Source organism: Rhodanobacter terrae, from assembly GCF_042657005.1.
Taxonomy (GTDB): Bacteria; Pseudomonadota; Gammaproteobacteria; order Xanthomonadales; family Rhodanobacteraceae; genus Rhodanobacter; species Rhodanobacter terrae.
Genome location: NZ_JBHSNG010000031.1, coordinates 1 through 41,068, shown reverse-complemented (window position 1 = coordinate 41,068; position 41,068 = coordinate 1). Strand labels below are relative to the sequence as shown.

28 protein-coding genes and 1 tRNA gene are annotated in these 41,068 nt (G+C 60.7%); 17 read left to right on the top strand and 12 right to left on the bottom strand.

Annotated elements, in window-relative coordinates; translation table 11 throughout:
* Positions 1-110 precede the first annotated feature (110 nt).
* Both ACFPPB_RS18405 and tfpB read right to left on the bottom strand, forming a co-directional pair.
* Positions 111-749 (bottom strand): glutamine amidotransferase, encoded by a 639-nt coding sequence (locus ACFPPB_RS18405; RefSeq protein ID WP_377329789.1) that lies wholly within the window; start codon positions 747-749, stop codon positions 111-113.
* 33 nt (positions 750-782) lie between these two features.
* Entirely contained in the window at positions 783-2,603 is a 1,821-nt protein-coding gene (tfpB, locus tag ACFPPB_RS18400) for a type IV pilus assembly ATPase TfpB (protein ID WP_377329788.1), read from the bottom strand.
* Positions 2,604-2,700: 97 nt separating this feature from the next.
* On the opposite strand from tfpB, the gene glyQ reads away from it, so the two are divergent.
* Together glyQ and glyS are read left to right on the top strand one after the other, a co-directional pair.
* Positions 2,701-3,612 (top strand): glycine--tRNA ligase subunit alpha, encoded by a 912-nt coding sequence (gene glyQ, locus ACFPPB_RS18395; RefSeq protein WP_377329786.1) that lies wholly within the window; start codon positions 2,701-2,703, stop codon positions 3,610-3,612.
* Positions 3,605-5,752: a glycine--tRNA ligase subunit beta gene (gene glyS, locus ACFPPB_RS18390; RefSeq protein WP_377329784.1), complete on the top strand. Its 2,148-nt coding sequence runs from the start codon at positions 3,605-3,607 to the stop codon at positions 5,750-5,752. The genes glyQ and glyS overlap by 8 nt, the downstream gene beginning before the upstream one ends.
* A 66-nt stretch (positions 5,753-5,818) precedes the next feature.
* On the opposite strand, the gene ACFPPB_RS18385 is transcribed toward glyS, so the two are convergent.
* The gene (locus ACFPPB_RS18385; protein WP_377329782.1) at positions 5,819-6,379 is read right to left on the bottom strand and encodes a helix-turn-helix domain-containing protein; all 561 of its coding nucleotides are present in this window, start codon (positions 6,377-6,379) and stop codon (positions 5,819-5,821) included.
* 280 nt (positions 6,380-6,659) lie between these two features.
* Between ACFPPB_RS18385 and ACFPPB_RS18380 the strand changes: the two genes are divergently transcribed.
* Entirely contained in the window at positions 6,660-9,572 is a 2,913-nt protein-coding gene (locus tag ACFPPB_RS18380; RefSeq protein WP_377329780.1) for a TonB-dependent receptor plug domain-containing protein, read from the top strand.
* 338 nt (positions 9,573-9,910) lie between these two features.
* The gene (locus tag ACFPPB_RS18375; RefSeq protein WP_377329778.1) at positions 9,911-11,785 is read left to right on the top strand and encodes an MFS transporter; all 1,875 of its coding nucleotides are present in this window, start codon (positions 9,911-9,913) and stop codon (positions 11,783-11,785) included.
* A gap of 14 nt (positions 11,786-11,799) precedes the next feature.
* Here the strand turns inward: ACFPPB_RS18375 and ampE are convergent, their stop codons facing one another.
* From ampE to ACFPPB_RS18335, 8 genes are all read right to left on the bottom strand, one after another.
* On the bottom strand, positions 11,800-12,669 hold the full coding sequence (gene ampE, locus ACFPPB_RS18370) for a regulatory signaling modulator protein AmpE (protein WP_377329776.1): 870 nt from the start codon (positions 12,667-12,669) through the stop codon (positions 11,800-11,802).
* A 102-nt stretch (positions 12,670-12,771) separates the two neighbouring features.
* Positions 12,772-13,746: an NAD(+) diphosphatase gene (gene nudC, locus ACFPPB_RS18365; protein WP_377329774.1), complete on the bottom strand. Its 975-nt coding sequence runs from the start codon at positions 13,744-13,746 to the stop codon at positions 12,772-12,774.
* Positions 13,747-13,758: 12 nt separating this feature from the next.
* On the bottom strand, positions 13,759-14,127 hold the full coding sequence (gene erpA / locus ACFPPB_RS18360) for an iron-sulfur cluster insertion protein ErpA (RefSeq protein ID WP_377329772.1): 369 nt from the start codon (positions 14,125-14,127) through the stop codon (positions 13,759-13,761).
* 45 nt (positions 14,128-14,172) lie between these two features.
* Positions 14,173-14,595, bottom strand: coding sequence for a bactofilin family protein (locus ACFPPB_RS18355; RefSeq protein WP_377329771.1), 423 nt, complete (start codon positions 14,593-14,595; stop codon positions 14,173-14,175).
* Entirely contained in the window at positions 14,582-15,334 is a 753-nt protein-coding gene (locus tag ACFPPB_RS18350; RefSeq protein WP_377329769.1) for a DUF6776 family protein, read from the bottom strand. Before ACFPPB_RS18350 ends, ACFPPB_RS18355 begins: the two co-directional genes overlap by 14 nt.
* A gap of 112 nt (positions 15,335-15,446) precedes the next feature.
* Positions 15,447-15,917, bottom strand: a complete 471-nt coding sequence (gene bfr, locus ACFPPB_RS18345) for a bacterioferritin (protein WP_377329767.1) — start codon at positions 15,915-15,917, stop codon at positions 15,447-15,449.
* A gap of 138 nt (positions 15,918-16,055) precedes the next feature.
* A complete protein-coding gene (locus ACFPPB_RS18340) occupies positions 16,056-16,262 on the bottom strand; it encodes a (2Fe-2S)-binding protein (RefSeq protein ID WP_377329791.1) in 207 nt (68 codons plus the stop codon).
* Positions 16,263-16,319: 57 nt separating this feature from the next.
* On the bottom strand, positions 16,320-16,880 hold the full coding sequence (locus ACFPPB_RS18335; RefSeq protein WP_377329765.1) for an RNA pyrophosphohydrolase: 561 nt from the start codon (positions 16,878-16,880) through the stop codon (positions 16,320-16,322).
* Between the two features lie 177 nt (positions 16,881-17,057).
* Between ACFPPB_RS18335 and ACFPPB_RS18330 the strand changes: the two genes are divergently transcribed.
* From ACFPPB_RS18330 to ACFPPB_RS18280, 11 genes are all read left to right on the top strand, one after another.
* Positions 17,058-17,134, top strand: a tRNA-Met gene (locus ACFPPB_RS18330).
* 173 nt (positions 17,135-17,307) lie between these two features.
* Positions 17,308-18,531: a tyrosine-type recombinase/integrase gene (locus ACFPPB_RS18325; protein WP_377329763.1), complete on the top strand. Its 1,224-nt coding sequence runs from the start codon at positions 17,308-17,310 to the stop codon at positions 18,529-18,531.
* A gap of 84 nt (positions 18,532-18,615) precedes the next feature.
* Positions 18,616-23,898, top strand: a complete 5,283-nt coding sequence (locus ACFPPB_RS18320) for a DEAD/DEAH box helicase (RefSeq protein WP_377329761.1) — start codon at positions 18,616-18,618, stop codon at positions 23,896-23,898.
* Positions 23,898-26,696 carry a helicase-related protein gene (locus tag ACFPPB_RS18315; protein WP_377329759.1) on the top strand — a complete coding sequence of 933 codons (2,799 nt, stop codon included), beginning with the start codon at positions 23,898-23,900 and terminating at the stop codon, positions 26,694-26,696. Before ACFPPB_RS18320 ends, ACFPPB_RS18315 begins: the two co-directional genes overlap by 1 nt.
* Positions 26,693-31,690 carry an Eco57I restriction-modification methylase domain-containing protein gene (locus tag ACFPPB_RS18310; RefSeq protein WP_377329757.1) on the top strand — a complete coding sequence of 1,666 codons (4,998 nt, stop codon included), beginning with the start codon at positions 26,693-26,695 and terminating at the stop codon, positions 31,688-31,690. Before ACFPPB_RS18315 ends, ACFPPB_RS18310 begins: the two co-directional genes overlap by 4 nt.
* A 2-nt stretch (positions 31,691-31,692) precedes the next feature.
* Positions 31,693-33,657: a hypothetical protein gene (locus tag ACFPPB_RS18305; protein ID WP_377329755.1), complete on the top strand. Its 1,965-nt coding sequence runs from the start codon at positions 31,693-31,695 to the stop codon at positions 33,655-33,657.
* A 3-nt stretch (positions 33,658-33,660) separates the two neighbouring features.
* On the top strand, positions 33,661-35,859 hold the full coding sequence (locus ACFPPB_RS18300) for a hypothetical protein (RefSeq protein WP_377329753.1): 2,199 nt from the start codon (positions 33,661-33,663) through the stop codon (positions 35,857-35,859).
* A 26-nt stretch (positions 35,860-35,885) separates the two neighbouring features.
* Positions 35,886-36,644: an HNH endonuclease gene (locus tag ACFPPB_RS18295; RefSeq protein ID WP_377329751.1), complete on the top strand. Its 759-nt coding sequence runs from the start codon at positions 35,886-35,888 to the stop codon at positions 36,642-36,644.
* A gap of 363 nt (positions 36,645-37,007) precedes the next feature.
* Positions 37,008-38,129 (top strand): helix-turn-helix domain-containing protein, encoded by a 1,122-nt coding sequence (locus tag ACFPPB_RS18290; protein ID WP_377329748.1) that lies wholly within the window; start codon positions 37,008-37,010, stop codon positions 38,127-38,129.
* Positions 38,126-38,719: a hypothetical protein gene (locus ACFPPB_RS18285; protein ID WP_377329746.1), complete on the top strand. Its 594-nt coding sequence runs from the start codon at positions 38,126-38,128 to the stop codon at positions 38,717-38,719. The genes ACFPPB_RS18290 and ACFPPB_RS18285 overlap by 4 nt, the downstream gene beginning before the upstream one ends.
* Before the next feature lie 352 nt (positions 38,720-39,071).
* Positions 39,072-39,557, top strand: a complete 486-nt coding sequence (locus tag ACFPPB_RS18280) for a JAB domain-containing protein (RefSeq protein WP_377329744.1) — start codon at positions 39,072-39,074, stop codon at positions 39,555-39,557.
* Between the two features lie 15 nt (positions 39,558-39,572).
* Here the strand turns inward: ACFPPB_RS18280 and ACFPPB_RS18275 are convergent, their stop codons facing one another.
* Positions 39,573-39,917, bottom strand: coding sequence for a helix-turn-helix domain-containing protein (locus tag ACFPPB_RS18275; RefSeq protein WP_377329742.1), 345 nt, complete (start codon positions 39,915-39,917; stop codon positions 39,573-39,575).
* A gap of 237 nt (positions 39,918-40,154) precedes the next feature.
* Here ACFPPB_RS18275 and ACFPPB_RS18270 point away from each other — a divergent pair, with 237 nt between their 5' ends.
* Positions 40,155-40,637 carry a hypothetical protein gene (locus ACFPPB_RS18270; protein ID WP_377329740.1) on the top strand — a complete coding sequence of 161 codons (483 nt, stop codon included), beginning with the start codon at positions 40,155-40,157 and terminating at the stop codon, positions 40,635-40,637.
* An 86-nt stretch (positions 40,638-40,723) separates the two neighbouring features.
* Complete coding sequence (locus ACFPPB_RS18265) at positions 40,724-41,011, top strand: hypothetical protein (RefSeq protein ID WP_377329738.1); 288 nt, start codon at positions 40,724-40,726, stop codon at positions 41,009-41,011.
* The last annotated feature ends 57 nt before the right edge of the window (positions 41,012-41,068 follow it).

Below are 41,068 nucleotides of genomic sequence, written 5' to 3'. Positions count from 1 at the left end.
GGTTGCCGACTACAACAACGAGATCCCTCACGACAGCCTCGACGGGCTGACGCCCGCCGAGTTTCGGATTCAAAACGATCCGGCGACCTCTGATTTAGCGTGGCACTGATTTACGGGGAGTCGACACCTTCACTCCGCATGTCGGCATGCTTGCGCTTGATATAGGCACGCATCACGTCAGCGTTGAATTCAGGGTGAAACTGTGCGCTGATGGCACTTGGACCGTAGCGCAGCAAATGGTGTGGATCTCGCGCCGAGCTGGCCAGCACGGCAGACCCGGATGGTGGTTCGAGCACGCTTTGTTCGTGCGTGGTGTGCGCACGAAAGCTGGAAGGCAGCGTGCGGGCCAATGGATCGTGCGCGGCGGTGGGCGACAGCGCAATCGACTGCGTGCCGATTTCGCGGCCGCCGGACAGGTAGTCGACACGCCCACCCAGCGCATGCGCCATCAGTTGATGGCCGTAGCAGACACCGAACAGCGGCAGATCGACATCCATCGCATCGCGAATCCAGCCGGCGGTGCGCTCGCTCCATGCCGCGCGCTCGGTGACCATGGCCGCCGAACCGGTGATCATGGCGCCGGCGATTTCCTGCGGCGGCGGCAGCGATTCACCTGCTGCGACATCGACAATCCGCAACTGCTGCGCGTGCAATCCTGCGCCAAGCCGGAACCAGTGGGGAAAGTCGCCATGACGGGCGCGAATGGTATCCGGCGCGCGGCCGGTGCGTATGATCAATACAGGCTTCATGCAGGGACTTTGTGGCGGGTTATTTGGACGTCTTTACGGCTGAGTATCGTCGAACGCATCGATAGGCGGCAAGACAGTGAGAATTTCCTGCACGGTGGTCAGCCCGGCAGCTACCTGGTCGGCAGCGGAAATGCGCAGCGGGCGCATGCCCTCGGACAGCGCTGCCTGACCGAAGCCGCTCAAATCGAGCTGGGCCGAAATCAGTCCACGCAAACGGGGCGACAACTTCATCATTTCGTAGATGCCGGTGCGCCCCATGAAACCCGTGTTGCGACACTCCAGGCAGCCGACCGGCTCGAACACCTGTTGCGGCAGCGATATCGTCCAGCCGTGAGTGAGCACGGTCCACGCCTGTGGATCCTGCGTCGTCGCCCGCTTACAATGAGGGCACAGCGTGCGCACCAGTCGCTGTGCCACCACGCCGGTCAGGGTGGACTGGATCAGATAATGCGGCACACCCAGATCGAGCAGTCGGGTGACCGCGCTCGGCGCATCGTTGGTGTGCAAGGTGGACAGCACCAGATGGCCGGTGAGCGAGGCCTGCACTGCCATCTGCGCGGTTTCCAGGTCGCGGATCTCGCCGACCATGATGATGTCCGGATCCTGGCGCAGCAAGGTGCGTACACCTGCGGCGAAATCCAGATCGATTGCGGCATGCACCTGCATCTGGTTGAACTCGGGCGAGACCATCTCGATCGGGTCTTCCACCGTGCACACGTTGAGTTCCGGCGTGGCCAGATGCTTCAGCGTGGAATACAGCGTGGTGGTCTTGCCTGAGCCGGTCGGGCCGGTGACCAGCACGATGCCGTGCGGCCGCTCGACCATGCTGCGCCAGTTGGCGCTCTCGCCGGGCGAGAAGCCGAGCTGGGCGAAGTCCTTGACCACCAGGTCCGGATCGAAAATGCGCATCACCACCTTTTCGCCGAACGCGGTGGGCATGTTCGAGATACGCAGCTCCACTTCGCGGCCGGAAGCGGAGCGGGTCTTGATGCGGCCGTCCTGCGGGCGGCGTTTTTCGGCCACGTCCATGCGCGCCAGGATCTTGATGCGGGCAGTGACCGCGGTCATCACCGGCGCGGGCAGCTCGAACACCTTCTGCATGATGCCGTCGATGCGAAAGCGGATATGCCCGGTGTCGCGACGTGGTTCCAGATGGATGTCCGAGGCGCGTTGTTCGAACGCGTACTGCAGCAGCCAGTCGACGATGTGCACCACGTGGCGGTCATCGGCGCCGACCTCGCCGCTCTTGCCCAGTTCGACCAGTTGCTCGAAGTTGAGAATCGCCGCGGAACTGTCGCTGCCGGTCTTGGCGTCGTGCGCCAGCTGGATCGAACGCTGGACGCCGTAAAACTCCTGCAGGTAGCGGTTGATGTCGACCGGGCTCGCCACTACACGCTTGATGTCCCGCCGCAGCATCTGCGCCAGATCGGGAGCCCAGCCCGCATCGAACGGTTCACAGGTGGCAAACGTCGCCTCGCCCGGCGCGACCGCGATCGGCAGGATCCGGTGGCGCTTGGCGTAGGCATGGCTCACCACCTGGGTCACCGAGGCGACATTGATCTTCATCGGATCGATTTTCAGGTACGGCAAGCCGGCGTGACCGGCCAGCCATTCGGTCAGGCCCTCCAGACTCAACGGGCGGCCGGTGCCGTGCTGGTTCGGCAGCTTGGCGTTCGCGATCAGCACCAGCGGGTGCAATTCCACGGTGCTGCGCCCGGCGCGCGCGCCCATGCGCACCTGCTTGGCGTCTTCGGCGAGCAGGTAACCGTCGACCACCAGCGCGGCCAGCAGATCGTCCAGTTCCAGGCGGCCACGGCGGCCCAGCAAGGATGCGATTTGTGGTGATGCAGCCATCCGGATGTACCCCCGTGTTGCTTTCGCCGGCCCTCGACCCAGTGGGAAAGCAAGCAACGGCTATACTAACGCGCTTTACCCAAGGTCACGGAAAGCCATGTCCGCGAGTACCTTCCAGGATGTGATCCAGACCCTCAACCGCTACTGGGCGGCGCAGGGTTGTGTGTTGCTGCAACCGCTCGATACCGAAGTCGGCGCCGGCACGTTTCACCCTGCCACCTTCCTGCGCGCACTCGGCCCCGAGACGTGGGCGGCGGCCTATGTTCAGCCCTCGCGCCGGCCCACCGACGGCCGTTACGGCGAGAATCCGAACCGCCTGCAGCATTACTACCAATACCAGGTGGTGATGAAACCGAATCCGGAAAACATCCTCGATCTGTACATCGGCTCACTGAAAGAGCTCGGTCTCGATCCGCTGGTACATGACTTGCGTTTCGTCGAGGACAATTGGGAATCGCCGACGCTGGGCGCGTGGGGGCTGGGCTGGGAAGTGTGGCTCAACGGCATGGAGGTGACCCAGTTCACCTACTTCCAGCAGGCTGGCGGACTCGAGTGTCGCCCGGTAACCGGCGAGATCACCTATGGCCTGGAGCGGCTGGCGATGTACCTGCAGAACGTGGACAACGTCTATGACCTGGTCTGGACCACCGGCCCGCGCGGCACGGTGACCTATGGCGACGTGTTCCATCAGAACGAAGTCGAGCAGAGCACTTACAATTTCGAGTACGCGAATGTACCGCAGCTGCTGCGATGGTTCGACGTCTGCGAGGCCACCGCAAACCAGCTGATTGCGGCGAACCTGCCGCTGCCTGCCTACGAGCAGGTCATGAAGGCCAGCCACACCTTCAACCTGCTCGATGCGCGCCGTGCGATCAGCGTCACCGAGCGCCAGCGCTACATTCTGCGCGTGCGCACGCTGTCGCGCAGCGTGGCCGAAACCTATGTGGCACAGCGCGAGAAACTCGGTTTCCCGGGCCTGAAGCAAGTGAAGGAGCTAGCCCATGGCTGAGCACAAGCCGCTGTTGATCGAACTGGGCACCGAAGAACTGCCGCCCAAGGCGCTGGACGAACTTTCCGCGGCCTTCCTGCGCGGCATCTGCGATGGTCTGGCCAAGCGCGGGGTCGTGGCCGGGCTGGATCTGGCGCAGGCCTATGCGTCCCCGCGTCGCCTGGCTGTTTATATCCCCGGTGTCGCGACCGCCCAGCCGGCACAAGCGATCGAGCGCCGTGGCCCGGCACTGAATGCCGCGCTCGATACCGAGGGTCAGCCGTCCAAGGCGCTGCTCGGTTTTGCGCAATCCTGCGGCGTCGAGGTCGGGCAACTGGAAAAGCTGGAAACCGACAAGGGAACGTGGTTCGTCTGGCGCACGCTCAAGCCCGGCCAGGCAGTGGCGTCGCTGTTGCCTGAAATCATCGATGAAGCGCTGAAGGCGCTGCCTATCCCCCGGCCGATGCGCTGGGCCGATCACGACTACAGTTTCGTGCGTCCGGTGCATTGGCTGGTAGTCCTACATGGCGCCGAGATCATCGATGGCGAAGTGCTGGGTTTGCGTAGCGGCCGCAAATCGCGCGGCCATCGTTTCATGCACCCGCAGCCGGTGCACGTAGCCGATGCGGACGGTTGGCTGGATGCGATGCGTGCCTCCAACGTATTGGCCGATCCTCGAGAGCGACGTGAGCGCATTCGTGCGCAGGTCGCGCAGGCGGCCGAACAGACCGGCGGCGTGCCGCGACTGGATGACGCGCTGCTCAGCGAGTTGGCAAACCTCACGGAATGGCCGGTGGCGATTGCCTGCACTTTCGAGCGCGAGTTCCTCAGCGTGCCGCCTGAAGCATTGGTCACCACCATGGTGGCGAACCAGAAATTCGTGCCGGTGTTCGATGCCGATGGCAGGTTGACCGAGCATTTCATCGGCATCGCCAACATCGACAGCAAGGATCCGCGCGAGATCCGCAAGGGTTACGAACGGGTGATACGGCCGCGCTTCGCCGACGCCAAGTTCTTCTGGGACGAGGATCTGAAGACGCCGCTGGCCAGCTACCAGGAACAGCTCAAGAGCGTCACTTACCAGCAGGCGCTGGGCAGCCTGTGGGACAAGAGCGTGCGTGTGGCCGAGCTGGCGCGGATCATCGCCAACCGGGTCGGTGTCGACGCCGCTGCGGCCACTCGCGCCGCGAGCTTGAGCAAGTGCGACCTGCTGACTCGCATGGTCGGCGAATTTCCCGAGCTGCAAGGCGTAATGGGGCGTTATTACGCCAGCCATCACGGTGAATCGGCGGAAGTGGCCGAGGCGCTGGACAGTTACTACCAGCCGCGTTTCGGCGGTGATGCCATCGCTGCCGGCAGGCTCGGGCAGGTACTGGCCGTGGCCGAACGGCTGGACACCCTGGCCGGCATTTTCGCCATCGGCATGAAGCCGGGTGGCAACAAGGACCCCTTTGCCCTGCGCCGTGCCGCCCTGGGCCTGGCGCGAACCCTCATCGAGGCCAGCCTGGACCTGGACCTGCGCGGCAGTCTGGTCGAAGCGCTGGAGTTGCTGCCCGACAGCGCGCTGGCGGCGGGGCTGAAACCCGGCAAGGACGGCAAGCCGCCTGCCCTCAATGCCGGCCAGCGGCGGGCCATACTGCTCGATGAGCTGTATGACTTCGTGCTCGACCGTCTGCGCGGCTACTACGCCGAACAGGGTTTCGACAATGCGCAGTTCGAAGCCGTGCTGGCGGTGCAGCCGCGCAGCCTGGCCGATTTCGACCGGCGTCTGCGCGCCGTGGCCGAGTTTGGCCGTCGTCCGGAAGCGCTCAGTCTGGCAGCCGCCAACAAGCGCGTCGCAAATATCCTGCGCAAGCAGGCCGAGGAGGTCGGCACTACGGCCGTCGGCCGTGTCGTCGACGTTGCGCATTTCGAGGCGGATGCCGAGCGCGAACTGGCCGATGCGCTGGCTTCCGCACAGCGCGACACCGCCGAAGCACTGGGCGCCGGCGACTACGCCGCCGTGCTGGCTCGCCTGTCGCAACTGCAGGCGCCGGTGGATACGTTCTTCGACAGTGTACTGGTCAACGCGGACAATCCCGCCGTGCGCGCCAACCGGCTGGCCCTGCTGGGGCAGTTGAAGGCACAGTTCAGCGCCATTGCCGACATCGCCCTGCTCTGAACAGGAACCACAAAAAACGCGGCAGCCGCCATGGCTGCCGCGTTTTTTGTGGGTGCATGCACCGGATCAGGTGGTGCCGCGCTCCTTGCGCATCCGCTCGGCGAGCTGGTGATTGAAGGTCACCATGGCGATCGGGTCCACATGGGAGCCACCGGGGCTGAGGATTTCATAGAGCTGCGTCAATAGATCCGTGTTCTCCGATAGTCGAAGCTGACTGCCGGCCAGACTCAGTTCCGACTGCAGGATCTGCACGGCGGCGTTCAATCGCTGGGCGTCGACAGCAGCGCCCGCAGCATGGTCATCGATGCTCGTCCGATAGTGCGATCGGTGCGAGGTCATCTTTTCCGAACTGTGTTGGTCATCCAGCGCAGGAATCGAGGTGTCGGCCTGCAGCGTACCCTCGCCCGCCACCAGCCAGACCAGTGAAATACCCAAGGTGCGTGCCAGCGTGACGCAACGCGCGCGCGACGGGTCGGTGTTGCCATCGCGCCAGCTGCGCACCACACCTTCGGAGAAGCCGCACATTCTGGCGATCTCCGTGGCGCTTCCTACGCGCTGGATCAGCAATTTGATGCGATCGGCAAATGTTCCCGTGCCTTGCGGGTTAGTGGTTGTCTGCGTGCCCATCTGAGATGCCGCCATGTGCAGTGTGAGGAGGACAGCGTGAGCTTACACACAAGTCAGGCGAATAAACTTTCGAAATGAAGTTACGAAAGCGTTGACGCTCGCGATTTCTTGAATTAACGTCGTAATAACTTGCGTTGCAGCTGGCGCAGGAACGTACATTAAATCATGTGGCCGGACAGAGCTAGGCGTGCCGTTTTGGGTCGCCGCCGTTCGATGTCTGAACATTTAAAAAGTTCATGTGCCCGGACGTCTTAGGGCTCAACTTCGGGGAGTTACCAAAATGAATTCTCATAACAATGTGACAGGAAACCAGTGCCGTCACGCAGCCTTGGCAATCGGTCTAGGGCTAAGCCTGGGTTTGATTAGCACCGGCGTGCTGGCGCAGGATGCCCAGAGTGGTCAGGCAGCAGATAAGGGTCAGGCCAAGGAGCTGTCTACCGTCACGGTCACCGGTTCGCGTATCCACAGCGTTGACGTGGAAACCGCCCAGCCGGTATTCACCATGACCCAGGCCGACATCCAGAAGACCGGCCTGGTCAGCGTGGGCGACATCCTGGCGAACCTCACCGTTGCCGGTGCGCAGACCTTCAGCAAGGCCGCCGTGCTTACCTCCAACCCTGAGCAGGGTGGCCAGTACGTCAACGTTCGCAACCTCGGCGAACAACGCACTCTAGTGCTGGTCAACGGCAAACGCTGGGCGTCCAGCCTGGCTGGTTTCACCGATATGTCGACGATCCCGGCCTCGCTGATTGAGCGTATCGATGTCTTGAAGGATGGCGCGTCGTCGATCTATGGTTCCGACGCCATCGCTGGCGTCATCAACATCATCCTGAAAGACCGTTATTCCGGTGCCGAGGCCTCGGCTTACTACGGTCAGAATCAGGCCGGTGACGGCACCAAGGATGCTTACTCGTTCACGATGGGCGCCAGCAACGAGAAAAGCTCGCTGGTATTCGGCGCCAACTACACCAAGGAAGGCCCGATCTGGGCTAACAAGCGCAAAGACACCAGCTACACGTACGGTCCGAACCATGCCACCGACGGTCTGAGCGGCACGGGTCCGTGGGGCCGCTATCGCCACGTTTCGGCCTACGGCACTGCTGCAGGGCCCAGCAAAGTCCTGAACCATACGGGCTCTTACGACGGCGTGGGCGTGGGCGCGGATTCGCGTAACCCGGCCGAATATCACACCGGCTTTGACGGGGTCAATGATTACTTCAATCCGACACAGCAGATGAATCTGGCTGGTTCCAACGAACTGAAGTCGATCTTCACCAGCGGTCGCCATCAGATCAACGAATACGTGACGTTCCGGGCTACTGGCATGTACTCCCAGCGCGATAACACCCGCCAGATTGCCGGTTATCCGCTGAACAGCCTGACCCAGGCCACCAATCCGGTCTATATAAGTCCCTACAGTTACTACAACCCTGAGCCGGGCAACCAACTGTTCTTTTATCGTCGTACCATCGAGATTCCGCGTATCACGAAGAACAACGTCAAGTCGTATCACTTCGACGCCGGCTTCGAAGGCTCATTTGATGTGGGCAGCCGGGCATGGAGCTGGGACATCGGCACCAACTACAACAGATATGACGTAGTCGAGCGCGGGTCGGGCAACCTCAACCTGTCTAACCTGAAGCAAGCGCTGGGTCCATCGTTCCTGAATGCTGCTGGTCAGGTGCAGTGTGGTACGGCCGCTAGCCCGATCGCGTTCACCCAGTGCGTACCGTTCGATATCCTGGGCGGTCCTTCGGCGTCAACCCCGCAGGCGCTGGCCTACATCAATAGCCTGAGCCAGAGCACGCTGCAGAGTGTGTCAAAGGAATACACCGCTAACATCACCGGTGGCCTGTTCGACCTGCCTGCCGGTGAAGTGGCGTTTGCAGCCGGCTATGAGCACCGTAAGATCAGTGGCTTTGATCTTCCGGATCAACTCTCCGCCTCCGGCAAGACCACCGATTTGGCTGGTGGCGCTACGTATGGCAAGTACGCCACCAACGAAGCTTACGTCGAGTTGAACGTTCCGGTGTTACGGGATCTGCCGGGCGCAAAACTGCTGTCGGTCGACGTTGCCAGCCGTTATTCGCACTACAGTAACTTCGGCAGCACCACCAACAACAAGTACAGTTTCCAGTGGAAGCCGATCGACGACTTGATGATGCGTGGCACCTATGCAGAAGGCTTCCGCGCGCCGACGCTGGACGATGTATCCGGCGGTGGTTCGCAGTCGTTCGACTTCTACACGGACCCGTGCGACACGCGCTTCGGCGCAGCCGCGACTAGCGCCGGAGTGGCTGCGAAGTGCCAGGCCCAGGGCCTGCCGGCGAACTTCCGCCAGCTCGCCACGACCGGCCTGCCGATTTCGGCACCAAACACGCAGAGCACCTCAGCGTTCAACGCCGGCGTAGGCAACGCCAACCTGACTCCGGAAAAGAGCGTGAGCAAGACCGCCGGCGTCGTCTACAGCCCGCAGTGGATACCGGGTCTGGACGTGAGCACCGACTGGTACAAGATCAAGATCACCAACGTGATCACGGCGGTCAGCGCCAACTACGTGCTGAACCAGTGCTACCTCGCCAACTCGGCGACCTACTGCAGCCAGTTCGGTCGTGACCCAGGTACCGGTCAGGTGGTTGGCCTGAACCGTGGCAACATAAACATGGGCATGCTGTCGACTGAGGGCTGGGACTTCGGTGCGCACTACCGCCTGCCGGAGTTCGGCTACGGCAAGTTCACGGTCAACCTCGACGCGAACTACCTGAGCGCCTACGACACCCAGAGCACGGCGGACGCCGACGTGGTGGGTTCTGCTGGCACCTGGAGCTTGCCGCGCTGGCGCGCCAACGCCGGCGTCGATTGGTCAATGGGCGACTTCGGTGCGAGTTGGGGTCTACGTTATTACGGTGCATTCCGCGATTACTGCTGGGAGGCGGACGTGGAATGCAACCAGCCAAACTACGAGGGCAAGAACTGGGGTACTGGCGCCAACCGCAAGGGTGCCATTGTGTTTCACGACATCCAGTTCCGCTACAACACACCTTGGAACGGCAGCGTCCAAGTGGGCGTGAACAACGCGTTCGACAAGAAGCGTCCGATCACCTACTCGGTAGGCAATAGCAGCGCCGCCTCCTACGACCCGGCGCTGGACATCGATCGCTACTTCTTCGTGCGTTACATCCAGAAGTTCTAAGCTTTATCCAGCCTTCTGGTGCGTATAGCCGGGGTCTCCGCGAGGGACTCCGGCCCTTTTGTTCTTCGCGTAAATCGAGTGCGAATGGAGTAGCGGGCTATAGAGAACCCGATCGCCGCGCACGTTGTCGGCGGGTATCGCGGGTGGTCCGTCAAAAGATCACTTACCGCCAACCGCACAACGGCGTCTTGAACGCCGGCAAGAACCCGCGAGCCGCGAAAGACGGCCGCTTCAGTATCCGCAGCTCCCGTTGTGCCAAACACTTCTCCATGACAATAATCCCCTCGGACAATGAAGCCTGACGGATCGACGCGACCACTCCTTTTCAAGCATACCGCATGAGCCAATTCGCACTGCTGGGCAAGCGGCGCTTTGCGCCGTTCTTCTGGACCCAGGCGCTGGGCGCGTTCAACGACAATGCATTTCGCAATGCTCTGGTGATGCTGGTGGCGTTCCAGATGGGGCTGGCCGACCACACCGTGTCGCTCTATACCAACCTGGCGCCGGCGCTGTTCATCATCCCGTTCTTTCTGTTCTCCGCCACCGCCGGCCAGCTGGCCGAGAAGTACGAGAAGAGCCGGATCATCCGTTACGTGAAGCTGTTCGAGATCGGCGCAATGATGTTGGCCGCGTACGGCTTCTATACGCACCATACGACGCTGCTGTTGATCGTGCTGTTCATGATGGGCATGCATTCGGCCACGTTCGGGCCGATCAAATACGCGATCCTGCCGCAGGCGCTGAAGCCGGAAGAACTGGTCGGCGGCAACGGCCTGGTGGAGATGGGGACGCAGATGGCGATGCTGGTAGGCATGATCGCTGGCAACTCGCTGATGCTCGTGGCCGGGGTCGGACCGTTGCTGGCGTCGGGCGCCACGATTGCGGTGGCAGTCACCGGCTACCTGATCAGTCGTCGGATTCCGTCTGCGCCGGCGACTGCGCCGGAGCTCACTTTCAACTGGAACCCTTTCAGCGAAACCGCGCGCGTGCTGGCGATCACCCGCGCCGACCGCGCGGTGTTCAACGCGGTGCTGGGCATTTCCTGGTTCTGGTTCTTCGGCACGGTGCTGATCGCGCAGTTGCCGATCTACACGCGCGAGACGCTGGGCGGCGACGGTTCGGTCAACACGCTGGTGCTGACCTTGTTCTCGATCGGCACCGGTGTCGGTGCCCTGCTGTGCGAGCGGATGTCGGGCCGGCGGGTGGAGATCGGACTGGTGCCGCTAGGCGCATTCGGGTTGACCGCGTTCGGCGTCGACTTGTACTTCACGAGGCACGGCATGGCGTCAGCTCGTGGGCTGGACTGGCTGGCGTTCCTGCGGGCGGCGGGCAGCTGGCGCATAGCGCTCGACCTCACTCTGATCGGCGTGTTCGCCGGTTTCTATGTGGTGCCGTTGTTCGCTTTCGTGCAGGCACGTGCGCCGAGCGAGAAGCTGTCGAGGATCATCGCCGGCACCAACATCTTGAACGCGCTGCTGATCGTGCTGGCCGCCGGCTTCGGCCTGGGGTTGGGCGCGCTCGGCATGGATGCATCGCAGATCTTTCTCGCCGCCTCACTGCTCAATGTGCTGGTGGCCTGGTACATCTTCACTCTGGTGCCCGAGTTCATCATGCGCTTCATCACCTGGGTGCTGGTGAACACGCTGTATCGGGTGCGCGTGGACGGCGTGCAAAACGTTCCCGAAGAGGGGGCGGCGCTGCTGGTGTGCAACCACGTCAGCTTCTTGGATCCGCTGTTGCTGATGGCGAACCTGCGACGGCCGGTGCGCTTCGTGATGTATTACAAGATTTTCAACATCCCGCTGCTGCATTTCGTGTTCCGCACCGCCAAGGCGATCCCGATCGCGGGTTACAAGGAAGATCCGGCGGTGCTGCAACAAGCTTATGACGCGATCGACGAGGCGCTGGCCGCCGGCGAGGTGGTCTGCATCTTTCCGGAAGGCGGGCTGACCGGCGACGGGGAAATCGCGCCGTTTCGTGCAGGTGTCGAAAAGATCCTGGCGCGCCGGCCGGTGCCGGTGATACCGATGGCGCTACGCGGCCTGTGGGGTAGCGTGTGGAGCCGGCGCGACTCGATGTTGCGTCGGGCACGCCTGCCGCGGCGTTTCCGAGCGAGGGTGGAATGGGTGGTCGATGCGCCGTTGACGCCGGAGCACGTTACGGCGACGACACTGGAGGCGCGGGTGCGCGAGCTGCGCGGTGAACTGGCGTAGCGCCGTTCGAGCTCTCAGCTGAGCCAGCCGCCGATCACGATCAGCGCCACCACGCTCAACCACGCCAGCAACGCGCGCAGCAAGGCGCTGCGCAGGCGCAACAGTTCCCCCAACGGATCGCTGTGTTCCTCGGCATAACCGTCACCGGCCTCGATGTCGATCAGTACGTCGGCCTGCGCCGCGGCACCAAGAAAGCCCGGCTCGCTGCTGTACCAGCTGGTGGGCGCGGCCTGGTTGTGCCAGCGCCGCCAGGCGCCGATCACGGCGTCCCAGTGGCCGACGACCGCCAGTGTGAAAGTCAGCAGCTGGGCCGGCAGCCAGTCCAGTGCATTGGCCACGTAATGGGCCGCGCTGCGGCCGCCCGGGTCCAGTTGCAACGAGTCATTGCGTGCCAGCGTCTGCGCCAGCCGGTACAACAGCGCGCCGACCGGGCCGAGCAGGAAGAACCACAGCAGCACGGCGAATCGTCGGCGCAACGCGGCGTAGGCGATCGCCACGCCCAGAGCCGGTGCGTTCCATGCAATCGGAGAGCCATCGTCGGCCAGCGTCTGCGCCGCGGCCTCGCGGCTGACCTCATCCGGAGCCCCCAGAATCGCTTCCAGGTCGGCTTCGAATTCGCGCGGACCGAGGCAGTAAAGCAAGACAGCCAGCGCAAACAGCAGTTGCGGCAATCCACCCAGCGGGGTGTGGCCGAGTAACCACCACATCAGCGCACACAACACCGCCGGCAGCAGCAGGGTCAGTACCACGCGACCGCTGCCGCTGGTGTCCGCCAGTTGCGTCACCCAGCGGCGAAACAGGCTGTCGCCGCGCCAGCGTGCGAGCTGCGGCATGACATGCAGCAGGCCAAGGGCGATGAGGGCAGTAAGCAGACTGATGGCCATGACGGAATCAACTCGCGAGCAGTCGGTGCATTGTATGCGAGGGATCGCTCATTCCGCAGGCCGGCCTCGATGAGCGCGACGGGCGGCCGTGCCGGACCGGGATCAGCCCGAAGGGCCGGCCGCGGCCAGCTCATCCAGATCCAGCCCGGCGCGTTGCTGCAGCCAGTACGCCAGCAACCGATACGACACGGACAGCGCGGTGGATGGCACGAAGCTGCCTTCGGCGATGCCGTCGACGATCTGCTGCGGCGTGAACCAGCGAGCGTCTTCCAGTTCGTGATCGCGCATGTCGATGCGGCGCGACACCGCGGTGGCGATGAAGCCGACCATCAGCGAGGCCGGCATCGGCCACGGCTGCGAGGAGTGATAGTGCACTTCATCCACGATGACGCCGGCTTCCTCGGCCACTTCGCGGCGCACCGCGTCTTCCAGCGATTCGCCCGGCTCGACGAAGCCTGCCAGCGTCGAATAACGCCCGGGCGGCCAGCCGGCCTGGCGTCCCAGCAGGCAGGCGCCGTCGTGTTCGACCAGCATGATGACGGCGGCATCGGTGCGCGGGAAATGCAGGCGCGCGCAGTCCGGGTTGGTGCATAGCGCGCGATGTCCGGCGGCGACCAGTTGCAGCGGCGCACCGCAGCGGGCGCAATAGCGCGTCTCGCGTTGCCAGTGCGCCAGGCCCTTGGCGTAGGCGAACAGGCCCGCCTCGCCCGCCGCCAACTGCAGGCCGGCGCTGCGCAGGTTCATGCGGCGCGCGTCGAACGCGTTCTCGAGTTCGCCGATGCGGTGGGTATCATCCAGCGCCAGCAGAAAATGCGGCCGCTGATCGGCGATGCCCAGCAGCGTCGACGGTACGTCGGCCAGCCATTGCGCACGCTCATGGGTATCGAGCCAACGCAGCGCTTCGCGATCGCGGTGCATGAACGCTTCGCCGGCCGCATCCAGCAGCAGGTAGCGCGCGTCGGTCGAGCGCGCCTGTTCGGCTATCCACGCGGATTCATCGCGCCGCTCGGCGATCCGGTCGAGGATCAGGCTGAGCCCGGCGAAAGTATTGGGAGGCGGCAGCTTGGCCCGATCCATGGAACGATCCGCTCAGGTGGAGAACGAGGAGCCGCAGCCGCAGGTGGTCTTGGCGTTCGGGTTGCTGATGACGAACTGCGAGCCGCTGAGGTTTTCGGCGTAGTCGATCTGCGCACCGGTGAGGTATTGCAGCGACAGCGGGTCGCACAGCAAGGTCACGCCCTCGCGTTCGACCGCAAAGTCGTCCTCGGCCTGGGCTTCGTCGAAGGTGAAGCCGTACTGGAACCCCGAACAGCCGCCGCCGCTGATGTACACGCGCAATTTCAAGGCCGGATTGCCCTCTTCGGCAATCAGCTCGCGCACCTTGTGTGCGGCAGCGGCAGTGAACAGCAGCGGCGCCCCGCTGTTGCGGTAATCGGGGATCGCGACGAGAGTTTCCATGGTCATCTAGATGGGGGCGTGACGGACAAGCGCAAGCATACCGCTTCAGGCGGGCATGGCCTCGTCGAGCTCTATATCCGGCGCCGGCAACTCGCGCTGCGCTTCCTCGGCCTGACGCGAAATACGCCCATTGACCTGCGCGCCGGCAGCCATCTCCAGCGTGTGGTAACGCAGGTCGCCGTCGATGCGCGCCTGTGGCGCCAGCTCCAGCCGGACGGTGACATACACGTCGCCGGTCACGTGGCCGTTGATCACCGCCTGCGGCACGCGAATCTCGCCGTGCACCTGGCCGTGCTCGCTGAGCGTGAACATGGCATCGTCGCCTTCCCCCAGTACTGTCCCTTCGATGCGGCCGTCCAGGTGCAGCGTGCCGCTGAAACGCAGGTCGCCGCGGATCACCGTGCCGCGGGCGATCAGGCTGGTCTCATGATTGGTGTGGTTGCGCTCGTTGCGCTTACGGTTGAGCATCGTGGTCCCCTTGGGCCGTGGTGATGTTGCCGCTCAGTGCGGCACCCCATGCGACAGCACGGTCGATCGCCTCGCCGCCGACCGGCAGGACACGGATGCGCAGTCGGGTGGGACGGAAATCGACCGGCAGGATGATGGTGCCGTGCAATTGCTGGAAATACATGAAGTGGAAGGGCAGGCCGTCTTTCTGCGAAGCGTCGCTCAGCGCCGGCCACGCCAGGCTGATTACCTTGTCGCCGCGCAAACCTTCCACGCTGACCGTCGTGTTGCCGCTGGTCTCGTCGCCGCGCTTCGCGTTCTGGGTCAGGCTGAGGGTGAGATTGAAGCCGCGCGAGCCGGTGATGGGCTGCAGTTTCACCTCCTGCAGCTTCAGGCCTTGCCGCTGCGCGTCGCCGCCGACCAGGCGCGCATAGAAACCCAGGTCGGCTCGCAGGCCGTTGAGCTCTTCCTCGCGTTGGGCCAGGGTGCCGCGCAAGGAGCGAGTGGCGACGTCGTTGACCTGGGTGGCGCGCTGCAGGTTCGCGACCTGTTGCTCGAGTTCGCCGATGCGGGCTTGCAAGGCGCGCTGCTGGCGGAAGTCGATGGCGGCTGGCGCCGCATGCCGGGTCCACGTGCCGACGATCAGGCCGGCCAGCAGCAGGCTGCCCAGCCAGGCGAGGCCAAGCCACCACCAGCGCCGCCGGTGACCGACGTCATCGTGGCGACGCACGACGAAACGCGGCGGTGGTCGTGAAGCCATGCGGGACGTCCCGGGGAAAACCGAAGGTATAGCCCCGGCGTGATGAAAGCGTCAAGGAACCGGTATGCGTTTCCGCGCGGCGGCGCCATGCGCTGCTGCGCGCGTGGCCTATTCAGCTCTGCATCTTGCTCTGCAGGTAGCGCTCCGCGCCGATGTCCTTGACCAGGCTGAACTGGGTTTCCAGCCAGTCGATGTGCTCTTCCTCGTCGTGCAAGATGTCTTTGAACAGGTCGCGGCTTACGTAGTCGGCAACCCCTTCGCTGTGCGCGATCGCGGCCCGGAGATCGACCACGGCGGCCAGTTCCAGATCCAGGTCGCCCTGCATCGATTCCAGCACATTCTCGCCGATGCGCAGTTTGCCTAGGTGCTGCAGGTTCGGCAGGCCGTCCAGGAACAGGATGCGCTCGATCAGGTGATCGGCATGCTTCATTTCCTCGATCGACTCCTTGTATTCGCGCTCGGCCAGCTCGGTGTAGCCCCAGTCCTTGAGCATGCGGTAATGCAGGAAGTACTGGTTGATCGCGGTCAGTTCGTTGTAGAGCACCTTGTTGAGGAACTCGATGACCTTGGCATCACCTTTCATGGCTTTCTCCGCTCGACAGATAGCGTCGACTATACAAAGTCCGTGCATGCGCGAACGAAACGCGAACGCCAATGGGTTGCCCGCGCATCAGATGCGTGAGTACGAGGGACTTGGTGCCGGTGAGGTGCTGGAGTTGGCTCAGGCTGCGGCGAGCGGCAGCTGGCAAAGCACCAGCGAAATCGCCTGGTCGAGCGTGGCACATGCTTCCTGCTCGCAACAGCCGCAGCAGTCTGAACAGCCAGTGCGCGCCTGCAGTTCGGCAAACGAACGCACGCCGTCGGCCGCTTCGCGGCGGATGTCGTGGTCGGTGACGGCATTGCACAGGCAGATGTACATGGCGCGTATAAGAACGCGAATGCGAATGATTGTCAACAATCCGACATCGACCGCCGAGGCATCTGTTCAGGCGGCCTCGCGACCGCCATGCGGCGCGGTCGGGGGAGTTTCGGCAGCATTCCGTGGCGGCAGCGTGCCGAGTTCGACGCTGCACAGGTTCTCCACCAAGGGTGCGAAGTGGCGCAGCGCCCGTTCGTATACCTGCCGCTTGAAGTTGACGACGTGCGCCGCCGGGTACCAGAAGTCGACCCAGCGCCAGAGATCGAATTCCGGCTTGTCACAGGCATCCAGCTTGAGAGCATCCTCGCCGCCGACCAGCTTGAGCAGAAACCAGACCTGCTTCTGGCCGATGCAGGTAGGGCGCTGGTGGTGGCGCACGTAGCGATTGGGCAGGCGGTAACGCAGCCAGCCGTGGGTCGCGGTGATGACTTCCACATGGTGCGCGGTCAATCCGGTTTCTTCTTCCAGTTCGCGGTACATCGCTTCCAGCGGCGTTTCGTCCGAGCGCATGCCGCCCTGCGGAAACTGCCAGCCATCACGATTGATCCGGCGCGCCCAGAACAGCTGGCCGTCTGCATTCAGCAGAACGATGCCTACATTCGGACGATAGCCATCAACATCAATCATGTCGCCTCCTGGAGCCTATGGCGAAGATCGCCGGCAAGACCGAACCCAGTCCTGCACCCGATTCAACCACAGCGCGCGAAGCGGCAGCAAGCGCCCGACTTGAACCGGCCGTGCTACACGACTACACTGCCGCGCCCCGCCCGCATCGTTCCGATTCGGCATGGCGGGTTTCCCCATGGCTATGTAGCTCAGCTGGTTAGAGCGTGGCACTCATAATGCCGAGGTCGGTGGTTCGAGTCCACCCATAGCCACCAAATCAGCATCCATTCCCCTCCATTCCCCTCCAGGTTTGCCTTATAGACTCAGGCAGGACAAGGCATTGGCGGGTTTGTGGTCTCCGGTCGTGTCCAGTCGCGTCCATTGTAATCCGGGGGCAACAAGGGGCAATATTGGGGGCAGGTACTGATGCCTCTAGAGAGTTGCCCCCATGGCGCTTTCCGATGCCACTGTTCGCAAAGCCAAGCCCGCCGATAAGCCGCAGCGGCTGTTCGACAGTGGGGGCCTGTACCTTGAGGTCGCTCCATCCGGGGGCAAGTGGTGGCGACTCAAGTACCGGTTTGGGGGCAAGGAGAAGCGGCTATCCCTTGGCACCTATCCCGACACCGGTTTGGCCGATGCACGCGAAAGGCGCGATGCCGCACGTAAGCTGCTCGCCCAGGGTGTCGATCCCGGCGTGCAACGCAAGGCCGAAAAGGCTGCCGGCATGGATCGCGCCGCCAATAGTTTCGAGGTTGTCGCTCGCGAATGGCTGGCGGTGAAGAAGCCTGAATGGACAGCCAGCCAGTTCGCCAAGGAATGCGGACGATTGGAAAATCACGCTTTCCCCAGAATCGGTGCCCTACCCGTCGCGGACATAGGGGTGGCAGAGGTTCGCCCGTTGTTTGCTTACCTGATCAAGCAGGGGCACATCGAACAGGCTCATCGCCTGCGCCATCAACTCAGCCGGGTGTTTCGATTTGCCATCGCCACTGAGCGAGCTAGTCGCGATCCTGCGGCGGACCTGCGCGACACCTTGCCGAGCCGTAATCCCCAGAATCATCCGACGATCACCGACCCTAAACGTGTGGGTGAGTTGATGCGTGCCATCGATGGTTTTACGGGCACTCTCCCCGTGCAGTGCGCCTTGAAGTTGGCCCCTCTGTGGTTCTGTCGGCCGGGCGAGATACGCATGGCGGAGTGGACGCACTTTGACTTGGATGGCGAGCACCCGTCTTACACGGTGCCGCCCATGAATCGAAAGCTGAAGAAGGCGGCCAAGGAAAATCCCTCCACGCCGCCGCATATCGTGCCTTTGAGTCGACAGGCGCTGGAGATACTTCGCGAACTGCGCCAGTTGACGGGCCATGGGCGCTATTTGTTTCCGGGGGCCCGCGACCCCAAGCGCCATATGTCAGATGGCGCAGTAAACGCGGCGCTGGCTCGCATCGGTTACAAAGGCATCATCACGGGGCACGGATTCCGCCACATGGCGCGAACGTTGTTGGGGGAGTTGGGATGGAACCCCGAAGCCCTGGAACGTCAGCTATCTCACAAGGAGCCAGGAGTGGCTGGTGTGTACAACAAGGCCCAGCATCTGCCTGAGCGTCGGAAGATCATGCAGGCGTGGGCGGATTACTTGGATGGTTTGCGTGTATCTGGCGTATACACTTGAAGGACAGTGGTGGTTGCCGCAGGTGGTCGCTGGTGAGTGTTGCCAGGATCGTAGGGCAACGATGGAGAGCAGGGGGAGCTCTGAATGGATGTTTTTTCGCTTCGACAGCGGCTAGTAGGCGACTACAGCGCGTTCGCCCGCTCATTCACTGACATTCTTGCCACCGACATTAAAAAAGGTGTCGAGGCTGAATATGCCAGTGGGCGTTACTGGCCCGATCCGCTGATCCAGATCAATCCTCGTTACGCAGCAGGTCGCCACACCAGCGAGCTGGTAGCCAGCAACGAACTGATCGCGCAGGCCGGCAGATGTTTCGACATTCCGCTCTACCAGCATCAGGAACAAGCCATTGCCCATGCGGCAAAGGGCGACAGCTTCGTCGTTACCACGGGCACCGGTTCCGGCAAGTCCCTGTGTTTCTTCTTGCCTATCACGGACGCGATCCTAAGAGCTCGGCAACAAGACCCAACACCACGCACCCGCGCCATCGTTATCTACCCAATGAATGCGCTGGCCAATAGTCAGCGTGAGGAACTCGACAAGTTCATCGGTCAGGCCGGTCCTGTCAGCTTTGCTCGCTACACCGGCCAGGAGTCTGCCGAGGAGCGCGAGCGAATCAAGCAGAGCCCCCCAGATATTCTTCTGACCAACTTCATGATGCTCGAACTGCTGATGACCCGGCAGGGCGAGCTTGACCGCAAGGTCATCGAAAATTGTGAAGGACTGCAGTTCCTCGTTCTGGATGAGCTTCACACCTATCGTGGGCGTCAAGGTGCCGACGTCGCCATGCTGGTTCGGCGCGTTCGTGAGCGCCTTGCGCCAGATGGCCTGCAGTGCATAGGTACATCAGCAACGATGGCCAGCGGCGGTACTTCGCAAGAACGCAATGCCAAGGTGGCCGAAGTCGCTTCCACCTTGTTTGCCACCTCCATACCAGCGTTCAACATCATCACAGAAGACCTGGAGCGAGCGACGGATCCAAGCCGTACCGCCGATTCAGTGCGGGCGCAGTTGTCGGCAGCTATAGACGTCCCAGTTCCAGAGAGCATTAGTGATGCCGAGCTGCACATGCATCCCCTCGCCATCTGGGTGGAAACACGGTTGGGTATCACTCGCGCCGAGGGGGGTAAATGGGAGCGTGCACGGCCCTTAACCGAAAGGCAGGCGAGCGAACAACTCCAACAGGAGTCTGGTCAGCCGCTGGCCGTTTGCCGCCAAGCGTTGCAGCAATTGTTGTTAATCGCGGCGACACCTGAGTGTGAGCGTCCAGGCCGCAAAGGTGGCGGCGAGAAGGCCTTCTTCGCTTTCCGCCTTCATCAGTTTATTAGCGGCGCGGGTACGGTCTACACCACGTTGGAGGCACCCGGACATCGTCCCGTCGAGTTGGAAGGTCAGCAGTATTTGCCGGCCGATCCAACCAAGCGACTCTATGCCACTTACTTTTGTCGGAACTGTGGTCAGGAATACCACCCAGTGCGTTGGCAGCGCGACAGCAATCCGTCCATGTTGCTAGCGCGCGACATCGACGACATGCCTGTGCGGCAGCAAACGGATGGGGATGACGTAAGCGACGCCGACGCTGATTCCAGCGGCGAGCGGCAAGGCTTCGTGACAATGGTGTCTCAATCCTTGAAATTTGGCGGAAACGATGACGAGCTGCCGGAATCCTGGTTTGAGATCACCCGGCGTGGTGAGTTGCGTTTGCGCAAGTCGTACGCTGCCCTACGCCCCGAGTCCATCACAGTGTCGCCTGATGGTCAACTTGGTTCAGGTGCTCCCGCGTGGTTCTTGCCTGGCAAGTTTCGACTATGTGTGAATTGTGGTGAAAGCCATGGTGCGCAAGGCAAGGACAATAACAGGCTGGCTGCGTTGTCGGCAGAGGGACGTAGCTCAGCGACCACGCTATTGACGTCCAGTGTCGTGCGTTGGATGCACGAGCAAGCCGGCAGTATTGCGGTGAACAAACGTAAATTACTGGGCTTCACAGATAATCGGCAGGATGCTGCCTTGCAGGCCGGGCATTTCAACGACTCCATTTTCGTCAGCATATTACGCGGTGCGGTATATCGTGCGTTGCAGTTGGCGTCGGACAAAGGACTCACCGATAGCGACATCGGAACTAGTGTGCGCACGGCACTGGGGTTCGACAAAGTCTTGGCAACTGGCGTGGATCCGGCAAGCAGCCATCGTGCTGAATGGCTTCAGGAGCCGGCACTACATGGCGTCGACTTGAAGACTGCTGAAGACACGCTGCGGTTTGTTCTTGCCTATCGCACTTGGTACGACCAGCGTCGAGGATGGCGTTACACCAATCCCAACTTGGAAGAGCTTGGCCTGCTCGCCGTTGAGTACCTCGACATTGAGGCGTTCTGCGCCAACGATGCACTCTTTCGCGATGCACCACCGCTGCTGCACGACGCGTCACCGGAGTACCGCCGCAAAGCCTTCGAAGCTCTGTTTGACTACATGCGTCGCGGCTTGGCCGTGGACGCTGCAGCACTTGATCCACAACTGCTCTCCAAACATCGTGACGAAGCACTGCGCTTCTTGCGCGAGCCATGGAGCATTGGGCGCGAGGAACGCCTGCTCGGCTGGCGTTGGCTGTTTCTTGACCCACCCAATCGTCAGAACATCCGTGGTAAGGATGAAGAGCTGATTCTGCGCAGCGGGTTGTTGACACTACTGGGAAAGACGCTTCGTCAAAGCAAGCTGTGGAACAACCCGGAAGCCGTCACGTTGGGTCGCGATGCGTATCGCGAGTTGATCGAGGCCATGATTCGCGCCGCCCAACGGGGTGGCTTCATCAGGGCTCAGGAACAGACACCGTTCAACATGCCCGGATTGCGACTCAATGCGGCTCGCATCCAATTCCGCGCTGGTATCGGCAAGAACGAGCCACGTGCCATCCGATACAACCCCTATTTTGCCGACCACTACACCGCAATCGCACAAGTGTTGGGTGGCTATGCGGGCAGTTTGTTCGCCTTGGAGGCTCGTGAGCATACGGCGCAAGTGGAGCAGGACCTGCGGCAACTACGCGAGACGCGCTTCCGTTTCGAGGAGAAGGAGCAACAATACCTGGCAGCCGAAGGTCGTCTACGTGCCCGCGAGTTAGGGGAATCCAGTCGCTTCCTACCAGTCATGTTTTGCTCGCCGACGATGGAGCTTGGCGTAGACATCTCCGCGTTGAACGCGGTGTACCTACGCAACGTACCGCCCACCCCAGCCAACTACGTGCAGCGTGCCGGCCGTGCAGGGCGCAGCGGTCAGGCGGCTCTCGTAGTCACCTACTGCGCCGCGCGCAGTCCACACGACCAGTACTTCTTCCGCGACCCCCGTGCCATGGTGCATGGCGTGGTGCGAGCGCCGATGCTTGATCTGGCAAACCAAGAGCTGATTCAGAGTCATCTTCAGGCCATCTGGTTGGCCAGTAGCGGCCAGCACCTGGAATCCTCGATATCCCGCGTGCTTGACGTCAGCATTCCACGTCGACCTGTAGGTGCTGAATTGATGCAGGCCTTGAGTGCGCCGCAGGTGGCTGCGGAAGCGCAACGACGCTCCGAACGTGTCCTTGAACAACTGAAAGACCACCTTACCGCGGACCGTGCGCCTTGGTATCCCGGAGCCGCGACCATGGCCCAGGCTGCCATCCGTGCCGCCCCCGCGGCTTTTGACCTTGCCTTCAAACGCTGGCGTGACTTGTTCGAGGCCGCGGAACGACAGAAGCAGATGGCGTCGGGCACCTTGGGAAACTACGCCATCACTGATCCACGTGAGCGCAATGAGGCCAAGCGCCGGCTACGTCAGGCCATCGACCAAATCGAACTGCTGCTGCACAACGGTGAGAGCCGCAACAGCGATTTCTACACCTACCGGTATCTCGCCACGCAAGGTTTTCTCCCGGGCTACAACTTCCCGCGCTTGCCATTGATGGCTTATGTGCCCGGTCGGGCGGATGGTCGAGGTGGTTCCACCTTCCTGCAACGACCTCGCTTTCTCGCGCTTTCCGAGTTCGGTCCGCGTAGTCTCGTCTATCACGAGGGACGTGCTTATCGCGTGGTGCGCGTGCGCATCGCACCATCCGGTCACGACGCGATGGCGGACGGCAGCCAGCTGCCAAGTCGCTCCGTGCGTATCTGCGCAGTATGTGGTGCTGCGCATTTCGACCAGCATTCCAATGCTTGTCATGCTTGCGGGGTCGCGTTGGCTGATGCGCAAACGATCAGCGCGTTGTATCGCATCGAAAACGTCGACACCGAACCGGCAGAGCGCATCACTGCCAATGATGAGGAACGCCAGCGTCAGGCGTTCGAGTTGCAGACCACGTTTCAGTGGAATATGCGCAACGGCATACCCGATGTACGCACCGTGGGCGCCGTCGATGCTGAGGGCGACGTACTTCGGTTGCACTACGGACCGGGCGCTACCATCACTCGAATCAATAAAGGTTTACGCCGGCGACGCGACCAGTCCGTGTTTGGCTTCTGGGTTAACCCCCGGACGGGCTCGTGGCAAAAGAGCCCCGACGAAGATGGTCCAGAACCCAGTCCTGATCAGGTTCAACCCCAGCGCATCGTTCCTTATGTTGAGGACCAGAAGAATGCGCTGTTGCTGCAGCCACAGGCGGCGTTGTCGGAAGCTACGCTGGTGACCTTGCAGCATGCGTTGAAGCGCGGTATCGAAACGCAGTTTCAGTTGGAAGAGGCAGAATTACTGGCTGAGCCGCTACCCGACGCCAAGCATCGATCCGGCGTGCTGTTCTATGAAGCAACCGAAGGTGGCGCCGGCGTGCTGACGCGTTTGGCGTCAGATCCGGACGTACTGGCGCAAGTGGCGCGCCGCGCTCTGGCCGTCATGCATTACAACGTTCCCGATAGCGACGATCTTCCGTTGCCTGCTTTCGACGCACTGCATGATGTCGATGACACCACTTGCGTGGCTGGTTGCTATCGGTGTCTGCTGTCCTATTACAACCAGCCCGACCATCCATTGATCGACCGCCGTGACAGCGAGACGTGCCGCATCCTGTGGCGTCTTGCGCAAATCAGCACGGAGTTGGTGGCGCCATTGCCCCCGCCACTGATACCTGAGAAGGAGCCCGAGGTTGCTGGATGGGCTGCACAATGGCAGCAACACGCTTCCGCGCTGGCGCTGCCTGCGTTTAACCGTGTCGAGGTGGATGGCATCAGTGTGCTGCACTGGCCCGACCACTATGCCGCCGTCGCCTTGCCGGATACCCCGCGCGAGTTACAGGCAGCCTGGGAGGATCGCGGTTATACCTTTGTCCGTTTTGTACCTGATACCGGCGCTTGGGCGGCTGCCATGCAGCGTTTGGCACGGTTGCTTGATGTGAGTTTGGAATCCTGATGAGTGATGTAGCTTCACAGTTTGGCCCTGGCAGCCTTGTACGTGCCCGCGGTCGCGAATGGATCGTCCAACCGGGCAGTGTGTCGCCCTTGCTTCGTCTTCGCCCTTTGTCCGGTAGCGAGGAAGATGGCGCGCTGATTCATGTCGGCTTGGAGCCCGACGTCACCTCTGCCCACTTTCCGCCACCGGATCCAGCGCAGGAAGGCAACCAGGAAGAGGCTGCCTTGCTGGCGGATGCCTTGCGTATGGCCTTGCGTCGTGGCGCTGGCCCATTCCGTTGCTTCGGCAACCTGGCGGTCGAGCCGCGGACCTATCAGTTGGTGCCACTGCTGATGGCTTTGCGCCTTGATCCAGTGCGCTTGCTGATCGCTGACGATGTGGGTATCGGCAAGACCATCGAGGCCGGCCTGATCGCTCGCGAACTCTTGGATCGCGGCGAGGTCGAACGGATGACAGTGTTGTGTCCGCCCCACCTTGTCGAACAATGGGTCGGAGAACTTCAGCAACGCTTCCACTTGCATGCCGTGGCGGTGACCGCCAGCAGCGCGGCACGGCTTGAGCGCGGGCTACCTGTGGGTGAGTCGCTGTTCAAGGTGCATCCGGTGACGGTGGTCAGCCTGGACTACATCAAGAGCGATCGCCGCCGGCATGACTTCATCCGTGCCTGCCCGGAACTGGTGATTGTCGACGAAGCACACACCTGCACCAACACGGGTCAGTCCCGTCACCAGCGCTACGACTTGCTCAAGGCGCTATCGGAAAATGCCGAGCGTCATCTGCTGCTGCTGACCGCTACCCCGCACAGTGGTGACCAGCAGGCTTTCTACAATTTGCTGGCCCTGCTCAAACCTGAATTCGCTCAGCTTGCTGCCGAAGATAGCGAGCAAAAGAAAGCTCTGCGCGAACAATTGGCCATGCACTTCGTGCAGCGACGTCGCCCGGATATCGACGAATGGCACGATGGCGGCATCTTTCCACAGCACAAATCCGCTGAGGATACGTATGCGCTCAGCGGCGCATGGGAGCAGTTTTTCGAGTCGGTACTGGACTACTGCGCGGAAGTCACGGCATCTGGCGAGGACGAACGCCGTCAACGTCTGAACTTTTGGGGCACCCTGGCACTGATGCGCTGCGTCTCCAGTAGCCCGGCCGCCGCCGTGCAAGCGCTGCGCACCCGCCTTCTATCTGATCAAGCTGGCGAGAACGTAGACGCTATCGCGTCCCAGTTGTTTGATGGTTCCGAAGATGATCTGGTCGAGGATGATGTCGCTCCTGCTGCGGATACTGGCAATCCTGCTGTGCGTGCCCTACTGGCTCAAGCCGAAGCTTTGCTGGGTGAGAAAGGCGATCCCAAGCTGCGTCTTCTGGTTAAACACCTCAAGCCACTCCTGGAAGATGGTTTCAATCCGGTGGTGTTCTGCCGTTACATTGCTACCGCAAACTATCTGAAGGAGCAGCTGGACGGAAAATTCAAAGGAGTCCAAGTGGGGGTGGTCACAGGCGAGTTCCCCTCCGAAGAGCGAAAGCGTCGTGTGGAGGCACTGGGCGACGCCGAGCATCGGTTACTGATCGCTACCGATTGTCTGTCTGAGGGTGTCAATCTCCAGCAATACTTCGATGCCGTGGTGCACTACGACCTGTCCTGGAACCCAACACGCCACGAACAACGCGAAGGTCGAGTCGATCGCTTCGGCCAAGAAAGCAAAGTGGTGCGTACGCTACTTCTCTACGGCGCCAACAACCCTGTGGATGGCGCTGTATTGCAGGTAATCCTTCGGAAGGCTGAAAGCATCCGCAAGGAACTGGGTGTCCCAGTGCCACTGCCCGATGACGACCACACGTTGACGCAAGCTCTGATGAAAGCAGTGATGTTGCGTCGCCAAGGTGGCCGCTATACCGGTGACCTGTTTGACTACGCCCAACTTGATGAGGGCAGAGCACTGGATGTGAAGTGGACTGACTTGGCCGAGACCGCCAAGAAGAACCGCACCTTGTTCGCTCAACGTAGTTTGCGGCCAGCGGATGTGGTGCCCGAGTGGGAACGCATGCAGGCAGTGCTCGGTGACAGCGCAGATGTACAGAGATTCGTCACCCGCGCCTTGGCGCGGCTGGGTGCCGCCCTTGATCCCCGTCCGCGCGGCGGTGCCAATGCACCCTTGGGCGCGCTGACGCCTGCCTTGCGTGAGCGCCTGTCAGCCGAGAATCTGGAAGCTACGGTGGGTGTGGATTTCAAGCAGCCGACCGCCCCTGGCTGCACTTTCATCCACCGCAGTCACCCGCTGGTTACCGTATTAGCCGACGAACTGCTGGAGCGCGCCTTGGCGGGCTGTACCGACGTCAATGCGTTCGCGCGTCTCGGTCGCATTGGCGTGTGGCGTAGTGCCAGTGTGGATGTCATCACCGTCGTCCTGCTGCTGCGTCTGCGTCACCAGTTGACCATCACCCGATCTGGGCGCAGCCAGGTGCTACTAGTGGAAGAAGCGTTGCCCGTGGCTTGGCAGGGCCGCAATGCCGTTGTCGAGGTGACTGGCGACCAGTTGCTGCGATGGTTGGCCGATCCGGCATTGGGTGATCTACCTGACAGCGTGCGGGAAAGGGAGATGAGCAATGCATTGCGGGCCATCAATGAACGTCATGACGCCTTGAATGCACTGGCCGAAGCGCAAGCCGAACGCCTGCTTGCTGATCACCGTCGTGTCCGTAAGGCTGCGGATGCCCGCGGCAGTTATGCGGTCAAGGCTTTGCAACCGGTCGACGTCGTTGCAGCCTATGTGCTGCTGCCGGGGGCCAGCGCGTGAGTCGCCGCGACGCGCCACAGCTCGCCTTCGATGCCATAACCATCGAGGGTGGCCTGCTACCCGCCGATTGGCTGGGCAAGGTAGCCCTGCTGCAGGCAACGCATCAAAACGCTGCTGACTACGGCATTCCCAAGGGCCTGAACCTGCGTGACGAGCTCGGCCGCAATTGGCGTATGGCCGAGGCGCACTGGAACGACTTTGCTGCCGCGCTGAAGCAGAACCATGATGCCCACGCTGTCACCATGCGCTTCGTCACATCCTTGTTGCGCGATGTATTCGGCTTCACCGATCTTGGTGTGACCAGCGCTGCCGAGATCATTGATGACCGGCACTACCCGTTGACTGCCCAAGCTCTTACGGGCCGCCAGCCACTGGTGGTTGCCGGGCACGACCAACGGCTGGAAGCACGCGACCCTCGCTTTGGCGACAGTGGTCGCCAACGCAGTGCGTTCGGCCTACTGCAGGACTACCTCAACGCTGCCGAGCCTGCGTTGTGGGGTATCGCCAGTAACGGCCTGGTGCTGCGTTTGGCCCGTGACAATGCGAGCCTGACCCGACCAGCCTGGATTGAGGCCGACCTGGAGCGCATCTTCCGCGAGGAACGCTTCGCCGACTTTTCCCTGTTGTGGTTAATGATCCATGCCAGCCGCTTTGGCAAGCCAGATCAACCACCGCAGAACTGCGCGCTGGAAGCATGGCGCGATGCCAGCCGTGAAGAGGGCACTCGCGCCCGCGAGCAGCTACGTAGCGCGGTGGAAGAAGCCCTCCAATCGCTGGGTCAGGGCTTTCTCTCTGCACCCGACAATCAAATTTTACGCGATCGCCTTGCCGATGGTTCGTTGACGCCGCAAGCCTACTTCCAGCAATTGCTCCGCCTAGTTTATCGCCTTATTTTCCTGTTGACGATTGAGGAACGTGGCCTGCTTCATGCGGATGGTAGTGATCCGGATGCCATCGAGCTCTATCGCAGTGGCTATTCTTTGCAGCGCTTGCGCGAGCGCTCACGTCGCCGTCGAGCCTTCGATCGCCATCACGACCTGTGGAACAGCCTGAAACCGGTCTTCTCGGGGCTGGCCCATGGTCAACCCGTGCTGGCGTTGCCGGCACTCGGTGGTCTGTTTGCCGATGACCAATGCGCCGATCTGGACGCGGGTGAACTCGGCAACGCCGCCTTGCTCGCTGCCGTGCTCAAGCTGGGCTGGATGCATAGTGACGGTGCCTTGGTGCGCATTAACTGGCGTGACATGGGGCCGGAAGAATTCGGTAGCGTGTACGAGAGTCTGCTGGAACTGGTCCCCGAAATATCTGGTGACGGCCGCCGCTTTGGCTTCGCCAATGCGGAGCAAAGCCGCGGCAACGCGCGCAAGACAAGTGGTAGCTATTACACCCCAGACTCACTGGTTCAGGAGCTGCTCGACTCCGCGCTGGAGCCAGTCATTGCCCAGCGCCTGACTGCTGCCGACGATCAACAGGCCGCATTGTTGTCCATCACCGTGTGCGACCCAGCATGCGGCAGTGGCCACTTCTTGCTGGGTGCCGCGCGCCGGCTGGCCACACATCTCGCGCGCTTGCGCGCCCAGGGCACGCCATCCGGTGAGGACTATCGCCATGCGTTGCGCGATGTCATCGCCCACTGCATCTTCGGCGTCGATCTCAACCCGATGGCACGGGAGCTGGCACGCATGTCGCTGTGGCTGGAAGCGATGACGCCCGATCGTCCATTGGGCTTCCTCGATCACCATTTGCAGTGTGGTGATGCGCTGCTGGGGGTGTTGGACCCATCCATCATTGACCGTGGCCTGCCAGACGATGCCTACACGGCGCTTACCGGCGACACCAAGCTCGTCGCCTCCGCATTGAAAAAGCGAAACAAGATCGAGCGCGAAAGTTGGCAGCGTGCTCTTGCCACTGGCGACCTGTTCCGCAGCGAACAGCTCGCCGCGCGAACCGACGCGGTCGAGCGCATCGCCGACGATAACCTTGATGCGGTGGCCGCCAAACAGGCCGCCTGGCAGGCGGTCGCTGATGCCGCCCATGACAGCCGCCTGGCGCGGCTGGCTGACCTGTATGTGGCGGCATTTCTGTTACCGAAGACTGATACAAAGGCTCCCATTCCCACATCTCAATACTTGTGGGCTGTGGCCAATGGTGAACGGGTGCCCGCGCACCTGCCACTGTTGGCTGAGGTGGAGCAGGCCGCGCGGGAGGCTTGCGAACACGCGCGTGTGCTGCATTGGTGGATCGCGTTTCCGCAGATTGCCAATGCGGGCGGCTTTGCCGTGATGCTGGGCAATCCGCCATGGGAACGTATCAAACTGCAGGAAGAAGAGTTCTTCGCTTCGCGCAGTCCACTCGTGGCGAACGCGATCAACAAGGCCGAGCGCGCACGCCATATCAAGCTCTTGTCGAATGGCCGTCTGCAACAGACATTGGACGGTGACGAGGATGACATGCTGCCGCCAAGTTCTTCAGAACAGGCACTGTTTGTTGCGTTCGAGCAAGCTAAACGCACTGCGGAAGCGGCTAGTGCGTTTGCCCATGCCAGCAGCGATGCCATGCCCGGCCGCTATCCATTGACGGGTGTGGGAGACGTCAATACCTATGCACTTTTTGCCGAACTGTTTGCTGACGTGATACGGGAGAATGGCCGGGCCGGACTAATTGTTCCAAGTGGCATAGCGACCGACGACTCGACGAAGCGCTTCTTCGACGCCGTTACTTCCGGACACCGACTGGTCGCGATTTATTCTTTCGAAAACGAGGAGTTCATTTTTCCAGCCGTTCACCATGCGATGAAGTTCTGCCTGCTTATAGTCGGCGGTAGAGATGGTCAAATTCATTCAGCACAGTTTGTGCATTTTGCTCGACAGATTTCCAGCCTGGCGGATAGTCGGAGGCGCTTCGCGTTGACCGCAGATGATCTCTCGTTGATCAATCCCAACACCCGCACGTGTCCGGTGTTCCGCAGCAAGCGCGATGCCGAGCTAACCAAGAAGTTGTATCGAAATGCGCCGGTACTGATTCGCGATGCAGTGACACGGCAAGGCGCTAACGGCGAGATGCAAATCGTCGAGCCCGAACGCAACCCCTGGAAGATCACGTTTCAGCGCATGTTAGATATGTCCAACGACAGCAGTCTGTTCCGCATCGCGCAGGGACAGATGGGCTCGCCAGAGCTGCCGCTGTACGAAGCTAAAATGATCCACCAGTTCGACCACCGTTGGGCGACCTACGTGGACGTGCCCGCCAGTAACAGTGGCGTCGAGACGCAGGATGTGGACGATGTTCACAAGGCCGACCCCACGTTTGCCGTGCAACCGCGCTACAGGGTGGAAGAACGTGAGGTGCTAGCCCGCATCGCTCACGTCCCTCGCAGCGTGATCAGGGCATGGCTGGCGTGTCCGTCCGCGTCGGCGGCTGCGGTTGACATTGCCATTGAACGCGCTCCCGATGCCACTGCCGCGCTATGGCTGGCAGTGGCGCAGTGGGTCGCGGGCGAGCTGTTTCGTCGGGTGGCTGGGGTGCCCGCAGCGGGTGCCGACTACAGCGACGCCCAGTGCACGCAGGCCGTGTCGCACGTGGAGCGACGCCTTATCGCCGACTTTCCCGCCTGCGCGCACGTTCTGCGCGAGGCGGGTGTCACCCGCCGCAAGCCTTACATCGAGTTCCCTAAGTGGGCGCGTCAGGATGCCGAGTTACGGTTGGATGACGCTGAGCTTGCCACTCTGGCTGCACAGTCGCGCAGCGGCGCAACCGGGGACACCAAAGCCCTGCTCGTTGAACTGGATGGCTGGATGGATCGGCGAAGCCCACACTGGCTGATGGGCTGGCGCGACATCACTAACGCCACCAACGAGCGCACGGTGATTGCGTCAGTGATTCCGAGAGTCGGTGCTGGCGACACGTTGTTGCTGATGCATCCCGACCGCACGCTTGGAGGCCGCCTTGCCTGCTTGCTTGCGGATCAGTGTTCCCTCGTACATGACTACTTAGCGCGGCAGAAGGTTGGAGGCACACACCTGAAATACCACGTTAAGAAGCAGATTCCAGTTTTGCCACCTGACCGCTATACCGAAGCGGACCTCGCATTCATCGTCCCACGCGTGCTGGAGCTGACTTACACCGCCCACGACCTCGCCCCATGGGCCGCCGACCTCGACTATAGCGGTGCCCCCTTCGCCTGGAACCCCGAGCGCCGCGCTCAGCTTCGTGCCGAGCTCGACGCGTATTACGCCCGTCTCTACGGCCTCGACCGTGCCGAACTGCGCTATATCCTCGACCCTGCCGACGTCATGAGCGACGACTATCCCAGCGAAACCTTTCGCGTGCTCAAGAACAACGAGCTCAAACAGTACGGTGAGTTCCGTATGACGCATGCTTCCAGCGAAGGGATCCGTCACGAGGACAATGCGGTTGCACAATACCGGACACAGCACCTCGTACTTCATGCGTTCGATCGAATGACCTTGGCTGATGAGAAGAGTGTTCCGTATGAGAGCTTACTGGTGCCGGCTCCAGGCGTTCAACCGGAAACCAGCTACTCGTCGGATGGGGTAATTCAGAGTCTTGGTGAGGCGCAGTACGCTGGATTTGTGCTCGCACTTATTCGCGAAGCCGAGTCCACTTTGGCGCGTCCGCAATTGAATCGTGCCTTGTATTGGCTCAGATCTCCTTTACTGGCGAAGCAGCGGCTCTCCTCGGCTTCCGCCGCACGGCTGGATGAACTGCTCGAACTGCTGCCGAGCATGGCAGCGGTCGACATGGATACGCGCATCGAGGATCTTCTGCGAGCATTAGAGAATAGTGGCTGCATTCGGGTTGAATTGCAGGGATCCACCTTCCGCGCAGGAGACAGTACGGCGACGCCATCATGGGTGATCTTGTTGCCGGATGCTGTTGAGCTAGCTCATCTGTTCGATGAAGCTCTGAAGGTAGATGAACCTGCCTACACGCTGGTTGCCACCAATTCCACAGACGAGCAAAGGAAGGCCTAGCTATGGAGTCACCAGCACGCTGCGAACCGAGGCTCTGGATTGAGCGGCTGCTGATTACTCGATCGACCAAGCCATTGGAGGCTATCCGAGATATTTCGTTGCATCCCGGTCTCAACATCGTGTGGGCGAAAGAGCCCGCGAGCCGCGAGGGGCTGAGTACGCTCCAGCGAGCAGGGCACGGTGTTGGGAAAAGCACGCTCTGCCTGATGCTCCGCTGCATCCTTGGCGATGGCGGAAAGGCTGTGAAAGCCATGCGTGACCAATTGGCGTCTCAGTTCCCCAATGGCGGCATCGGCGCCTTGGTTCATTTTGCTGGCTGCACTTATTCCGTTTATCGCCCCTTTGCTTCGGATGGTTACGCGGCACAGCATGGTGATTTGGAGGCTTTGTTGGACGGCGGCGACCGCATCCCGTTCAAGCAATACCTGGATGCCTTGTCCGAGGCGATGCTGGTCAATCTGCAACAGCGGCAAATTCCAGGATCCGAGCAGACGATCGAGTGGCCGCATGTACTGAGCTGGGTCACGCGAGATCAAGGCACGCGCCTTCGCAGCTATTACGACTGGCGATCCACCGAGGGCAGCGGATTGCAGCGCGTCCGCCAAGCTCCGCCTTGGGTGCTTCGTGCCGTGCTGGGTTTGACCAACACGCAGGAAGTGGAGGCAGCGCGTGCAGTAGAGAGCCTGGCTCGCAAACTCAAAAAAGCCGAAGAGGAAGCCAAGGGACTTGAGGGCGCCCCACGTTTGATACGCGCACGCATCGAGGCGAGTCTAAGAAGTTGGCTTGGCGGGCATGCTGACTTGGAGCTGCATTCGGACGACATGTTCAAGTCATCGGTGATGAAGGAAGTCGAAAAACAGACGGGTGAAACCGAGGCTGCTGTCGCGAAGCTTGATGAGCAGATCATTGCGGTCGAGGCACAGGTGCGCGAACTGGACAGAGCGGTAGATGAAGCGAAGGGTATCGCCGAGTCAGCTCTCCTCAGCTTCGGAGAGGCCGAGGCCATGCGGGATCGCGATGAGGTCAAGGTCAAGTCGCTACAGGAGCAATTGTCAAAACTTAGGGGACTTCAAGGCCCATGCCGCTATGGCGCCGTGGAATTTCAGTCTTGCGAGCACATCCGGAAACGCCTGGAAACGCGCTCTTTCCATGATGGTCGGGACCAAAAGGCCATACAAAGCGACATTGAGTATTGGACGGCTGAAGCACTTCGGCTGTTGCCGGTAAAAAGCGCTGCGCAGAATAATTTAGCGAGAGCGGAAACAGCTCTGAGCAACTCCATGGCCGAGATAAGGAAGTTGCGGGTTAAACGCGACTCCCGGCGCGCTGATCTGTATCGGCCACAGCTTCTGAAGGAGGAACTGACGAACTGGGAAGATGCATTTGGTGCGGCATCTTCGCCAGAGCTCGCAGCCAAGCGCGCGGAACTTCGTGGTATCCAAGAGAGCCATGACCTGGCATCAGCGAGCCTGTTGGAGGCTCGAAATGGGCAGGTAACTCGCGAATCGCAGATGACACAGAAAATCGATGCTCTTGCTCAAGCATTTGATCTTCATGGGCGGTTTCTCCTCAATAACGACGAACGTCCCTTTGAGCTCGTCGGTTCGGCTGGTGAGGCTTACTCCGTGCTTGAGATACTCTTGGGCGATTTCGCGTGTGCACTTGATGCTGTCGACAACCCCGCTAGCAGTTTCCCTGCATTCCTCCTCCATGATTGTCCCCGTGAGGCTGATCTTAGCGGCGGCCTCTACAGCGACTATCTCTCGACTGTTGCAGAGAAGGGGGCGGGCACCGCGGCGTGGCAGATGATCGTCACAACGACCACGCCGCCACCAGCCGAACTTCGGAAGCCACCTCATCTTGTCCTTGAACTACATCCCGAGAGCCATGAGGGCTTGCTGCTTCGTTCGCGGTTTGGTTTGCAGGCGCATATCGGCGTGAGCGGTTCTGAACAGGGACAAGGTTGACGTATGGCAACGGCAGGGCAAAGCCCGGAATCAAGAGACTCATTCAAGGCTGAGCTCGAAGGCTTGGTGGCTGAGTTTGAACATGCGTCGGAAGCGTTGCCGCCTGATGAACACACGCTGCGACAGTGGACGCAGCGCGCGCGTGGTTTGTACTCACGTGTGGACGCATCGGGTGAGTCAGGGCGTAATAAGCTGTTGCAGAGGATCAAGGCGTTTCGCATGCGTGTGTGGATCATGCGCACGGATCGCCGGCGGTATCGTGAGCAGCGAGAAGAATTGCGGCTGACGTCGGACAACACTTGGCGGCATGTACCAGCGCAGCTGGCACAAAGGAAACGGCACAAACTTTCGCAAGCCATAGAAGCTGCGTGGCCACAACCTGATTTGATATCAGAATCGGCGGGCACGCCTTCCGTGGCATCGCTTGATGCCCGCTCGCCCATCCCGGCGAATCCGCTTGCAGAAGTTGAAGGCAATGATCTGCCGGTTCCCGTGAGAGTGGCTGAACGTGAGATTCCGTACTCGGATGAAGTCACTACACGTTCTGAATTTCGCAAGTTCCGGCGCGAAAGGCTTCCTGCACTTCCGACCCAAGCATTGGCGAGCCGTTCCACCCGCCTTGATCCCATCATTGCTATCGCGGGACGACTAGCACGTGCCGGTAGTTTCGACGAGGCTCGTGAGATTACGTGCCAGTGGTTGCGCAAGAAACACTTCAAGGTTGCGAAACCATTCCCGGACAACTTTGAACTGGAAGGTCCTATCAAAGGCCATCGCGCCATGGCCGTGGGTCTGCAGGGCATATGGGCAATGCAGGCTGAGACGGCAGATACGACAATGGATGGTCGTCGTTGGCGTGTAGAACTGGTCCTAGTCGATGCACAGCCAACGCCTGCCGTTGGCGTAACCCTGACCGCTATCTCACCCGCGAATCAGCCTGCGCCAGGCCCGAGTGTTCCCGCACTGGTTTCACAATTGATCGACGGCATTGGTCTGCTCGACACCGAGGCCGGAGAGCTGTTGTCGGCTCGTCCCATACAGGTGAATACGCCGGAGGCGTTGCAGCGTTTGCTGCATTCACTGCAGTCGCCCAAACGACATCGTCCAGCCATCGTACTGTCCACTTATAACAAGGGTGACCGTAGAGCCACGTTGCTTGATCCGGATGGCTTGGCGAAGAGATTGCGTGGTATCGCCAAGGTTTATGTGCTGTCACGCGAGATGATTTGGGCATTGACTGATGCCCTAAGCAAGCGTTTTGCAGTGGCGGGTGCCAGCGTGCGTCTTTTCCGCCCGGGGTTCACGCCTGACGACGATCCTAGCCTGCATCCGGCCTGGGGGCCGGACACACTCACCGCACAAGGACTGGATCTGGCTGGACTCTCTGCTTTGTTCGAGCGAGAGGCTGCCGATGCATCGCTGCGAGCGCTAGAGCAGGAGGATGTCATTCCACCGTTCGATCGCGTGCGCGAGAAAGTACTCCGCATGCAGATCGAGGAAGCCCGCCGCCAGGCTGCTCCGACAGGTGCAGGCGATGAGCTTAGCGCGGTGCGAGTCAAGGCGCTTCAGGCAGCCCTCGATGACGAAACCAAATTGCGGGAAATGTACGAAGAAGACAACGACACCCAGAGGCAAGATCTGCAGCGCTTGCGAGACGAACGTGATGGTTTACGGGCGCGTGAGTATCACTTAGAAGACCGCATCGATGCGCTGCAGAAACGCTTGCGCGAATTGGAAGAGAACCGGGTGCCGACTTTTCCAGACACGTGGGACAACCTAGAAGAGTGGTGTGAGCAGTATCTGGGTAACTGCGTGGCGTTGACCGCCAAGGCGATACGCGCCGCCCGAGATTCCATGTTCGAAAATGTTCCGTTCTGCTACGAAGTTCTTCTGTTCCTTACCGGGACCTATGTGCCAAGCCGCCGTGGAACCCTGGAAGGTGGAGGTGAGAGGCTTGAGGCTGAAAAGACACGCCTGGGCATCGACATTTCCCCAGTTGGTCGTGCTGCAGAGACGCACCGATCCAAGGAGACCTACAGCACCACATACAAAGGCGCTAGGGTGAATCTGGATATGCATGTCAAAGGACCCAATGACCGCGATCCGCGCAAGGGGTTTCGCCTCTACTTCGGTTGGCACGAGGAAAGTCAGCGAGTGATCGTGGGTTGGTTTCCGAGTCACCTCGACAATGCCATGACCTAGCTGACGACCTTCCAGGAACACAATTCATGAATGCTGAGAGGCTACCCATCCTGGTCGAGAAAGCCGTGCGCGACGCCGGCCTGGATCTTATTGAGTTATCAGCTGACGGCGGTTTCTACGCGCGTGTCAGCGGTAGCCATGCTTGTGCATGGATTCGGATCGATGAAGGCGATATCTGGGTAGCATTGCCCGTTGCAGATGGCGGCCGTCTAGGTTTGATGGACATCGGCGCACGATCATTGCCATCAGGTATGAGCACCATTGGACGGACAGCTTCCGCACGGTCGCTGTACCTGACTCTCCATGCGGCTTGCGTGCTGCAATTAAATACGCCCATCCAGCTCAGCGCGCGGGTTGAAGAGCGCTTGGCTGCTATTGCGGAAACGGAACGTACGGCGGAGGTGCGTCAACGCATAGGCCAAGATGTATTCCGTGAAGCCCTCTTCGAATTGTGGGTCGGCTGCTGCGCTGTGACGGGTACCAAGCTGCCACCTGCATTGCTGCGCGCCAGCCACGCCAAGCCTTGGGCGGATGCAAGTGATGATGAACGTTTAGATCCGTTCAACGGGTTGCTGCTTGCCGTGCACCTGGATGCTCTGTTCGATGCGGGGCTAGTGGCTTTCAGTGATGATGGTGCGGTGCTGGTGAGTCCGGATCTCAACGCGGACACCCGGCACACATTCGGTTTGTCTCTAGGCATGCGCTTACAGAACATGTCTCCGGGACACTTGCCGTATCTTCGATATCACCGTCATCACGTAGCGCATTTCGATACGCGTGACTGAGGCGTGCAAAAGCCCCAGGACATCTTGTGCACTGACCATTTCACACATGCAAATTCGTCCGCACCCGTCGTGCCCCGATCCCATGCAAGCTGGTCGGCTTGATAGGCGCGATAGGCCTCCAACCCATTACCTCGCTTGATTGTCCACCCGATGATGGAGGGGCGTGGTGCAGTTGCATGACGATCAAACGGATCGTGCGGCCAGCCATCACCGATGGTTGATCATCGTAAATTGGTCCGGTGGTTCATTCATCCCGTTGCCCCAACGTTCAAGGACTCATGGTCCAAGCATTTGAGGCGCTCAATCTCGTCATGAAAGTTGATATAACTTGATTTGTCTCTTTCTCTGAGATAGACTAAAAAAATGGCTAAATCCCTACGCGTAGATGAAGTGTCTGGGAAGATGCGGGAGCGAGGCTGGACTCAGGCCCACCTGGCCCAACAAGTGGGCGTCACCAGCCAAACGGTAACCAACTGGATGAAGGGGCGTGACTTCCCTCGCCCAACTGCGCTGTTGAAACTTGCAGTGACCTTGGGTCTCGCATTCGAAAACCTGGTCGATCCAGGCGGTGTTACTGAACCCGTCATCGCCTTCCGTAAGAAGGCCGGCACAAAGACAACCGACCACCACATCAGCAAAGCCCGAGGAATGGGCCATTTGCTGAAGCCGCTTGTGGCCTTGCTGTCGGAAACGAGGCAGCTGCGTACGCTCATTACGTCGCCGGACTGTGAATATGCTCCGTTGCGCAAAGCTGTGGAGCAGACCCGTGCAGAACTCGGAATAGGTCAGCATGCGGTCCTTTCCTACAGCCACCTGATTGGCCAGTTCCAAAAGAACGCGGCCATCTTGGTTCCTGTTTTGTGGGGAAAAAAGGATCGGCACGAGAACGCGCTCCACATCCGTCTTCCAGAAGAAGATGTGACCTTCGTGTATCTCAATCTCGACGTGAAATTGGAGGACTTCAAGTTCTGGATTGCGCATGAATTAGCGCATGTCTACACGCCAGAATTGGCTGGAAGCGAAGAGGGAGAAGACTTCGCAGATGCCTTCGCAGGTGCACTGCTGTTCCCACACGAGTGCGCGGAGGCAGCATATAGGGATGCGGCCGGTAGAGTGAAAAGCGGAGTTATCACGGCACTCGCTCGGTATGCGACCCAGCACGAGGTGTCGCTGAATACGGTTCACCAGCAGGTCAAGCGGTTCGCCAAGAATTCAGGTCTTCCACCCCTGCCAGTCGAAGACAGAACCATCCACCAGGTCCGCAATCGTGTAGCTAGTACAACGGTCAGCGAGGCACTTTTCGAGCCCATGCCTCCAGACGCCAACAGCTATATTTCCGTTGCCAGCTCAGTGTTCCAGTCCGAGTTTTTCGTCGCCTTGGAGAGATTGGTCAAAGAACAAGGGGTGGGGGCTGGTTACATTCAACAGGTGTTGGATATCCCACTGAAGGACTCGGTGTCCGTTCATAGGGCGCTGGCCGTTTGACACAAGTTCTCCTCGATACGAACGCTTATTTGCGTCTGGCAAAGCGTGTCAGGCCGATGTTGGGCGTCGCATTCGGGGTGAAGGCGTATGTGCTGGTCGTCCTGAAGGATGTCGAGGAAGAAGTTCATCGCAACTCAGCGCTGGGATTCAAATTCCCTTGGTTCGATGAGCAGGTATTGGCGGACGAGAGACTTGCCGCAAGGGCAAGGCTGACGAAAGAGGAGAAGGAAAGCATCGAAGTGGCTGCCGGCATACTTCGAGCTTCTGTCCTGTCGGATCCGTTGCGATTCATGCAGGGACGCGGAGACCCGCCTAGTCTCGTGGATTGCAGGGTGCTGGCCCACGGTTACGTACGGGGATGCATAGTCACTACCGACGACTTGGGAATGCACAAGCTTGCAAGCGAGTTCGAGATCCGAGTTTGGCATGGCTATGAACTACTCAAGGCGTTACTGAATGCCAAGGCCGTTGATTCGGTGCTGGTGAGACAGATCTACGATGCGCTTGAGGCGAACCAGGATTTGCCGGCCAGTTGGCGAAAGGCCCGGCACACCAAGTTTCCCAAGATATTCGGACATCCCGGCAAGTAGCGCCTGAGCTGGCATCTTTTTGGCTGAAAATTCGTTAGTAACACAGCTTTGCGAGTTTGTTTGTGATCGCAAATAATTTCAAACCTATACCACTCCTGTGAAGTCGGTGGTCATCGCTTCGCGTTTGGACGCTCCGCGTCGCGGCGTTCGTATAGGGCGCCTGACTCATGAGAGGCAAACTCGACACGGCCTACTGCTTCCAAATGATGGTCATCGCGGTTCTGATGGGTGTCGTCCGAAGCATCCGCTGTAGCAACTTCAAGGCCCCCTGATCCAGCGCGCCACAAGCACAACGCACAAGGCCCGGACATGTCCGGGCCTTGTGCATTTATGCCATCTATAGGAGTTCATCATGCATATCGCGCAATCTTTGACCCACACTCGTTACAAACTTGCAGGCGAAACGACGGAGCAGGATGTTCTCGGCGCAGCCGAAGGCATCCTTAGAAACAAGCTTGAGCGCCAAGGCAGCATCGGCAGTCCGACCGATGCCAACGACTTCCTCCGTATGCGCCTGGGTGGGCTGTTGCACGAAGAGTTTCACGTCCTTTGGCTGGACAACCGCCACCGGATCCTCGATTGCCAGAAGCTTTTCACCGGCACCGTCGATGGGGCTAGCGTTCACCCCAGAGAAGTGGTGCGAGCGGCGCTGGCTATCAACGCCAGTGCGGCGATCCTGGCGCACAATCACCCCAGTGGCGTGGCCGACCCCAGTGCGGCCGATCGGATGCTCACCCACGAGCTTCGCGAAGCGCTGCGGCTGATCGGGGTGCGTGTCCTTGACCACATCGTGGTGGGTAGCGAGTGCGTAAGCATGGCGAGCCGAGGCCTTTTGTAGCCCCGGCGTGCCACATCATGCTTTATTCGCCGTGCCCCGCTTACCTGCGGCCAACCGCTTGGCCTGGTTCAACAGCTTCGACCGTTCAGTCTTCGTGAGCTTGGCGAAGGCCAGCAACATGTCGGCTTGGTCGTCGTCTTCGGCGAACAGGTAGGCGAGCGGCACATTGAGTGCTTCTGCCAGCGCCGCAGCCGTGTCCATGTCGGCCCGGTTGACCTGCTGTTCATAGCGATTGATCCGAACACTGCCGTTGGCTTTGTCATCGGACACGAGACCCCCCAATGCGCGCTGAGAAAGACCCCGCAAGGTACGGGCAGCTTTCAAGCGCTTGGCAAAGATCGCGGCAACGGACGTAGACAAGTGTTGGCATCGGTAGCTGAATCGCCAGCAGCATTGCCTATGTACGTCGCGCGCAAAAGTCTATACCGTAACAGTATATATCTGTTCGCGGGCGCCCCTTGAGGCTTTTCCGCACGGCCACAGGGAGCCATCGAAAAGCCGACGCGCTGCTATCCACCCAACCGCTTGCTGTCTCGCCGGGCCATGGTACCCGGGAAGACGGCGTGTCTATTCCTCCAAACACAAGGACAACGAGGCATGAAAACGCTGAACCATCCCTTTGAACTTACGTCGGAGCAGAGAAAGCAAGGTGCCAAGTACAACCTTGCCGTCGTGGCTGCGCTCTTCATCTTCATGCTGGTCGTTTCGGCCACAGGCATTGATGCGGCTATGCTCGTCGTTGAGGTTGTGCTCGCTATCGCCGTCGGCTTTACCGTGCGCCGCGGAACGCAGCGTGGCTGGATGCTCTACGCGGAGAAGTACGAACCAGGCGCAACCTACGCTTTTACCAAGAACCTGACGCTGGGCGTGCTATGGCGCGCGCTAGCGACTTGGCTTGGAGGGTGTGTAATTCTGGAATTTCTTACAGCGATGGCAAGCAGCAGTCTTGCCATCGCATTCGAGTTCTTTATCGGCGCATCCATCGTCATCCAAGCAGCGCATAGTCTTGGCCTGCGCTTCGGCTGGAAGTCGGCAGATAGCACGTTGCCCCGTGCTTTGCCCGCCACCGCCTCCCCTTGAGGGGGTAACCCGTCGATGCCACAATCCATTAAGGAGCACATGCTCACCGGATGTGCGCTCTTTCGCATCTAACAGGGGAAACCATCATGAAGAAGTCACTTCGCTTCCCGCTGGCGATGCCGGGGGCCACAGCGCTGTGCGCCCTCGTTGTGCTCGCCGCCGTCGTTGGTCTGACGGGCTGCACCACGGACAAACACATCACTGAGGTGAAGGCGCTGGCTTTCAGCTACCCGGACAATAACACCCCCGATCCGAACCTGACCGTGGATCAAGCCCTCGATTACCGAAAGGTCTGTGACTCGGTCGCCGATTCAATTAGGAAGTGCGCGTTTGAAAGACTTATCGAAGATCTGCTGAGGAGAGTGGAAGCGTAGCCGTTTTCTGGGTCGCTGGTTGAGCTTGTCTTCAATGCTCTGGATGTAAGCCTCGGA

What these genes read in the sequence shown, in the direction of transcription:
- ACFPPB_RS18405 (WP_377329789.1), bottom strand. Translation starts at nt 749, where the DNA reads ATGAAGCCTGTATTGATCATACGCACCGGCCGCGCGCCGGATACCATT.
- tfpB (WP_377329788.1), bottom strand. Translation starts at nt 2,603, where the DNA reads ATGGCTGCATCACCACAAATCGCATCCTTGCTGGGCCGCCGTGGCCGC.
- glyQ (WP_377329786.1), top strand. Translation starts at nt 2,701, where the DNA reads ATGTCCGCGAGTACCTTCCAGGATGTGATCCAGACCCTCAACCGCTAC.
- glyS (WP_377329784.1), top strand. Translation starts at nt 3,605, where the DNA reads ATGGCTGAGCACAAGCCGCTGTTGATCGAACTGGGCACCGAAGAACTG.
- ACFPPB_RS18385 (WP_377329782.1), bottom strand. Translation starts at nt 6,379, where the DNA reads ATGGGCACGCAGACAACCACTAACCCGCAAGGCACGGGAACATTTGCC.
- ACFPPB_RS18380 (WP_377329780.1), top strand. Translation starts at nt 6,660, where the DNA reads ATGAATTCTCATAACAATGTGACAGGAAACCAGTGCCGTCACGCAGCC.
- ACFPPB_RS18375 (WP_377329778.1), top strand. Translation starts at nt 9,911, where the DNA reads ATGAGCCAATTCGCACTGCTGGGCAAGCGGCGCTTTGCGCCGTTCTTC.
- ampE (WP_377329776.1), bottom strand. Translation starts at nt 12,669, where the DNA reads ATGGCCATCAGTCTGCTTACTGCCCTCATCGCCCTTGGCCTGCTGCAT.
- nudC (WP_377329774.1), bottom strand. Translation starts at nt 13,746, where the DNA reads ATGGATCGGGCCAAGCTGCCGCCTCCCAATACTTTCGCCGGGCTCAGC.
- erpA (WP_377329772.1), bottom strand. Translation starts at nt 14,127, where the DNA reads ATGGAAACTCTCGTCGCGATCCCCGATTACCGCAACAGCGGGGCGCCG.
- ACFPPB_RS18355 (WP_377329771.1), bottom strand. Translation starts at nt 14,595, where the DNA reads ATGCTCAACCGTAAGCGCAACGAGCGCAACCACACCAATCATGAGACC.
- ACFPPB_RS18350 (WP_377329769.1), bottom strand. Translation starts at nt 15,334, where the DNA reads ATGGCTTCACGACCACCGCCGCGTTTCGTCGTGCGTCGCCACGATGAC.
- bfr (WP_377329767.1), bottom strand. Translation starts at nt 15,917, where the DNA reads ATGAAAGGTGATGCCAAGGTCATCGAGTTCCTCAACAAGGTGCTCTAC.
- ACFPPB_RS18335 (WP_377329765.1), bottom strand. Translation starts at nt 16,880, where the DNA reads ATGATTGATGTTGATGGCTATCGTCCGAATGTAGGCATCGTTCTGCTG.
- ACFPPB_RS18325 (WP_377329763.1), top strand. Translation starts at nt 17,308, where the DNA reads ATGGCGCTTTCCGATGCCACTGTTCGCAAAGCCAAGCCCGCCGATAAG.
- ACFPPB_RS18320 (WP_377329761.1), top strand. Translation starts at nt 18,616, where the DNA reads ATGGATGTTTTTTCGCTTCGACAGCGGCTAGTAGGCGACTACAGCGCG.
- ACFPPB_RS18315 (WP_377329759.1), top strand. Translation starts at nt 23,898, where the DNA reads ATGAGTGATGTAGCTTCACAGTTTGGCCCTGGCAGCCTTGTACGTGCC.
- ACFPPB_RS18305 (WP_377329755.1), top strand. Translation starts at nt 31,693, where the DNA reads ATGGAGTCACCAGCACGCTGCGAACCGAGGCTCTGGATTGAGCGGCTG.
- ACFPPB_RS18300 (WP_377329753.1), top strand. Translation starts at nt 33,661, where the DNA reads ATGGCAACGGCAGGGCAAAGCCCGGAATCAAGAGACTCATTCAAGGCT.
- ACFPPB_RS18295 (WP_377329751.1), top strand. Translation starts at nt 35,886, where the DNA reads ATGAATGCTGAGAGGCTACCCATCCTGGTCGAGAAAGCCGTGCGCGAC.
- ACFPPB_RS18290 (WP_377329748.1), top strand. Translation starts at nt 37,008, where the DNA reads ATGGCTAAATCCCTACGCGTAGATGAAGTGTCTGGGAAGATGCGGGAG.
- ACFPPB_RS18280 (WP_377329744.1), top strand. Translation starts at nt 39,072, where the DNA reads ATGCATATCGCGCAATCTTTGACCCACACTCGTTACAAACTTGCAGGC.
- ACFPPB_RS18270 (WP_377329740.1), top strand. Translation starts at nt 40,155, where the DNA reads ATGAAAACGCTGAACCATCCCTTTGAACTTACGTCGGAGCAGAGAAAG.
- ACFPPB_RS18265 (WP_377329738.1), top strand. Translation starts at nt 40,724, where the DNA reads ATGAAGAAGTCACTTCGCTTCCCGCTGGCGATGCCGGGGGCCACAGCG.